This is a genomic window from Pseudoalteromonas sp. G5_S1_54_S4 (genome assembly GCF_054968565.1).
Genome location: NZ_JBQKUL010000018.1, coordinates 1 through 57,671, shown reverse-complemented (window position 1 = coordinate 57,671; position 57,671 = coordinate 1). Strand labels below are relative to the sequence as shown.

Sequence of the window (57,671 nt, the reverse complement as noted above, 5' to 3'; positions counted from 1 at the left end):
TACCTGTAACTGGAATTGAGCCAAGCTCGGCATTAATATCAAGTTGCGCAAAAACAGCGGTTACTTCTTCTTGCACTGTCCATGATTGCGTTTTATGTTTTTGGTCCGTTAAGCTTTCTTGCAGTAAGTCATAATAACCATCGTTCACTAAACCATTGGTATCGAAAGCAACCATATCACCCATACCAATAAAATCTAGGCTAGCAGTGCCTAAACGATATTGCTCAGGGATAGACAACATGCCCGGATTTGCAAGCGAGAAGTCTTTTAAGGTCATGTAGTAACCTTCTGATAATTTAGACTTTTCACGGTCACGGTATGAAATACCAAAACTAACTTTACTGAAATACTCACTTTCAAGTACTTTGCTTGCAGCAAACTTTAGTGTGGTTAGTTCATCATTAATTTCAGGAGCATTAATAAAACCATCTTGGGCAGTATTTTCGTAAGGTGTGCCTGTTAAACCATATTTATCGTTCAGTGCTTTACTCGCCCCCCATGACAATGGCCCACCTAATTGAATTAAGCCGTAATCACTGTAATCGAGTTCATGTGAGAACTGCGCACCAGTGTTACCACCGTCAAACGCATAACCTATGTTGTCAGCAACACCATTATTATCTCCACGGCCAGTACCTGAATAGCTTTCGATACTCCAAATTTGGCGCTCTACTTCAGAGCGGCTCGCATCAAACTCAACTGACCAGTCATCACTGATATCATATTTAGTATTAAAACCAAACTGAGTTAACTCCGCATTACGCTCTTCGTAGTCATTACGTACAACAACACGTTGACCTTGTGTTACCGCGCTGGTGATAAAACCACTTTCAGCATCTACGACCGCTGAGCTTGGATCGATTGTTCCTTGGCCCCAAGCAAATGGTACTTCAATACCGCGAAGGATTTTTTCATCTGAGAAATCAACATACAGTGCATCAAACGTCATGTTTAAGCGATCTGTTGGTGCGGCTTCGATAACAAGCATTGCAGAATCACGCTCAAGCGTAGATGAACGCACAAATGGTTTTGCGCCACCTAAAATAGAATAAGTTTGTCCATCATCACCCGTAAATTCAGGATAACCCCATGAGTTCCAGCGTTTTTCTTGGTTTGGTGAGCTCATGGTATTGTATGCGAATGCGACACCGATTGTGTCATCGGCAAATTGGTCAATATACGACACCGTACCGCGGAAACCTTGATCATCACCGTCTGGGTTTAACTTATCGAAACCAGTTTGCTCTAATTGACCATTAAACATGATCACGCGCTCACCTTTACTTAAAGGTTTTACGGTTTGCATGTCGATAACACCTGCAATACCTTCTGCGTCTAAGCTTGCGTTTGGTGTTTTATATACGGTTACACCGCTCATTATTTCAGATGGGTAAAGGTCAAACTCAACACCACGATTGTCCCCAATCGATACCTGCTCACGACCATTAAAGGTTGTTGCACTTTCGTTTTCACTAAAACCACGAACGCTTACACGACTGGCACGGCCATCTAGGCGCTGCGCGGTCAAACCTGGTAAACGTGCGATTGATTCGGCAATTGACGAATCTGGTAATTTACCAATATCTTCTGCAGAGATAGACTCTACTACTTCAGATGAAAAACGTTTTGTATTGATTGACTCAACGACGCTGCCACGAAAACCTTTAACTTCAATGACTTCAACGTCATTCTTTGCGGTGGGCTGCTCTTCTTGTGCGTGTGAAGCGAAACTGCTAATACCTGCGGTTGCAAGTGCAATTGTTAATATACTTGGTTTGAACATAGACATGATGTGTTTCCCGTTACCCAATTTTATATTTACTAACTTTTAGCGAGTTGCTTGTGATAGAAGCAAAACCATTTGTTAGCTATTTTGTTGTCAGGACGAATATTAACGCCCGCCTTATTTTATTAACAACTTTATGCATACGTATTCAAAGTAACGCAACACGTATAAAGTTAACATTAAATTTACACCTCAATTCATAAGTGACTGTTTTATTATGAGTTATTTTAGTGCAATTAACATTTATAGCTTTAATGATAGTCATTATTTATTTTTTGATAAAATAAGTGTGCCATTAAACATAAATAAAGTGACACGACGCTATTTTATTTTCTAATTTATTATTATGGAGAACATTTATTTAAGTACAATTGGTAAGACCAATATTAATAATCACCAATTTAGTGCACCCCCCTTATTTTTAAGCACCTAAATAACGCAAACAATAAATTAACAATTTAACAAACCAAATTGGTAAAGAGATATTCAATAAACCGGCGTTAAAATCGATGAAATAAGCGATTGATTTAACCTCTTTTAATGGCCTTAAAATGGTGCATACGTATGCAGACTTTTTACAGTATGACGGGCTTCAAGTATGCTTTTTCAAATAAACGAGGATTAACACCTCTAAAAAAGAACAACACAAAGACAATGTGAAAACGGAGAAAGGCATGGCCCAAAAGCAATGGTATAAAGGTGCGGTTATTTATCAGGTTTATCCGCGTAGCTTTCAAGATAGCAACAACGATGGCATTGGTGACTTAGAAGGGATAATTAATCGCATTGATTACATTAAAAGTTTAGGGGTGGATGCTATCTGGATCTCACCTTTCTTTAAATCACCTATGAAAGATTTTGGTTATGATATTAGCGACTATCGCGATATCGACCCCCTTTTTGGTAACTTAGATGATTTTGATGAGCTCATTGCGCAAGCACATCAACGCGATATTAAAATTATTATAGACCAAGTGCTTAGTCACACCTCAGATCAACACCAATGGTTTATTGATAGCCGTGAAGATTTAACCAACGATAAAGCTGATTGGTATGTATGGGCCGATGCTAAAGAAGACGGAACAGCACCAAACAACTGGTTGTCTATTTTTGGTGGCGGTGCATGGCAATGGGAGCCGCGTCGTGGACAATACTACTTACATAACTTTTTCACGGAACAGCCTGATCTTAACTTTCATAACCCTGATGTTCGCCAAGCTGTATTAGATAATGTTGAGTTTTGGCTTAAAAAAGGCGTTGATGGTTTTAGGTTAGATGCAATTAACTTTTGTTACCATGACGCACAGCTTCGTGATAATCCTGCAAAACCAAAAGAAAAGCGTCAGGGCCGTGGTTTTAGTGAAGACAATCCGTATGCTTTTCAGTATCACTACTACAACAACACACAGCCAGAAAACATTGAGTTTATGCGTGACATTCGCACCTTACTCAATAAATACCCAGGAACCGTGTCACTGGGTGAAATTTCATCTGAAGATTCATTAGCCACCATGGCAGAATACACCGCCGGTGGCGATAAATTGCACATGGGTTACAGCTTTGAGCTACTAACTGATGACTACTCCAGTGAATATATAAGAAACACCGTTACTACACTTGAACAACGTATGACTGAAGGCTGGCCTTGCTGGGCATTTAGTAACCATGACGTAGAGCGCGTTGCAAGCCGTTGGAGCGAAACGGGTGAAGTAAACCCTGCGCAATGTAAGATGTTAACCGCCCTATTGGCCTCGTTACGTGGTAGCGTGTGTATGTATCAAGGTGAAGAACTCGGGCTCGGTGAAGCAAGCGTTGCGTTTGAAGATTTACAAGACCCATACGGCATTACGTTTTGGCCAAACTTTAAAGGCCGTGATGGTTGTCGTACCCCAATGCCTTGGGAAAACCTTGATAGCTCACATGCCAATGCTCACAATGCGGGCTTTAGTGAAGTAAAACCGTGGTTACCTGTTGATCAACAACATAGGCTGCAAGCAGTTGCTGAACAAGAGAATGATTCAAACTCAATATTAAATGCGTACCGTGAATTTATGGCATGGCGTAAAAACCAGCCGGTATTACTTGAAGGTGATATTGAGTTTTTACAAACCGAAGAGCCAATCTTAGCGTTTTACCGTACTCTAAACGATGAAAAAATGTTGTGTGTATTCAATTTGAGTGCTTCACAAGCAAAACTTACTATTAATGCAAGTGTTGAAAATGAACATAGCGACCTTTCTCATCACAACGCAAAGCTTGATAATGAAACACTGACAATTGAGCCATTTGGTTGTTATTACGCCCACTGCAGTTAATATTTACATTATTATAAAAAACCCGAGCACTGCTCGGGTTTTTTTAGCATTTTTTAATGGCTAATTGTTTTACTATTTAAGTAATCAGTAAATGCAAACAGTACACCCGACACAACAAAGGTCACGTGTATCAGCACTTTCCAGAGTAATTCATCATTTGAATGAGATGCAGAGCTTATAAACACCTTTAGTAGCTCAACGGCTGAAATGGCGACTATTGCACTAATCAGTTTCATTTTTAAACCAGAAAACCCTACTTTTCCCATCCATACGGGACGGTCCTCATGATTTTCGATATTAAGCTTAGAGACAAAGTTTTCGTAGCCACTGAATATAATAATTAATAAAAGTCCAGCTAACAAAGCGGTATCAACCAAAGTTAATATACCCACCAACAACTCTTGATTACTGGCAGTAAACGTTGCGATCCCCATCAAATACAGCTGTTTAAAAAATTTTATTAGTAATAAAACCACAGCAAATAGTAAACCGACAAAAAATGGGGCGAGTAACCAGCGTCCTTTGAATATAAACGACTCAAGAGCATGCTCTACTTTATGAACAGGTTGTATTTTTTTATTTATATTATTTGTATGTGGCTCTGACATAAGAACACCTAAAAATTAAAACGCGACATTAGCCTAAATTTAGCTGTAACACAATTAGTTAAGGTTAAACACTTTTACGCGATACGCTCATCTTGACGATAAAAATATTTCGTTTCCCTTTATTTTATATTCGATTAAAAATCAATATACCAACAGAGATGTTCTGGCTTGGTTACACTTGTTTTATGTAGGCATTGTATGAATACATAACTCGATTGTTACTCCATTTTTAGGAATAAGAAAATGAATAAAGCATTACTCGCGTTAATCGTTGCACCATTTTTCGTTTTATCTGCTGCTAATGCAGTGGCAAACGATGCTACAGACGCTTCAGCTGAGACGATTCAAGAATTCACAGAAATGTGTGTTAGTTGGGCTAAAGAAGACGACGTAAGCAATGAAGAGCTTTATAACTATGTTTTAAAGTGTGTGAATGATGAACTAACATCTGAAGGCTATAACAAAGTCACTGCTGTTAAGATTTAATGAATAATTGAGTGAATTGAACCTAAATTGGTTACATTTTTTAATCCTGTAAAGTAAAAAATCAGATTAGAAATGCCATTGCGATAGGTTTGATTTGACAAAAAAAACCGGAACTGTCACAGGCTGTGCGTTCCGGTTTTTTATTACTTAAAGCGGTGAATAATTAATTATTTATCGTCTTTTTTTACTTTTGCTTTCGTTTTACTTTTAGCAGGCGCTTTTTTAGCGGCGGCTTTCTTTTTAGGCGCGGCTTTCTTCTTAGCCTCTTCTACCCATTTACCACCTTCGTAGTTTGCCGTCCAACCAGTTGCTTTGCCATCAACCTCAGTCATTACATACTGTGATTTATTCTTACGACTGTAACGCACAACAGCAAGATTACCATCAGGATCTTTAGCTGGTGCATCAGCTAGGTAGTAAAACTTAGGCGAAATACGATCTCTAAAACGCTGTAACTCTTCTACTTTGGGGGCGCGTGTTTCTCGTGATTTAGGGAACGTATTTGCTGCTAAGAAAATACCTGCAGCACCGTCACGTAATACAAAATAGGCTTCAGACTTTTCACATTCTAATTCAGGAATATGAACGGGATCTTCTTTTGGTGGCGCAGCTTCGCCATTTTTTAATAACTTACGGGTATTTTTACACTCGTCATTGTTACAGCCAAAATACTTACCAAATCGACCTGATTTTAATTCCATATCAGCGCCACATTTATCACATTCAATAATAGGGCCGTCGTAACCTTTAATTTTAAACGTACCCTCTTCAACCACATGCCCATGACACGCTGGGTTATTACCACACACGTGTAGTTTACGGGTTTCATCGATAAGGTATGAATCCATCGCTGTTTCACAAATTGGACAGCGCTTCATTTGCATTAATGTTTCTGTTTCAACGTCTTCAACATCAGCTGCAACCGCTTCATCACCCGACACTAAGTTCATAGTGGTAGTACAGCGCTCTTTAGGTGGCAGGTTATAACCAGTACATCCTAAGAATACGCCCGTTGAAGCAGTACGAATACCCATTTTTCTGCCACACGTTGGGCAGTCAATGTCGGTTTCTACCATTTGATTAAGACGCATACCGCCTTCATCGGGTTCACCTTTGGCAATGTTTAACTGGGTTGAAAAATCAGCGTAAAACTTATCGAGAACTTGCGTCCAAACACGCTCACCTTCGGCGATATCATCTAAACGGCCTTCCATTTTAGCGGTAAAATCGAAGTTCATTAAATCGGTAAAGTTTTCAACAAGGCGATCGGTGACAATCTCCCCCATTTTTTCAGCGAAAAAGCGACGATTTTCTACTCGTACATAACCACGATCTTGTATCGTTGATATAATAGAAGCATACGTGGAAGGACGACCAATCCCACGTTTCTCAAGCTCTTTAACTAAGCTTGCTTCACTAAAACGAGCCGGTGGCTTAGTAAAGTGCTGCTTAGGATCAAGCTCAACTAACGTGAGCACCTCGCCTTGCTTAACAGCAGGCAGCGATTGATCTTCTTCATTCTTTTTACGTACTGCCGGTTGCACTTTAGTCCAACCATCAAAACGTAAAACACGGCCTTTTGCTTTCAATGTAAAATCGTTGGCAGCGACCGTTAAGGTGGTTAAATCGTACTCAGCTGGCACCATTTGACAGGCCACAAACTGACGCCAAATAAGCTCATAAAGCTTTTTCGCATCGGCATCCACACCTTCAACATGCCCAGAAAGCACTGATACGCTAGACGGACGAATCGCTTCGTGCGCCTCTTGTGCATTACCTTTAGAGCTATAGTTAATCGGATCAGCAGGTAAATACTTGGCACCAAACTCATTGGTTACGTATTCGCGACACATTTCAACCGCATCTTTCGATAAATTAGTTGAATCGGTACGCATATAAGTAATATAACCCCCCTCGTATAAACGCTGGGCAAGCATCATGGTCTTTTTAACGCCATAACCTAATCGGGTACTTGCTGCTTGTTGCATTGTTGAAGTAATAAATGGCGCACTTGGACGGCTCTTACTTGGTTTCTCTTCAACGCTGACAACTTTATATTCGGCATTCTCAAGGCTTTTAACTGCTGCACTAGCCTGAGCTTCATTTACTGGCTTAAATGGCTTGTCTGCTTGTTTAGTGACTTCTAAACGTAGGTCAGACTCGCTATTTTTAACATCGGCATGAATGTCCCAAAATTCTTCAGGAATAAATGCTTTAATTTCACGTTCGCGTTCAACTAATAAACGCACTGCAACAGATTGCACTCGACCCGCTGATAAACCACGCGCTACTTTAGCCCATAATAGGGGCGATACCATAAAGCCAACAACACGGTCTAAGAAGCGACGGGTCTGCTGTGCATAAACCATGTCGGTGTTTAACTCACCTGGGGTTTCGAATGCTTGTTGTATTGCATTTTTAGTGATTTCGTTAAAAACAACACGCTTATATTTTTCTGGCTCGCCACCAATAATTTCTTGAAGGTGCCAAGCAATAGCTTCCCCTTCTCTATCCAAATCCGTTGCGAGATAGATTTGATCAGCATTTTGGGCAAGCTTTTGTAATTCTTGAACAACCTTTTCTTTACCCGGCAATATTTCGTAATGTGGCTCCCATCCTTTTTCAGGATCGATGCCCATTCGCGCGACTAAGTTAGTATAGTCACGTTGCTGTTTATACGCTGCTTTCTCATCAGGTGGCATTTTACGCACCTCAGCAGGCGTTTTGCTTGCTGGTGCTTTGTTTTTGCCAGAACCCGAAGTAGGTAAATCTCGTACGTGTCCAATACTGGACTTAACGATAAAATCATTACCTAAGTATTTATTAATTGTTTTAGCCTTAGCAGGTGACTCTACAATTACTAGCGATTTGCCCATAGTTGCCTATTTCTAACCTAGTTTTTTAAATGTGTTTAGCCGACTCATGCGGCGCGAATATTTATAGGTATATCTACAAACACTAGTTCTTACAAGCTTTTAATACAAACTTTTCAGTATTTACTGAATAAACAAACAATTTCTGTTGTAAATTTAATCAAACCAGTGCTTTTTGAATAATTGATGTGGAATATATAGAATAGAAACAAAAATGCCAACCTTATTGGTTGGCATTTTCTATGCTTTATTAATTTTAAACCTTAGGCTCGTCTAAAATCGACATCACGGTATATTGAGTTTTCACCCCACCAGGGGTCACAAATTCGATGTATAAAAAGCCAGAATCAACATCATTTGGCTCAGCCTCTTTTGTAATATTTACTGAAACAGAGATAGGCACTTGTTGAGCAGTATTCACAACGGTGTAATCTGTTAACCCTCTTAACACACCATTGTCGGCAGTGACAGTAACTGTAGTACCTGCAGGCAATGGATTATTATGAATATCACTGAAGAAGATAGTCACTGAAATCGCGCTGTAAGGTGTGGAATTGCTAATATCAATAAGGTTTATGTCACACATACCCGCCATATCGGAAGCTTCTAAGCGAATACCATCACTTAAACTACAGTCATCTAAAGCCGTTACAGCTCTAATGTAAGGTGTACTTCCAGACATCACTAACTCTGAACGATCGCGTACATTTACTGTTTCACGCGTACATGCATTTGCAGCAAGCGCCTCGTCACTACATAACAAGCCATTGTAAATGCCATCGCCAGTATCAAACTGACCATTATTTAGTGCACCTGAGCGCTCCACATACCACTCATCCTCACCGCCATTAGAATTTACAGGGTTTGCAGGTGCAGGTGAATTTCCGTCAAAAATACCATTTTCATTAAAATCTATAAATGCTTCAGGTAAATCTTGTAGTGTAGAATCAAACTCGTTTTGATTAAATTCACCGTTAGCAGATACATCATTAAATGATTCTTCACCCACTGAGTATGCTAGCAAGCTTACACGACCACCTAATGGATAATCTATTGGCGCATTACTTGGCGCATCCGCAAGTGATATCGGGTTACCGCTACTATCAAGATAGGTAAGTAGATTGCCGTTTGTGTCTAGTTGTGACTCTCTGATACCTAATGTACAAGGTGCTGCTTGACCAAAAAAACGGTCACACTTATCAGCCACAGAGTTTTTATAAATGCTGTAATGATAAGGAATTGGGTTTTGGCTACGCCACTGCGCTTTACACACACCGTCTATGGTGCGACAAAGTAATAAAGGTGTAAATTGTTGATCATCTATTGTGCCTACTGCACCACCTTCGCTGGCTATATAAATTGCCGTGTTATCAGGAACAAAATTATTAAAGTGATCGGCTGCAAATACAGTTAAGTCTGTAGTCACCCCAGCTTCATTTAATGACTCGGTATTAAATGTTTGTACTGCAAGGGTAAAACTGTCTTGATCTGGCACACCAGTGGTAATGGTTATGTCATTTGAGACGATAGAGATCACATTATTTTGTGATGTATCGCCATCCACAACTTGATGTGATGCAATCACAGATAAAACACCTGCTGCTCTTCCTGAGCGGACATTTACAGTCACTAAACCTTCGTTATTGGTAAACTGAAATGCACTGTCTAGCAACGCGCCGCCTGGGTTTTGCGAAAGAGCAAAATCAATCTGCTTTTGACCAACAGGGTTACCATTAATATCTAAAAGTTTAAAGGTAAGCTCTGAATTTTCAGTGAGAGTCTGACCGCCGGCTCCTTTAATAGCTAACACTTGGTTGGTCACACCCATAAACGCGATTGAACCCGTTTGAGCGGCAGCTACATTAATATTAATTGTTTTAGTGGCAACGTTACCACCAGTAACCACGGTTGCTGTAATCGTATCTATACCATTACAACCATCAGCTTTATAAGTTGCGCTTGCCGTACCACCAATGCTAGTTACCACACTATCGATAGTGGCTTTAGGAGTAGATTCTTCTGCACATGCCGATGTAAATTGTACTTCAAGTGGAGTGGTGAATAAGTTATTGCTGCCATCTACAATCTGAGCTGTAATAATAGTAGTAGAACCTGCAGACAACACATCACCAGTTGCAATACCCGCGCTTAAATTTACATTTACTTGAACAGCGTTAATTTCAAATAAAGCACTCGCAACGCCGCCCTGAGCGGTTAACTCAACTTGGCCAACACCTGAGCTGCTGCCAGGCAATAAATTTAAAATAGCAACACCAAACGCATCCGTTTTAGCCGTTAAGCTTTCAGGTAATAAAATACCTAGCGTTGTGGTCGCTTGAACCAGTACATTACTTGCTGGAGTATTACTGCCAGGTTTTGTGATTTTTGCGTAAACAATAGCTTGTTGCCCAAGTAAATTACTATTTTGAGAACAGTCAGATGGGTCAAGCTCTATAGAATCTCTGTCTATGTTTAACCAGCTATCAGGGCAGTTTTGTAAAATTTTAATGTCAATGTTTGCGGTTGAGTCATTCGATTGAGGCTCATCACCTGCCGTGTAAAAGCCAAGTTTATTTGTTGCGTCTTCGTAGCTAGCAACAATGGTTCCTGCTCCTTCAACACTACCCGCGCTAAGCTCGATAGTTGCAACACCGCTGGAATTTGTTAAAGCGCTACCTGTAGCCGGTATAAAAGAACCCAGTGTTGTGGTAAAGCTTACCTCTTGACGCACAACAGGTTGGCCATCACTTCCGGTTATCGTTGCAACCACCTCTAACGGGTTATCGGCGGTAACAATTCTATCTTCAAAATTAAGTTCAACTTGAATTGCTTGTTCGACAACGTCTCCACCGGTGCCTCCAGTGTCACCACCAACGGTTCCACTTTCTTTTTCCAGTGAGCCACCACCGCCACAGGCGATGAGTAATGTGCTGAGCCATATAATGCTGAGCAAACGAGTTAAAGGCATAGGTTTCTCCGTTGCGCTATTACTAAGTTAAACTTATTTACTTAATGTTAACCTATAACTTAGTCTAAAATCTCAGTTTTTTACTCCTTTTTTTGATAAAAATTTTTAAAAAGTTGACGTTTTTTCTGTAAAAAAAATTACATGCTGTTAGTCTATGCCAAATTTATAAAAAATAGATTGGAAATATGTCTAAAATCCGTTCAATGAGTTTAACTACTCGCATCATGATTGGTATGGTGCTTGGTGTTGCAGTAGGCTTTATATTTCAGGCTATATTAGCTGGTGAAGACGATTACCTAATTCCTCTTGGGTTATTCTCTTTGCCAATTAAAGCCTTTTTTGTTGATGGCCTTTTCCATGTAGGTGGGCAAATATTTATAGCCAGTTTGAAAATGCTGGTTGTGCCTTTAGTATTTGTATCGCTGGTATGTGGTACCTGCAGTTTAAGCGATCCGAAGAAACTAGGCCGTTTAGGCGGTAAATCAATTGGTTTATACTTAGTTACAACGGCAATAGCGATTACAGTCGCGATTACCTTAGCGTTACTATTTAACCCAGGTGAAGGCATTGGGTTACCCTCTCAAGCAAGTTATGATGCCAAAGAAGCGCCTACTTTAGCTCGCGTAATTATTGATATGTTCCCTACCAACCCTTTTGAAGCAATGGCAAAGGGCAACATGTTACAAGTAATTGTGTTTGCTCTATTATTCGGTATTGCAATGGCACTTAGCGGAAAAGCAGGTAAACGTGTCGCTACTGTATTTGAAGACTTAAACACCGTTATCTTAAAACTGGTTACTTTGCTAATGAACATTGCCCCTTACGGCGTATTTTTCTTAATGGCTAAATTGTTCACTACCATTGAACTAAACTTAATTGTGAGTTTAGCTAAGTACTTTGGCGTGGTTGTATTAGCCTTATTACTACACGCATTTGTAAACTACACCCTACTGCTAAAAATACTCACGGGTCTAAACCCGCTCACTTTCTTGGCTAAAATGAAGCACACTTGTTTATTTGCTTTTAGTACCTCAAGTTCAAGCGCGACTATGCCTATTACACTTGAAACGGCAACTAAAAAGCTTGGCGCTAATAATTCGGTCGCTTCGTTTACTATTCCGCTTGGTGCAACCATTAACATGGATGGCACCGCAATTATGCAAGGTGTGGCTACGGTATTTATCGCTCAGGTATTTAGTGTTGACTTAACTATTTCTGATTACTTAATGGTGATACTAACTGCAACGCTTGCCTCTGTTGGTACGGCGGGTGTACCTGGTGTTGGTTTAATTATGCTAGCCATGGTACTTAACCAAGTTGGCTTACCTGTTGAGGGCATCGCCATTATTATTGGTGTAGACAGATTGCTTGATATGACCCGTACAGCAGTAAACGTAACGGGTGACTGTATGGTTACGTGTGTCGTCGCTAAAAGCGAAGGTGAACTAGATGAAAGTATCTTTAACGACCCAAATGCAGCAAAAGATTTAGAGGACTACCACAAATCTATTGATTAGTATTTCTGACAATAGTCATAAAAAAAGCCTTGCTACTTCGTTAAGTAACAAGGCTTTTTTGTTGGGTTTAAGTGATTAAATTATTAAGGGTTTAACGCCTTAAACTTTGACATTAAACTTACACCCGCTTTATTCACACCATGGCTCAAACCCATTGCCAGCTTGTCACTTAATCCTTTTTTAATCTTGTATTGCACTTTATAAATTTGATATTGCTGTTGTTGCTCTAACAACGCATCATCGCTGGTTTTAATAGTATCGACTAACCCTTTTTCAATTGCTTGGGTTGCAAACCAATGTTCACCCGTTGCCACTAAATCCATATTTAAACTTGGGCGCTGAGTGCTCACAAAAGTTTTAAACAATACATGAGTTTGCTCTATCTCTTCGCGGAACTTTTCACGGGCTTTATCGGTATTTTCACCAAATAAAGTTAACGTGCGTTTAAATTCACCCGCCGTAATTTGCTCAAACTCGACATCATTTTTCTTTAAAATTTTATTAAAATTTGGAATTTGTGCAATAACACCAATAGAGCCAACAATTGCAAACGGTGCTGCAATAATATGATCAGCCACACAAGCCATCATGTAACCACCACTGGCGGCGACTTTATCTATTGATACAGTCAACTCAATACCGGCTGACTTTAAACGTTGTAATTGTGATGCGGCTAAACCATAGCCATGTACCACGCCACCACCACTTTCAAGGCGAACTAACACTTTATCTTTTTTTGCATCCGCTATCGAAATTATCGCGGTCACTTCTTCGCGCAAGCTTTCTACTTCATGTGCGTCCATACTGCCTTTAAAGTCAATAACATAGAGTCGTGATTTAGGCGCTTCTTTGTCCGCTTTTTTTTGCTCTGCTTTTTGTTGTTTTTGATAGGCTTTTAACTCTTTTTTACCTAGCGTATTATTTAAAAAGCTTTCTTTTATATTGGTCAGCTGCTCTGATAGGTCATCAATTTCAATCTCACCTTTTTTCGCTTTTGGCTTAACAGCCGAGCTTACAATTAAGGTTAAAATCACAGCAATAGCAATAACAAAGGTAATGGTTTTTGCAAAAAATAAGCCGTACTCGTATAAAAATTCCAACTGTGTTCTCCGTTTATAAATTTCAGCCAATTTAGCATGCTTTAAAATAAAAAAAAGCCACTATACAGTGGCTTTTTAGACTTAATTGAGTGGTTGATTATTAATTAGTCACAATGTCAGTATCTGATACAGATAATAAACGTCCACGCGATGCTAGATAAGTTGCAATTTGCAATTGCATTTCTGCATTAGCTGCTGCGCTGCCCGCTGCTGTAGACGACTGTCTTTCATCTTGCGCCGGTGTCAATACCGAGCCATGATGACCTGTGTTAAATTTAACTAAATAGCTAGCGCCCATCTCTGTTGGTGCTTGAGTTGTACTCACTGTTTCTAACCCCATAAAGTTAGCTAGAGGCAGTGTTCCTGCAATTGGATTGTTAGCAGTCATCGGCGGAATAACTTGGTCTGGCTTGTTACTATCAGTACCATCACCAACAACAACATTCATATACACAGGTGTTTCTAGTGCTTTAACCGTTGCTGCATAGTTAGTCGGGTCGCCGCTATCTAATGCAGTTTGTGCTGCGAATACAAACTGCGTCATCACGCCCTTTATGTTAGTAAGTTTATCAGCTTCTCCCGCCATCGTTAACGATGCTGCAAATTCATTAAAGCCACAGCTTAAGAAGTCCTGCATGTCTGGTAACAAGGCACCACAGTTTGATAACGCACCAGCATTTAAGAATGCATTAAACTCGTCAGCTTCAGCAGTTCCAGCTTGAGAAAGTACAGAGCCTTGAATAAATGGACCAAACGCGGCTGACTCTAATAAGAAGCTAGCAATACCGCCACCGCCACTTGCCAATGCAACAGCATTAACTTTAAAGAGTGGGTCTACTTGATCAGCCAATGGGCTATTCGCTTGTGCAATAAATGCAGGCGCTACAATTGAGCCCAGTGAATGGCCAATATAAGATACATCTCTAGAATTGAGTGAACTATCACCACTGAAGTTTAAGCCTAAACGTAAACCAAGTAAGTCGGCACTTGACTGGCGTAAGCTGTCTCTGGCGACCAATAACGAGCTTAGGTTCATGTAACTAAGTACAGAGCCTGATGTTGCGTTAAAGTCATCTGTGCCATCAACATCAACATCTATTCCACGCTCGCCATGACGAGGATGGTCAATTGCAACCGTTGCAAAACCTTGAAGTGAAAGCTGTGCTGTTAGTGTCAACATGCTTTCTTTTTGTGTGGTAATACCGTGTTGCATAATAACCACTGGCCAGCCATTTTCTGGCATAGCAGCAAAAGGCTCTAAACCTAAGCCTGTTCGGTACGCATTAACAACCGGTAAAATCGGTTTGGTAATTTGTACTGGCACATTTTCCATACTTTGCATTTTAGGAAGTGAGTTATATTTAGTTAAGTGTTTAGTGCTATCAAGCCCTAAGTCACGAAGCTGTCCATCACTCAAAGCAGCACACATCGCATCGTTAGTGCTAATGGGATCGGTTGGGAACGCTTCACCCGCTTGCGCTTTGTAACCTAAAATAGCAACGGCACTGTCACACATACCTTGCCAGTAAGTATCATTTAAATCACTGATCTCTTTACCCGTAGGTGTACCTAAATACATAGGTAGCTGGATGCTGCCTTTTTGATACTGTGCTACTTGGAATACGTCAGGCACCGTTACACCTTGTATTGCAAACGCTTGTTGTACATTAGCCATAGGCTGTGTTGGAATTTGCAACGCAGGCGTTGGAATTGTTGGCTCTGTTAAGCTTGCTGCTAAAACCTTTTTAATCGTGCCAAGCACAGGACCTGCTGATTGCATCGTCATCGCGGCTGAAAAAATAATATCGTCTTTGGTGATATCACCCGAGGTTACTACTACGTTTTCGTAGCTATTAACAGCCCCTTGCAGCGCAAGCTGTGATGGTGTTACTAACGGTGCTTCTTGTTTAACAGTGGCATACGTTGAAGATGGTTCAATTGAGCGACCTTCTGAATCTTTAAGCCCAGTCGTTAATACATTAATATACGAGCTACCAGCCTTAAATGGCTTAAGTGGAATAATTGCAACCGCGTCTCCAGAGCCTTGTGTAACAAAATCAACACCAAAGGTTAATTCGCCCACTAATTTACATGCAGCACCGGCTGGTGCTTGTGAGCATTCGGCATCTGTTAGGCTTGCACCCATGATCACTTCAAAAATACGTACTGAGCCTGGTGAAGCTGCAGACGTTTCATCTAGGCTAATGCCCGGTGGAAACGTTAAATCTATTTTAAAAGGAACTTGCGTAGACCAGCCATCAAGTGCCCCTAGTGCAAGTTGCGGATCTGCATACGCAGCGCGAGGGATAGAAACATTTTCGTCATTTAGCTCACCAGGAATGTTTAATGTGCCATCGCGCGTACCGCTCATCAATAAATCATTAGGAACCGAAATTACACCATTTGCAGGGTCAAATTTTACCGTAGCTTTTGGAATAACTGTAACTGAATCGTTTTTAACATCTTCTAACGTTTCTCCGCCGCCACAGCCTGCTAATGCAGCTGCAACTGAGAGCGAGAGTAGCATTTTTTTCATAGTGTTCTCCGCACAAATCTTATTTTTATAGTGTGTTTATAGTCAGTGTAATTAAGTTAAAATAATGTAGCTAGTATATTAATGAGACATTAGACCAGTTAAACTTAACGTAAACTTTCTAGTTTCGCCACCTAAATTTGTAATAAATTCGATTACTTGTCGATTTGCTATGTTAAAATCAAAAAAAATTTAAACATTGGTACTTTTATGCATACCTATCAAGCAACTGAAAACGCACTTAAAGACAAAGTAATTTTGATAACAGGCGCAGGTGATGGTATCGGCCGTGTTGCAGCAATTACTTATGCTAAACATGGTGCAACCGTTATTTTATTAGGAAAAACAACTAATAAACTAGAATGTGTGTATGACGAAATCGTCAATGCAGGCTACCCACAGCCAGCGATTGTGCCTATGGACTTAAAAGGTGCAACTAAACAAAACTACCGCGACCTTGCTGCAACTATCGAGAGCCAATTTGGCCGCCTTGATGGACTATTAAATAACGCGGGTATTTTAGGTACTTTAGGGCCGTTGGAGCACTTTTGTTCATCAACATTTGAAAATGTAATGAAAGTAAACGTAACTGCACAAGCGATGATCACCAAAGCGTTGTTCCCTGTAATGCGTAAGTCAAAAAGTGCTTCAGTGGTATTTACCTCATCGGGTGTAGGTCGTAAAGGAAGAGAATTTTGGGGACCTTACGCTATTTCTAAGTTTGCTGTAGAGGGTATGATGCAAACATGGGCGTGTGAAGTTGAAAAAACGCCAATCCGTGTTAACTGCATCAATCCAGGCGCAACACGTACATCAATGCGTGCAAGTGCATTCCCAGGTGAGGATCGTGATTTACTTGCGACACCTGAAGATTTAATGCCAACTTACCTGTATTTAATGAGTGATGACTCAAAAGATATCAATGGCCAATCGTTAGACGCACAAGCTAAAAAGTAATATTTAGTTTTAAACGTAAAAAAGCCGCTATAAAAAGCGGCTTTGTTGTTTTATGCTTTAATTACTTACGTTTAGTCGGTTTTACACGTTGATTGTGCTTTTTAACCGCCTTGCGAATTTGGTTTATTTTAGCGCGCTTGTCTTTACGCTTTTCAGGAATAACAGACAGCTTAGTTTGTGTTTCTTTGCCAAGCTTTACTGTTTTACGTAAATAGTTAACTGTATCTAAATCATACTCAATCCAGCCACCTTGCGGTACGCGCTTATCAAGCTCTAATTTACCGTAACGAATACGAATAAGACGTGATACTTCCACATCTTGTGATTGCCATAAACGACGCACTTCACGGTTACGACCTTCGTTAAGCGTTACATTATACCAACGATTAATACCTTCACCGCCCATAGGCTTGATACCAGTGAACTTTGCGGGGCCATCTTCAAGTTCTACGCCACGCAGTAAGTTTTTCATTGTTTCGTCAGTGACTTCACCAAATACACGTGCTGAATATTCGCGTTCAACTTCATAGCTTGGGTGCATTAAGCGGTTTGCCAATTCACCGTCATTAGTAAACAGCATTAGTCCTGAGGTATTTACGTCTAATCGGCCTACTGCTATCCAGCGGTCGCCATCAATACGAGGTAAGCGGTCAAAAACGGTTCTACGGCCTTCAGGGTCTTTACGCGTACTTAACTCACCCTCTGGTTTGTTATACATAATTACACGACAAATTCTGTCTGCTTTTTCTTCTATTTTAACGGTATGGCCGTCAACACGAATTAAATCGGTTTCTTCAACCCTGTCGCCTAACTTAGCTACTTTACCGTTTACACTCACACGATTTGCATCAATGTATTTTTCCATTTCACGGCGTGAGCCTACGCCTGCACGGGCTAGGACTTTTTGTAACTTTTCACCTTGTATACTCATTCGGATGGTTCTCTCACAGAAGGATCACTTAATAACTGGGTAATTTTACTTTGCTGTTGCTCTGGCAATGCGGGTAAATCATGAAGTCCCGTTATCGAAAAATAATCTAAAAATTGTTTAGTCGTTGCATAAAGTGCCGGTTTACCTGGTACTTCTTTATGCCCAACTACTTTAATCCACTCTCTTTCAAGCAGAGTTTTAATAATATTTGAGCCAGTTGCTACACCCCGCACTTGCTCAATTTCACCACGGGTAATGGGTTGCTTGTATGCAATTAACGACAGGGTTTCGAGTAAAGCTCTCGAGTATTTAGGGGCACGTTCTTGCCATAAATTACTCAACCATGGGCTTAAACTACTGCACGCTTGAAAACGATAGCCACTGCCTACCTCAACCAAACGTATTCCACGCGTCTGATAGTGAACTTGAATGGCCTCTACAGCATCATTAATGCGCGCCATAGAAATTGCTAAGTCGTTTAAAACCGTGTCCTTAAGATGACGTTTTGATACGGGCTTGCCTGCCACAAAAATCGCCGCTTCAATGATTTCAATTAATTGTTCATCACTAATTCGCCGACCAACCATAATCACTCTAAAGTTAATAAAAACACACAGCCATCTATTATGACAGAACAACGGCAAACTAGGAAAACATATTAATAAAATAACATTTTATAGGTATAAAAAAGCCAGTGAAAAACACTGGCTTGGTATCAAGTGTATTTAATAATGTAATTTAGCTATTTTTAAATTGCTCAAGTGCATCGTCCTCTGCAACAGAATCACCATGCTTTTGGATATAGCTATTAAACTCTTTTTTACTTACTCGTTTATCTTTATTGCTGTCCATGTAACCAAAATGAATTGAAATATCATCATCGTCAGCTTCAGAAACTGAAATAAAACCGTTGCTATCATTATCTAAGCTTTTAAAGTCATTTTCTATTTTATCAAACTTCGCAATATCAGCCTTAAATGCAGACTCACTCACTTCACTATCTGTAGCAACTTTCCCAGCATTTAGCTGCATATAAGCATCATATTCATTACGGCTTATTTGGTTATCCATATTTGTATCTATATTTGAAAAGTGCTGCCAAATACTATCATCGTCGGCTTCTGTTTTAGAAATAAAGCCATCGCTGTCGTTATCTAAGCTTGCAAAATCACTGTCGATTTTTTCTAAACCTTGATTTGAAGAACAAGCGGCTAAACTCAATGCGGCTAAAACAGTAGAAGCTATCGTTAATTTTTTCATCAGACGTATCCTTGTATTAATAAATTTCAAATCTAGTGATACAAATACGATGCCAAAAAAAATAAACTATTAAAATCAAACAATTAACCAAGAACAACTTCTATTACGATATTTAATAATGCAATTTTTGCAAGCTACTCTGGTAATTTTTGCAAAAAAAAAGCTCGGTAAGAACCGAGCTATTTATATCTAATACGGTAATTTAGATTGCAGCGTTTTGGTAACGCTTAACAAAATCAGTAACGCTTTGGCCATTACACTTTAATGAATTTAAGTTACCAATTTGCTTACGTACTGGTTGTAGGCCTTGCTTTAATGCAGTCATACATAACTGTGTTTCTTGGTGTGAATCTTTTGCAAATACTTCTACTTTAGACACAACTGATTGCGTTGCTTCTTCTTTTTTTGCAATGTCACGGATGTCTTGACCGTTACATAGGATACTTTTTGAATAACGCGATAAATATACACCGTGCTTTGCTGCCATTTTACGAGCAGCCGAAAACCCCTCATTGGCGCTTACTACACATAAGTTAGACTCTAATTTGTTGTCTTGGCTGTAATACGTATTGCTTTGCGCAGTAGCAGTTACAGAAACAAAAAGAGAGGCGGCTAAAAGTAATTGAGTTTTCATCAGGTAGTCCTATTTGAACGAGTTAAACAAACGATTTTTGCGCATTATATAGACAACTTTTAACATATCAATTGAATATTTTATTTATTTTATTATTTAATATTGCATTTACAATGTTTAAACATTAAGCAAAAATTGATCAACATTTGTGCAGCTATTTTCTCGTTTCAGTCATGTTATGTCGCTCCAAATACTGATACAATTTAGCTAACAATGAAAATAAATTTGAAGGTAAACTTTATGAAAGTGATTTCTTTTAATATCAATGGCCTGCGTGCTCGCCTACATCAGTTACAAGCTATTATTGATAAACACCAGCCAGATATTATTGGTCTTCAAGAGATAAAAGTGCACGATGAAGCATTTCCGCTAGACGATGTACAAAAAATGGGTTACCACGTTTATTTTCATGGACAAAAAGCGCATTACGGTGTGGCAATGTTATGCAAAAAAGAGCCTAAGTCGGTATTAAAAGGCTTTTCCACCGACACAGATGAGTCGCAAAAGCGAATGATCAGCGTTACCGTAGAGCAAGAAAATGGCCGTGACCTGCATGTCATGAATGGCTACTTCCCGCAAGGCGATAACATCAACCACGAAACTAAATTCCCTTATAAACGTCAATTTTATCAAGACTTAATGACTCACCTAAATAGTCATTACACGCCTGATCAAGATGTAATTGTAATGGGCGATATTAATATCTCTCCAACCGATTTAGATATTGGTATTGGTGAGGTAAACGCAAAACGCTGGTTAAAAACCGGAAAATGTTCATTTCAACCCGTTGAGCGTGAATGGCTAGCAACGTTATTAAACTGGGGCTTTAAAGACACCTTTAGAGAGCAAAACCCAGAAACTAACGATCAATACTCGTGGTTTGACTACCGCTCTAAGGGTTTTGTTGATAATCGTGGACTAAGGATTGATGTGGTTTTGGCAACGCATGACTTAGCAGCTCGCTGTATCGACACCGGTATAGATTACGAATTACGTGCTATCGACAAGCCTTCAGATCATGCGCCTATTTGGTCTGAGTTTAATTAACGATTATGCTAAGCGTGCAATTACAGGCATTACTGTGGATTGGTGTTATTGCTATTGGCTTTTTAAGTGTTAATAAATCAACATACGCCAATTTATTTAATACGCCATCTAGGCAAACTGGCGTGTTTGCCTGCGCGCTGGTGCTCGCTTTACTATGGCGTATAAAAGCCGGTATTTTACCTGGTCTTGATCTTCATATATTGGGCATTACTGCTGTTACGCTGATTTTAGGCTGGCGTCTGGCTATTTTAAGTTGTGTATTAGCTACAGCCCTGCTAACTGCTTTTGGACAAATAGCATTCGAGCTGATTGCGGTAAAATTACTAATAAGTGCGTTTATTCCAGTATTATTAAGCTACTTTGTATTTATGCTTTGTTACCACTACTTAGCGCGGCACTTTTTTATCTATATATTTGTTTGTAGCTTTTTAACGGCTGGTGTCGTTGCTTGCGTTAACATTATACTCGGGGGTGTTTTTTATTACGCAATTGGCGAATATAATTGGCATCAGCTAACAGAAAACTACATTTATCTCAGTCCTATTTTAGCGTTTCCTGAAGCAATGCTAAACGGTATGGCAATAACTGTTATGATCACCTATCGCCCGCACTGGGTAAAAACTTTTTTTGATAAGGACTATTTAGGCTCATGAGTCTTCATTACCATTGCCCTATTTGCAAACTTCCATTGGCACTTAATGAAAAAACATTACGCTGTGATAATAACCACAGCTTTGATTTTGCCAAAGAAGGCTATGTAAACTTACTCCCCGTGCAAAATAAAAACTCTAAACAGCCCGGTGACTCTTTAGAAATGGTACAAGCAAGGCGTTCTTTTTTAGAGCAAGGCCATTATGCATTTTTACAGACGGCCTTAGCTAATTTAGTCAAACCGCTCAATGCAAATATAGTGATTGATTTAGGGTGTGGCGAGGGGTTTTACACCCATGCTATAGCAAATAACACGCAAGCTACTGTGTATGGAGTTGATATATCTAAGTCGGCGGTAAAATACGCAGCAAAACGATACAAACAATGTCAATTTAGCGTGGCATCAATAAGCCACGCGCCCTTTAATGATCACCTTGCTGATGTGTTAATTAGCGTGTTTGCCCCTTTGTTTGACGATGAACTTTCTCGCCTTGTTAAAGAGGATGGCTGTTTAGTGGTGGCAAGCCCTGGGCCTATGCACCTCAAAGAGTTGAAGAAATATATCTATAATACGGTAAATGAGCATACTGAAGTTGCTACGCCAACAGGCTTTAAACAATCATCGCAACAGCTCATTACAGAGCAAGTGTCACTCACATTTAGCGACGTAAGAAATTTAATAATGATGACACCCTTTGCATGGAAGTTCAGACCCGAGCATTGGCAGGCACTTGAACAAAAACAGCATCACAAGGTTACCTTGTCATTTTATATTAGCCAGTTTGTTAAAACTGCTCTTTAGTAAAGGTTTTATCCATTTTATCAAACATGTCTTTTAACAATTCAGCAAGCTCCAAATAGCGGGGCTTGTTTTTCCCCATTTGTGCGTCGTAACCGTTGGCGATCATTTTTGCAAACAACTCGTTGTACCATTGCAGCATAGCGGGTTCTAATTCTGTTTGCGCACGTTTACCTAGCCATAAAAGCCCTTGTAACGGCAAGGAGATAAAAAATAGACTACTGGCAATAGCTTGAGGTAAAAAATCAGGGCCTAAATAATTAAGCTGAAAAAACAAAGTTAGCATGGCTAAAATAGGCATTACTGTAATCGCAAGCTCGGTTGCTCTGATCACTTTAAACTCGGCAAATAATGGCGCGACCTCTTTACGCATAGGCCATGTTTTAGCATAAGCGCGCCCTAATTGAACTTGTGATATCACACTTTTTTGCATTATAAATCCTCACAATCACGGCATTTAACACTTGTAAAAGCATCTTGCTTATAAAAGTGTAACACAACTCTCACTTTATCGGTAAAAATGCTTAATTTCATTAGTAAAACTCACAAAAAGCATAAATTATCGAAAGAATTCCACAAAGCCCTTTTAATAAAGTCAACTACACTTTAGTCTATACCCATTTAAGCTTACAATGCTTATATATCAACCAAGTGTACTGATTAATATTTAAATGGAAAATGAATCTATGCCAACTCTCCCAAAAAAAACAAACCATGTTTTGGTACTTAATTGTGGAAGCTCAAGTTTAAAGTTTGCAATTATTGATGCAAACACAGGAAACGACATTATTTCAGGTTTAGCTGAGCGCCTAGGTGCAGATGCTCCCTCAATAAAATATAAATTTAAGGGAGAAAAGACCACCATTAAACTTGCTGCTAATCAGGCACATGCCCATGCCATTGATACGCTGGTTGATTTAATAAAAGATCACAATCTTGATGAGCAACTAGTTGCTGTTGGTCATCGTGTTGTGCATGGTGGTGAGCATTTTACCCAATCAGTATTAATTGACGAACGCGTTATTGCAGGTATCACGCAAGCAGCTACGCTAGCACCTTTGCATGGCCACGCTAACTTACTGGGTATTTCATCAGCGCAAGCATCATTTAAAAATTTACCGCAAGTAGCCGTGTTCGACACGGCATTTCATCAAACGATGGATGAAGTCGCTTATCTTTATGCCCTTCCTTATCAGCTTTATAAAGACTTTGGTGTTAGGCGCTATGGTTTTCATGGCACCAGCCATTTTTATGTGGCAGGACAAACTGCGAAGTTGTTGGCACTTCCTATTGAAAACAGTAACTTTATTAGCGCCCACTTAGGAAACGGCTGTTCAGTGTGTGCGATTAAAAATGGCAAAAGTGTTGATACCAGTATGGGGTTAACCCCGCTTGAAGGGCTTGTTATGGGTACGCGCTGTGGCGACATTGATCCGGGCCTATTTAACTTTTTAACCACGCAACTCGATTACACTGCTCAGCAAATTGATGACTTACTCAATCAAAAAAGTGGTTTATTAGGCATAAGCGAGTTGTCTAACGATTGTCGCACCATAGAAGAAGCCGCTATTGCAGGCAACCAGCAAGCTATGCTGGCACTTAATATGTTTTGTTACCGCCTCGCAAAACAAATAGCCGCTTACATGGTTCCGCTGCAACAGCTAGACGCAGTTATTTTTACCGGCGGTATTGGCGAAAATTCCGATATTATCCGTGATAAAGTACTTAAACAATTGGCCTTTTTAGGTATTAATTTAGACCCACAAGCAAACCTTGATGCACGTTTTGGCCAAGCTGGGTTAATTAGTACAGCTGATTCACGTAGCAAAGCGGTTGTTATGCCCACTAACGAAGAATGGGTTATTGCACTTGATGCCGCAAACATCACCAAGGAGTTATAATATGGCTCGTCGTATTATGTTGGTTCCTATCTCTACAGGGGTAGGTTTAACCTCAGTATCAGTTGGTTTAGTAAGAGCGCTGGAACAAAAGACAGTTAAGGTTAACTTTTTCAAACCTATCGCCCAGCCGCGTGCAGGTGAAACTGGCCCTGAAAAATCGACCCAAATTGTCACTCAAGGCTCACCAATTAAGCCGCCAACACCGTTTGCGCTCAATTACGCAGAGCAAATGATCGGTGATGGTAAAGGTGATGACTTATTAGAGGAAATTGTTGAGCGTTTTCAAAGTAAGATCAACGATGACGAAGTGGCCATAATAGAAGGAATGGTGCCTACTCGTCGCCAACCTTATGCGGGACGCATAAACCGCGAAATCGCACAAACTTTAGGGGCGGATATCGTTTTTATACTTACCCCTGGCAATTACAACATTACTCAAATTGAAGACCGACTAGAAATAGCCGCTGGCAACTATGGTGGCATTGACCACCCTCGCGTGCTTGGCTGTATTTTTAATAAAGTAAACGCCCCCCTTGATGAGGAAGGTCGAGCTCGCGCCGATTTAGTCGATACCTATAAGCCAGAAGCGCTTGATAACGAATTAAACCGCTTAGCTTCTTTACCTATTTTTAGAAAAAACCCGTTTATGTTACTCGGTGCTATTCCGTGGGATTTTGAACTGGTTGCCCCACGTGTTAAAGATTTAAGTGCCTATTTAAAAGCCACTATTATTAACGAAGGCGATATGGTACACCGCCGACTCAGACGAATTACATTTTGTGCCCGCACCGTATCCAATATTTTAAACTATTTTACGCCAGGTGCGTTATTGGTAACCCCAGGCGATCGCTCTGATATACTCGTTGCAGCTTGCTTATCGGCCATGAATGGCACAAAACTAGGTGCAATTTTACTTACCGGTGGTTTTGAACCTGAGCCGCGCATTATGGCGCTATGCGAACAAGCTATGCAAACTGGTCTGCCAATTTTGGCAACCGAGGGCGATACCTGGCGCACTTCTTTATTGCTGCATAACTTTAACCTAGAAGTGCCTAGCGACGATGAACAACGCATAGAAAAAGTAAAAGATCATAACGCTGCACATATCGATTCTGATTGGTTAGACACATTAGCAAAAAGTGTGGGAAAAACCCGCAAGTTATCCCCCCCTGCCTTTAGGTATTTATTAACCGATAAAGCCCGTAAAGCGGATAAAACGATTGTGTTGCCTGAGGGTAACGAGCCTCGTACCATTAAAGCCGCTGCTATTTGTGGCCAGCGCGGCATAGCTAAAACAATTTTACTTGGCGATCGCGATGAAATATTACGCATTGCGGAGCAACAAGGGATTGAACTGAACGAGCATGTGACTGTAATAGAGCCAACTAGTATTATTAACGACTACGTGACACCTATGGTTGAGATTCGTAAAAACAAAGGCTTAACTGACGTTATTGCAAAGGAACAATTGCAAGATAACGTGGTACTGGGCACCATGATGCTAGAACAAGGGAAAGTCGATGGGCTGGTTTCAGGGGCAGTCAATACCACGGCCAATACTATTCGCCCGCCTTTACAGTTGATTAAAACCGCACCGGGTTCATCATTAGTCTCGTCGGTATTTTTTATGTTATTGCCTGATCAAGTGCTTGTTTATGGTGACTGTGCTATTAACCCTGATCCTAATGCTGAACAACTAGCCGACATTGCAATTCAATCTGCCGATTCTGCTGCCGCATTTGGCATAGAACCTCGTGTAGCAATGATAAGTTACAGCACGGGTAATTCGGGCAGTGGCGCTGATGTAGAAAAAGTCCGCGAAGCAACAAAAATTGCCCAACAAAAGCGTCCTGATCTCATTATCGATGGGCCATTGCAATACGATGCGGCCATTATGGAAAGTGTAGCTATTAAAAAAGCGCCAGATAGCCCGGTTGCCGGTAAAGCAACCGTGTTTATTTTCCCTGATTTAAATACGGGTAATACCACCTACAAAGCAGTGCAACGAAGTGCCGATTTGATCAGTATTGGTCCTATGTTACAAGGGATGCGCAAACCTGTTAACGACTTAAGCCGTGGCGCGTTAGTTGACGATATTGTGTATACCATTGCTTTAACAGCCATTCAGGCGGCGCAAGTAGAAGCGCTTAATTAAGGCCTGTAATTAACATGCCCTTTTTATAGCCTAGCCATTTTTTATTTAATAATTAACTGGTTAGGCTATTTATACCTCACAACCCCCAAGCTTATCCACAGAAATTGTGGACAATTATTTTTTAGCTAATAAAAATATAGCACTGCCTAAATTTGAGCCTTTAATTTAGCTTCAATACTCTATACTATAAAGCTATTATTTTGCTGCTGGCGATACGTTTAATGTCAAAACAAACATTACAATTACACAGCACCGTGTTATCTATTCATAGTTTAGCCCTTGATGCTGACATACCGCCTGCGCTGTTAAAGCAACCGTTATTTTTTATCTCAAAAACGCATGATGAACTGTCAGTTGTTTGCCCTGTCGACTTTATTATTGATAGCCAAGACACTGAATCTAATTGGCAAGCACTGGAAGTAATAGGCCCTTTAGGGTTTTCGTTAACTGGCATTATGGCAAACCTGTCAGGCGTATTAGCCAGAGCCGGCGTGTCCATTTTTTCGATATCCACATATGATACCGACTATATTTTAGTAAAAAAACAAACGGTCACCAAAGCAATTACAGCCCTTAAAGCCGATGGCTACAACGTGGTAACTCAATAAATAATGAAATCTGAAGACGTTAGCTATTTAACTAAAAATAAAATTGGCCGAAACGCGATACAAATCACGAGTCCGTTCAGTGGTAAAGTGATGCCAATGGAAGAGCATCCACAACCCTTTTTTCGTTTTGGCACACTCGGCCCAGGTATTGTTGTTAGTTTATCGAGTCATAAAGTATTAGCGCCCTTCAATGGCACCTTACTGCAGGTAAAAAGTGCCGGTTGTGAATTTATTTTAAAAGCAAATAACGGCTTAAAAGTATTAATAAACCTAGCGGTTCCCGATTCACAAACACTTACGCATACTCATATTGCTCAGCTTAACGGCAGCAAAATAACCAAAGGCCAACGCCTTGCCTATTTTGATTTACGTGAGCTCGACTCGCCTATTTTAGCCAGCCTAATAATTCTCAATGGCCATAATTTAGGCACTTTTCATTATTCTCACCCGCAAGTTAATGCCGGTGTAGATACCTTATTAACTATTATTAAAAAGAAGTAGATTTATGATCACTCTCTATGGCATTAGCAACTGCGATACAATTAAAAAAGCAAAAAAATACTTAAGCGATAACGACATTGCATTCACTTTCCACGACTATCGCAAAGACGGCGTTAATAACGACATGGTAAGCGACTTTGCAGAACATATTGATTGGGAACAATTGGTTAATAAGCGTGGCACAACGTACAGAGCGCTCACTGATGAGCAAAAACAAAGCTTGACTAAACAAACCGCTATAGATTTACTCGTTGAACAACCGGCGATGATCAAACGCCCTGTTCTTGTTAATAACGGGCAATATCACTTAGGCTTTAAAGCAGCACAATACGATGAGATTTTTAAATAATGACCCATCCAGTAATTACCCTAGCCCAAGCCTTAATTCAGCGAGAGTCGGTTACACCTGAAGATGCCGGGTGCCAACATATGATGAATGAACGCCTAAGCGCCATTGGCTTTGATATTGAATCGCTATTTTTTACCGATACCCTAAACACATGGGCACGTAAAGGGACCCAATCACCGCATTTTTGTTTTGCCGGTCATACTGATGTGGTGCCCACTGGGCCTGAAAAAAACTGGCAGCACCCGCCTTTTGCAGGCCTAATTGAAGACGGCTTATTGCATGGCCGTGGCGCTGCCGACATGAAAGGCTCATTAGCAGCGATGATTGTGGCAACCGAACGCTTTGTGACTAAGCATCCAGATCACAAAGGCTCCATTTCGTTTTTAATTACCTCAGATGAAGAAGGCCCGTTTATTAACGGCACTACCCGCGTTATTGATACTTTAGAGGAGCGCGGTGAAAAAATAGACATGTGCCTTGTAGGTGAACCCTCTTCTCGCGATGTACTCGGTGATGTGGTTAAAAATGGCCGCCGTGGTTCACTCACGGGGTTTTTAACTATAAAAGGCGTGCAAGGTCATGTGGCCTATCCACATTTAGCACAAAACCCAATTCATTTAGCCACGCCAGCTTTAACCGAGTTAAGCCAAACTGTGTGGGATATGGGTAATGACTTTTTTCCAGCCACCAGCTTTCAAATCTCTAATATTAATGGCGGTACGGGCGCAGGCAATGTGATCCCTGGGGAGCTAGAGGTACAATTTAATTTTAGATTTAGTACCGAAGTTACTCATCAACAACTACAACAAAAAGTAAATGCCATTTTACAAAAACACAATTTAAATTATGAACTCAATTGGATTGTGAATGGCTTGCCGTTTTTAACCGATCACGGCCCATTGGTTGATGCCACCGTAGCCGCCATTAAATCGGTAACGGGGTTAACCACTAACTTAGAAACAACAGGTGGCACCTCAGATGGTCGTTTTATCGCACAAACGGGTGCTAAAGTTATTGAATTAGGGCCACGTAATGCCACTATTCATAAAGTGGACGAGTGTGTTAGCACCGACGACCTAATCGCGCTGGCCGATATTTACGAACAAATATTAGAGCACCTGTTAACTTAATGACTGCAAATAAAGAACTCATACAATGCATCACTGGCCAAAGTGATGCACATTTAGTTGCCATACAAAATCACTTTTTGCATGCCGATATTGTAAATGACTTTATTGCACTGCAAACTGCGGCTGCATCAGCAGGCTTTGATTTATGTATTGCATCAAGTTTTCGGGATTTTAACCGTCAATCAGCTATTTGGAACGCTAAATTTTCCGCTAAGCGGCCGGTATTAAACAAAGCGCAGCAACACGTTGATATTAATTCGCTCAGTGATATTGATAAATGCATTGCCATTATGCTTTATTCTGCGCTACCGGGGGCAAGTCGCCATCATTTAGGGACTGATTTAGATATTTACGATAAAGGCGCAGTGAGTGACGATTATGTTTTGCAATTGAGCCCTAATGAATATCAGCAAGGTGGGCCTTTTGCTAAACTAAGCCAATGGCTAGACACTCATCTAGCAGAATTTGGATTTTATCGACCTTACCAGTACGACTTGGGCGGGGTAGCTCCTGAGCTTTGGCATATTAGCCACATAGCGCAATCAGCGCAGCTTATTCGCCACCTTACGCCAGAAGTGTTACACGACTGCATTAAAAACAGTGATTTATTAGGTAAAGACGCTATTTTAACCCACTTACCTGCATTGTATGAACGCTTTGTGATCAATGTAAGTCCACCAGCTAAGCAGTTTTAGTCTTTTTATTTAAAGTAAAAACTAATACCGCTAGTAAAATGATACTGCTGGGGAGCATAAATTGTACAGTTAATGTCTCTGATAAAAACACTGCCCCTGCAATAGCCGCCAAAACGGGTACGCATAACTGCACTATGGCTGCATGCGTGCTCTTTAATAGTGGCATAGCCACATACCAAATACTATACCCTACGCCAGATGCGATGGCACCTGAGGCTATTGCAAGTAACGCCCCTTCGATACGTATATTTTTAAGCTGGCTCATTCCCACCACAATTAAAATAGGTAGCACTAATAAACTACGAATAAAATTAAAGGCAGTGGCTCTTAGCGGCGACACACACGCCTTGCCACGAATACTGTAAATTCCCCACGCAATGCCACTTATACTCATTAATAATGCAGCCATCAGCGGTGGGGCTGTCTGTGAGGGCAGCATTAAGTAAACAAATGCCGCAAACGCCACTATAAATGCAAGCCATTGCACAGCACTTAAACGCTCTTGTTTATATATGCCCCAGCCAATCATTGTAAATTGCACCGCCGAGAATAAAATAAGCGCCCCCATGCCGGTATCAAGCTCGATATAAGCAACAGAAAAACACAGCGCATATATCAATAAGCTAGCACTGCTTCGCCAACTGCCAGTATCGTTAATAATAGGATTACTTAACTGCGCTTTTTTATTTAACTGCCTAGTATAGAGCAGCATAATAATGGTCAAACACACTGCCCCGCTCAGTAACCTAATAACGGTAAAATTCCACGCATCAATGTAGCCTTGCGCCAACGCTAACCGACATAATAACGAATTTGCAGCAAAGGCAACTAACGCGATAATAGTAAACAGTGTTGCTTTCAAATTAATTCCTAACGTATTGATAAATATGTACCGTATTTATATACCGATTAAATTAACGTCCAATGTTGTAAACGTTACCATGGTTATTTTTTAAATGATAAAGTTTTTATTAAGGGTTTTTGTTCTATGTTTATACACTACGCTTTTTTACAATCTTTCACACTTGTATTTATTGGCAGTATGTTAACCTTACAGAATAAATAAGAAGGAGTGCGCGTGCGTCACATTTTAATTTTTAGTCTTTGCTTTATTGTAAGTGGTTGCAGCACCATTGGCTTTGACGATCTCTTTAATGATTACGCCACTAATACCACCCCTATTAGACAAGCCATTACGAATAATAATATTGAGAGTGCACGCTCCTTAATAAGCAAAAACAGCAAAACACACAGTAATTATTTATTGAGCCAATTAGAACAAGGCCGTATCGCGGATTTAGCCAATAACCCCGATAACGCACAAGTTCATTTTGAAACTGTCTATCAACAAATGCAATCTAAGCGCCAAGCTGCAAAAATACAAGTAAGTGCTGGGCTTGAGCAAAGTAATGCGCTGTTAACCAACGACTCAGTTATTGGTTATACACCGCCCGCCTACGAAATGAGTATGTTGCATAGCTACAAAGCGCTCAATTATGTTTATAAACATGATATTGAAAGCGCCTTAGTTGAAATACGCCGTGCTAATAAAGTACAAGTTGATGAACTATTAAGTAATCAAAGCGAATTTGATAATGCGGTTGCCCAAGCACAGCAACACTATCCCGATATGGATAACTTAATTCGCTCGGTCAAAAATGGCTTTCAAAATGCGTACACGTTTTATTTATCAGGGTTACTATATGAAACAGCAAAGCAAGGTGATGATGCCTACATAGACTATAAAAAAGCGCTCGAAATACAACCTAACAATCCGTATTTACAACACGATGTACTGCGTCTTGCTAAGCAGCAAGGTTTTGCTGATGACTATAACCAATTTAAACGCCAGTTTGGTGAAGTTAACATCTTAGAAAAAAACCAAGGCGAAGTGGTTATATTATTCGAACAAGGCCTGATACCAAAACAACACGAATTTAAATTACGATTACCCATTTATACTTCACAGGGAGACGCCCGCTTTTATAGTCTCGCCATGCCCATTTATATAAATAATGCTTATGTAAGCACCGTTAACAACGTCAAAATTAATGACCACGTATTATCACTAAGCCCGTTAGTACACTTAGAAGCACTGGCCGCTAAAACGTTAGAGCAGCAAGTTGCTGGGCGCGTATCGAGGCAAATATTGCGCTTAGTGGCGAAAGAAAAGCTGCGCGCTGAGCTTGCCCGCAGTGGCGGTGATGTGGGGAATATTTTAGCAAACTTATATAATCTTGCATCTGAGCAAGCCGATACCCGCAGCTGGCTTACCTTACCCAATCAAATTAGCCTTGCCCGCAGTGCAGTGGCTGCAGGCGAACATACCTTAAATGTTGGCTCACAACCGCCAATAAATTTTACCGTTAGTAAGCAAAGGTTAACGTTAATCTACCTAACCTCTGTTAATAACTATTTTAACTCCCATGTAGTGCAACTTTAGGAGCCATCATGAAATACATACTCCCCATTATTGCGTTGTTTATGCTTAGCGCATGTAGCAGCCGACCTGTAACCTCAGGCATTGGAGTTGAACAAACTACCAACGCCTACAAAGAGCAGCTCAATGTTAACAATCCACAGTTAGCAAAAAAGCTATTAATTAGTGATGTAAAAACTCGTCAAACAAATAACCTAACCGACGTGGTAGTCACCTTGGCAAGTACCTATAAAAAGTCACAATATTTACAGTATCAATTTAACTGGTTTGATAAAGATGGCTTTGTAATTAAAGGCAACCACTCGCCGTGGCAAGCCCTCACATTATTTGGCTTTGCTAAAACTCAGCTTGCAGGGCTCGCGCCTAGCCCTAATGCTGTTACTTTCTCTTTAGCTGTAAGAGAAGTGTCTACTGAAGCACAAGAATTTAAAGATTAAGGAAACCATGATGATCAATAAACAATTTAAATCACTCTCTGGCTATGCAATTTTAGGCTTAGCCGCACTCACACTAACAGGCTGTGCTAATAAAGCTGTCGTTAGTTATGGTGATGCACAAGCCGTAGAAACCACAGATATAAACTTTGGCTCTACCGACCTACAAAAAGTAGCCTCGCAAATGACCGACTCACTGCTCAGTTCGCCAGTGGTTGGTACTATGACTGCCAATACCCGCCCTGTGGTATTTGTTGAGCGTATTAAAAACAAAACCAGTGAACACATAGACACTGAGTCAATTACCGACTCAATTTCGACTCAATTACTTCGCAGTGGAAAATTTAGATTTGTTGATATGACTCGTGTAGAAGCGGTTCGTGAACAACTTACATTTCAAAATGAAGATGCACTGATCAATCCAAGCACTGCGGTGGCCTTTGGTAAACAAATTGGTGCGCAATATATGCTGTACGGTAACCTATCGAGCATTGTTAAATCCAATGCTGACAAAGCCGATGTGTACTACAAATTTACAATGCGCTTAATGGATATGCAAAGTGGCCTTGTTGAATGGGCCGACGAAACTGAAATTCGTAAAACCCGTGAAAAATCTACCTTTGGTTGGTAACTAACTGGAGCGAACCATGAAAACGCTTAGCTTATTTTTATGCACTTTATTAATATTTAGTGCCCCCACTTTTGCCAAGTATGAACGCAATAAAGCCGTTCCTGTGCAGCAAGTACTATTTGGTAAAGTGAAGTCGGTGCGCAACATTACAGAGCAACAATTGGTTCACGATAAAAGTAACGGCTGGAAAACCTTTGGCGGTGCCTTACTAGGCGGTGTTATTGGTAACCAGTTTGGCGGCGGCAGTGGTCGCACGGTAGCGACTATTTTAGGATCAGTGATTGGTGGTAATGTTGCGCATAATCAGCAACAGACACAACGCTATGATAACCTCCAATTAGTTGAACTACTTATACAAGTAGAAAGTGGTGAACAATTTATGGTGGTACAAGATAGCGATCCCGCTATGCGTTTTCACCAAGGTGATAATGTGCGTCTTATTTATTTAACTAATAACACAGTGCGCGTAGATAGCGCTTATTAGAGTCGTTTATGTTTCGAGCTTAATTATTAAAGTTCCAACAAAAAACCTAACTTAGGTCACTAAGTTAGGTTTTTTTATACGTATTCACTTTTATTTATTAAGCGGGTTCTTTTGCCCACAGCTGCTCGTTTTCATGCATTTCATATAAACCATGAGCACGGTTAATCAGTAAATTTGCAAAATCAGCTTGGGTTTTATCTCGCGCACCTGCGGTAATAATTTGATCGGCCTTTAACTGCCACTGCAGTGAAAAATAACGCATAGCATCGCGTGCATCTTTTGCTGCAGATGCTTCAGCGTGATCAGTTGGTAAACGACCAGTGATCACCCAATAGCTTTTACCGTTTTGCGCTTTAAATTTCCATAGCGCGCATAAAGGCGCTAAAAAACGGCTTTCTTTTTCAAGCAATGTTTTGGGCATAATGCCTTTTTCAGCTAAATGTTTTTGCGCATTTTGAAAACATTCGCGCTGCCATTGAATTTCTTGTTGCTGAAGTTCAGCTTGCTGCTCTGATGTTAATGGTTTTTGTTCTTGTTGCTGCATTTTAATAACCTTTTTACTTCTTTGTTTACACTTTAAGGGCATAACAAATAAGGCGCAAGCATAAATAGCGTGCTTAACACCTTATTCGCAGCTGTTTGCTGGGTTTTTAAGCAAACCGATTATTTTATGTTGTGATCAAACGACCCCACATCACCGGGGAACACCACTGGCGATTCAACCCCCTGTTTATTCACGCTAGCAACGCCAAAATAGTAGTTATCAATAACCACATTTTTAAGCGTAAACTCGCTAACATTATCAACCCATTGGCTGTATTGCCATTGTGGCTCACTCGTATAGCGCCAGTAAATTTTGTAACCGGCAATATTTTTATCATCCGATGGTTGCCAAGAAAGTGTGGTACTGGCGCGTACGGCACCACTAATTTTCACTTCTTTCGGTGGCGCTGGTGCCCATGCCATTGACGCTAGGCTCACCGCATTCAATGACGTGAGTTTTGCGGCGTAATCAAAATCAACCCCATCAATGGTATCACCGTACACTATGCCATTTTCGGTGCGTAGGTCTTGATGTTGACGGTCGTAATGCTCGTTAGTTTCCATTATACGTACAGCCGCAAAGCCCGCGTCATTAAATGGGCGATGATGCCCTCCTCGAGCAAATCGGTCGAGTCTGTACACCAGCATAGTGTCTAAATTTTCAATGTATTTATCGGCAATGGTGTCTATGTAACGCGCTAAATTACGACTCGCTGAGTCAACTTCGCCACCTGTAAAACGACGAGTACGTGCTTGCTCTTTGGTTTCAACCACTCGCGTCCCTTCAGAAAAAATACGTGCAGTGGTGTTATCGGTTACGCCATTAATACCGGTAATATTACCAATCATGTCGTTATTTAAAACACCATGAACCTGCCAATTATTTTTTTGCGCATAAGCGGTTAAAATTTTACCGCCAAATAAACCTTGCTCTTCACCTGAGAGCGCCGCGTAAACAACCGAGCCATTAAATGTATATTGCGATAGCACCCGTGCCGCTTCAATCACACCGGCAACCCCTGATGCATTATCGTTTGCACCTGGCGCATCGCTGGTAAAATCCATTACATCACTAACGCGCGAGTCTATATCACCCGACATCATCACTATACGATTAGGCTCAGTACTGCCGCGCTGAATCGCAATTATGTTAACCACTTCTACAGGGTTAGGAATGCGCTTTTCTCCCGAAATGGTTTGTTTTACCTCTATTATTTCTAAGCAGCCACCACATTGTGCCGAAATCGCTTCAAATTCTTTTTTAATCCAACGCCTTGCCGCGCCAATACCACGTGTATCAGACTTAGTCTCTGATAGCGTATGTCGCGTACCAAAACCCACCAGCGTTTGAATATCACTCTCAATACGCTGCGCCGAAATTTCTTGTGCAATTTTATGCAATGATGCTTGTTGTGTAGACTCGCCAGCAAAGCTTGTAAGCGTTACAGAACTTAATGATGCCAACACACCATACTTTATAAGTCGATTAACTAACTTTAAACCTAAATTAGACATAGCATTGTTATCCTCATAATGAATGCCACCAACATGACAGCAGAAACCAATAACCGCAAACCTTTTGAGATAGACACTAAAAATCACACGCTTAATTACATATTATTAACACCTTGAATTTTACTTAGAATTTAACCCTCACCAAACAAGTCCCCTGTTCAAGCACACTATTTTAATAAAAATAATCACTTATACTGTTTTGACCGTATATAGTGCTAAACATAATTAATCAGCTATCATTTTATAAAGGCTAATTTAATCAATAAGGTGCTGAAATAACATGAAGAAACACGAAGAATTACCAGAGGATCATGTTGATCCCCTGATGCAGTATTTACATCATGCTATTCGCTTTGCAATTAAAATACTGGCAGTGCTCATGGTGCTGGTTATTTTTTGGAGTATTGCTGATGTAGTGTATGTTTTATACATGCGGTTAAGTTCTCCGCCTTATTTTTTATTAAATATTGAAGACATTCTGCAAACCTTTGGTGCCTTTATGGTGGTGCTAATTGCGGTAGAAATATTTACTAACATTCGGTTATATTTGGGCTCAAGCTCGCTGCCTGTTGAACTGGTTATTGCTACCGCATTGATGGCTGTGGCGCGTAAAATTATTGTCCTCGATTTAAAATTAGTGACCTCAGAGCAAATTGTTGGCCTGGCGTTAGTTACCTTAGCACTGGGTATATCGTATTGGCTGGTAAAAAATAAAACCGGCCACACCAAGCTATAAACGGTTAACTCAACTTGAGTTAACCGATGCACACCTCATTCCCACTGCGCCTTTGTGTTTTACAATGGTATAGTGGGACATCTTTATAAATATTTAATTAAGCAGTTAATATGTATCGACTATTTGAACGGATGACTAAACCGTTCCCAGAGCGTTCTCCATCTCAGCCTCCTAAAACCCTTTTTGCATTTTGTCGTCACTACACTAAAGGCATGGAACTGTCGTTAGTGCTTATGTCGCTCAGTGCCGCATTACTCGCTATTTTAGAGGTGTCTTTATTTAGTTATATGGGCCAACTGGTTGACTGGCTTGGCGAATACACACCTGAAGAGCTGTTTTCGCAGCAACAACCCGCGCTAATAAAAATGGGGTTAATGCTTTTAGTCGTCATGCCTGTAGTGGTGTTTTTTAGATCAGCTATTTTACATCAATCGCTATTGGGCAATTACCCTATGTCGATTCGTTGGTTGGCACACCGTTATTTACTGCGTCAAAGTGTCAGCTTTTATCAAAACGAATTTGCTGGGCGTATCGCTACAAAAGTATTACAAACCTCATTAGCAGTACGTGAGTCAGTCACTAAGTTACTTGATGTACTTATGTACATTGCTGTTTATTTTGGCTCAATGGTGTTTTTAGTGGCCGCCTCAGACTGGCGTTTAATGTTGCCATTATTAGTGTGGTTAGCATTGTATATTTGCGTGCAAATTTACTTTGTACCCCGATTAAAAAGTATTGCCAGTTCACAAGCTGATGCACGCTCAGAAATGACCGGCCGTATCGTCGACAGCTACACAAATATTTCAACCATTAAGCTGTTTTCTTACACCCAACGCGAAGAACAATACGCTAAACAAAGTATGGATGTATTTTTACAGCCTGTTTATAAACAAATGCGCTTGGTCACCAGCTTAAACGTGGTTATTCAAAGCTTAAACTATTTGTTAGTGTTTTCGGTAGCAGCGGTGTCTTTGTATTTATGGTCGTTAAGCGCCATTAGTGCAGGAGCGATTGCCGTGGCATTGAGTTTATCGTTAAGGCTTAATGGAATGGCCCAATGGATCATGTGGGAAATTAGCAGCTTGTTTGAAAACATTGGCACCGTGGCTGATGGCATGCGCACCCTTTCTAATCCTATTGCGGTTGCTGACAAACCAGAAGCCGAAACGTTACAGGTCACCCAAGGGGCAATCGACTTTAATAATGTACATTTTAACTACGGTAAAGCCGCGAATGAAAATAACCGTGGCCCCGTAATAAACGGATTAAACTTAAACATTAAACCCGGTGAAAAAATCGGCTTAGTGGGTCGCTCTGGCGCGGGTAAATCCACCTTAGTTAACTTGTTGCTGCGCTTTTACGACACCGACAAAGGCAGCATTAGTATTGATGGCCAAAATATTACGGATGTAAGCCAAGAAAGCCTTCGCCGCTATATTGCTATGGTTACCCAAGATACATCCCTACTACATCGCTCAGTAAAAGATAACATTTTATACGGCAGACCCGATGCCACAGAAGCCGAAATGCTCGATGCGACTAAGCAAGCCAAAGCCCTTGATTTTATAACCGATTTAGAAGACAGCAAAGGCAACAAAGGCTTTGATGCGCAAGTTGGCGAACGAGGGGTCACCCTGTCAGGCGGTCAGCGCCAACGTATTGCTATTGCACGCGTACTACTTAAAAACGCACCAATCCTCATACTTGATGAAGCCACCAGCGCTTTAGACTCAGAAGTCGAAGCGGCTATTCAAGCAAGCTTAGATGATTTAATGACAGGTAAAACAGTCATTGCCATCGCCCATCGATTATCAACCATTGCACAAATGGACAGACTTATCGTACTGGATGATGGCGGCGTTGTAGAGCAAGGCAGTCACGATGAATTAATTGCCCAAGGCGGCATTTACGCTGCTCTTTGGGCACATCAAACCGGCGGCTTTATTGGCGTTGAGTAATTAAACTAATTGAGGGCGGGCCATTATTATAGCCTGCTCTTGTTTACTAAAATTAAACTTATTATTTGATTTTAAAGCTATTTATAGTTATTTAGTCGAATTTTATAGTCTACCTCTTGCCCCACTGTTTTTAAAATGTCACATTCGCGGCTGACTTTTTATCATTCATCAAGCAATTCACCATGTCATTTTTAAGCAAACATAAATACACCCTCTATGGGGTGCTCGCAATTTTGCTCTGGAGCAGTTTAACTGCCTTTATTCGTGATTTATCAGAATTATTCAGCCCAATTGGCGGTGCTGCTTTAATTTACAGCGTCAGTGCGATTTTTTTAATACTAGTCATGGGTGTACCAAGGTTAAGCAATTACCCAAAACGCTATTTAGTCTTTGGTGGCAGCTTATTTGTTATTTACGAAATGTGTTTAGCGTTATCCCTCGGCTTTGCAAATAGTCGCCAGCAAGCGTTAGAAATGGCAATTATTAACTACCTTTGGCCAGCGTTAACCATTTTATTTTCGATTATTGTTAACCGCACTAAAGTAAGCGTATTAGTCTACCCGAGCATACTGATTGCGTTTTTAGGCGTTGCATGGTGTATTGCTGGCAACAGTGGTTTATCTATGGCTGTATTAACCGCTAATATTAGCGACAACCCATTACCCTACTCTATGGCGTTTGCAGCAGCGTTTATTTGGGCTGTGTATTGCAGTGTAACGGTTAAACTTAGCGAGGGTAAAAATGCCATTAATGTGTTTTTTGCAGCCACGGCAATTTCTTTATGGATAAGTTACGGACTGAGTAATGAACCCAGCTTTGAGTTTAACGTATATTCTAGTTTTACTTTATTGCTGGCAGGGGTGGTTATTGGTGGAGGTTACGCATTGTGGAACCAAGCAATCATTGGCGGTAATCTAGTGTTGTTAGGCACCTTGTCTTACTTTACTCCTGTATTGTCTACGCTATTTGCCTCTATTTACTTATCACTATCGCTCACCAACGCATTTTGGCAAGGCGTAGTATTAGTTACATTAGGCTCATTAATGTGTTTTATTGTAACGCGAAAAACAAAGCCAGCCCAATAAAATAAGTAAGCGAAAAGCTAGAGACTGTCTGCTTTTCGCTTTAATCATTTACTTAACTAGCTAATCGCAGTCCTAACAGCACTAACATCACAATGTTTGTAATCACACCGATTAAAAAGAAGTAACTACGCGGGCTGGGGTTTTTCTCGGTGGCAATGGCGTAATACAGTGCCATATGAATTAAACGTGCAATAACGTAAACCCAAATACAGATTGCAAAAACCGAACTGTGGTAATTAATCACAAAGGCAAATAAAACCGTTCCTATAAATAACGCACTATTTTCTAATGTGTTATGAAAGGTGCGATGCGCTCTAAATATAAAACTCTCATGAGATAGGTCTTTATCAATTTTTCCTGGTACAGCCCCAGGCTGTTTGGCTTTACTAAACGTTGCCACTGCCCACTGAACTAACATCATAATTAAATATAAATAAAATGCTATAAACGCTGAATGTGCTATATCGGTCATTGTTTAATCCTTTGTGTTGTTATTAGAGTAGTAGTTACAGCAACTATCAAGCCAAAGATAAGTCACTGATGTATATAGTAATTACTTTTTAGTAAAATAATTTTTTGTAATAGATTCATTCTTTATATAAAACTTACTCTATCACAGCGTCTTGGTATTTTTTTAGAGTCTGAGCGCAACTTAAAACCAGTACTAATTACGTATTTTATAATTTTTATTTGAGCATTTATTCTAAGTGTTGTTTTATAGTGTTACTGATAACGGAACGGTAAAATGAATATGATGAATAAAATAACCAAATGCTTGGTAACCTTAGCGCTATTGAACTGTGTATCAGCGCCCGCTTTTTCAGCTCAATATGAAATCGAAAAAGGTGAAAACTTGGCTAAGTTGGCGCAATACAAAGACGTAGCCACCATTAAACGCAATTTCGCAAAACAAATAGCGCTTAATTACAGTGTATTAAACGCTGATCTTAAACAAACGCTAAGCCAATATAAACTGGTTTTGAATGCGGATCAGCTACCGTCTTTAGGTATGCACACACAACAAAATACTCGTTTAGCAAACAACGCGTTACAACAACTGAAAGGTTTACCACAAAACACCGGTAGTTTGTTACAAGTGCGTTTGGCAAGCGATAAAATGCTTAGCGCTTGGCAGCAAGGCGAACGCCCTTTATTTGCATTTGCACCCGCTGGTGACGATACGCAATGGAGCGAGATTGAAGCGTTCGATCAGTATGGTGACATTCATTATCTTAGTGTTGACCAAATGCCGACCCAACCTGTCTTTATTGTCGAATTAGATCAACAAAAAGTACAAGATGCGGGTATTGCAGTAATGAGAGGAATTTTATCTACTAACAAATTCAGTAAAACCACGGTTAGTCCAAAAAACCAGTTAAGCAATGAACAACCACTGCAAACCAGTGTATTGAAAAAAATACGCTTAGAAGATGATAAAGAACCTTGGATCTCAGGTGGTGCTGAAATTTATGCCATTGTAACGGGTATCGACCCGACCCGAGATGAACCAATATTAGATATCGTTGATTTACCTTATTTAGATCATGACAAAACTGATTACAGCCCTAATCAGGTGCTAATTCATTGGCAACGTTATCGTTGGCAAGCGGTTGATTTACTCTTAATGGAACAAGATGACAACACCAACTATAAAACTCTAGCAATAAAATTATTAGAAATATCAGAGCAAGTAATGGCGAGCATTCCTGATTTACAAGCGCAGGGTTATGCCATTATCCCTATGCTGACCAATGAACTACTTAAAGCAATGCCGGATGAGTGGTTTACTAATAATGACGATTATGTTGATGTTTTTTACACGCTGTTTGAAAACAAAGACTATCAAGAATATAAAGGTGCAAGCAGTAATGCGACCATTACGCTGTCTCCTTTAGAAATTAACCCAAGACTAAACTAAGTCATCCCCATTCGCTTAATTATTATTGCGGATGGTATCACTCCCCCATACTTCAATAGCCACCGATTAGCGCTTTAACGTTAACGGGTGGCTTTATCTTAAAGTCATTTTTTGAAAACACGCGCTATATTTAATACCAATCTGCTTGGATATAGGATCTATTTTAACGATAAGAAAATTGCTCTATAACTAGGCAAAATTTTTGATATCTAGTTGTTCTAAATGAAAAATTCTTAACAACGTTATAGGGTGATTTAATTCGTTAAATTGTTCAAATATTTATGCAGGTTGGTATATTACCCTAACCTTGCGCCACTGATTTACGAAAGCGCATTAATGCAACAGTAAAAAACACACTGCCAATAACAACTAACGCTAAAAAGTAAGGCCAAACTACATCCCACCCTGCCCCTCGGTATAAAATTGCTTGAGCAAATTTTACAAAATGCGTTGTTGGCGCCAATAACATAATATTTTGCACCACCTCAGGCATACTTTCTCGCGGCGTAACACCGCCAGAGAGCATTTGTAATGGTAATAAAATTAAGATCATCAATAACCCGAGTTGCGGCATAGTGCGCGCCTGCGTTCCCAACAATATACCCAGCGATGTGGTCGCAAATAAATGAATAGCAACGCCAAATAAAAATAAGCCTGGCGAGCCATGAATAGGCACTTGTAACAAACCTTCGATCACAATAAATAATGAAAACGTAGTCAGTAATAAAATCACTAACCCATTGGCCCAAATTTTCGCCATCACTATTTCAAAGGGGCTTAATGGCATCACTAATAAATGCTCTAATGTGCCGTGTTCGCGTTCACGGATCACCGCGGCGCCAGTTAAAATAATCGAAATCATTGTGATCACGTTCATTAATTCCATCACGCTACCAAACCATACACTTGTCATGTTTGGATTAAACATAATGTGCGCCGATTGCTTTATTGGCAGTGAATAAACGGTTCGATAACCTTGCACAAACTCATTTACTTCGCCGTTAATAATGGTTTGAATATAGTTATCACCAATAAATGCTTGCGACATGCGCGTAGCATCTATATTTACTTGAATTGTAGGTTGCTTAGCTGCAAGTACATCACGCTCAAAATAAGGCGGGATATTAAGCACAAAAGTATAACGGCCATTATCCATAGCTGAGTCAACATCGCTTAATGAAATACTGTCTGGCGTTTTAAAGTAAGGCTCATAAAAGGCATTAATAATACGCTTAGATAATTGCGATTGGTCGTGATCAACAACTGCAATCGGCGCATTATTTAACTCTATCGACGTGGCTGAAGCCACCACATAAATCAGCCCAGTAAAAGCAAAAAAAACGAATAGCAGCAAAATCTTATCACGCCATAAACTACGCAACTCTTTAATACCTAAATTAACAATGTTTCCGCGACGTTGCATGGCTATTTGTCCTGCTTTGGAAGTAAAAATACACTGGCCAGAGTCAGCACGGGTATAAAAGCGAATAAAGGCAGTAGCTGGGCTGATAAATCAGAAAAATTAAGCGCTTTATTAAAGACCCCCCGACATGCCTCTAAAAAGTAGGTGGTCGGAAACAGTTTACCAATAATCGCACCAAACCCTTCTAAGGAAGAAACAGGGTCAATTAGCCCACAAAAGTTAACGGCAATCATCAACACAACCACTGTAGTGGCTGCCAGTGCTGAAATTTGTGTTTTTGTAAAAGCCGAAATTAACAGCCCCACTCCGGTAGTCGCTGTAACGTATAATAATGCAGCCAAACTAAGCGCCCAAAAGCTGCCTTTTAGCGCCACACCAAACACGGTAATAGCAAGTGCGACTAAGCCAAAAAAGCTGATCATACTCACTAAAATGTAAGGCAGCTGTTTGCCAATAATAAATTCCAGCCGGTTAACCGGTGTTACATATAAGTTTATGATTGAACCCAACTCTTTTTCCCGCACTACGCCAAGCGCCATCAATATCGCAGGAATAAATACCAATAGCAGTGGAATAACCGCCGGCACCATGGCCTCAATGCTTTTAAAATCTTGGTTATAACGATAGCGAGATTCAATATTAGCGGGCACTAAGTTTGGTACTTGTGCATAAGTGCGTAAAGATAAGTTGGTTAAATAGCTGTAATACACGCCGCTCATATAACCATTAATCGTTTCTGCCCTAAACGGCATAGAACCATCAACCCACACTACAATTTCAGGTTTACGGCCGCGTTTAAATTGCTGAGCAAAGTTAGGTGGAATTTCAACGGCCACGCTTAACTCACCACTTCGCATTCGTTTATCAAGTTCTTGCGGGCTTTTAATATCTGCTTTTTGAATAAAGTAACGTGAACCTGCCATATTTTGAATGTAGTTGCGGCTCTCGGGTGATTGGTCTTGATCTAGTACCGCAAAGCTTAAATCTTCAACATCAAATGTAATGCCGTAACCTAAAATAAACAGCAAAATTATCGAGCCCATTAAAGCAAACGTTAGGCGAATAGGATCGCGCCATAACTCTAGCGTTTCGCGATGCGCATAACCAAATAGCCGCAACAAACTAAATGTGGGGTTAGTGTTATTTTTACGAGTAGCGGGCGCTGTAGCCAATGCTTTGGGTTTATCCGTTATCGATACTTGTATCGCCGAGCTTGCTCCCGCTGCATTTACCGCCTCTTCTAAATATTCAATAAAGGCAGCTTCTAGTGTGTCGGTATTACGCGCTTGGCACAGTGCAGCTGGCGTATCGCTGGCAAGTATTTTACCTGCATGCATTAACGAAATTCTATCGCAACGTGCCGCTTCATCCATAAAGTGAGTCGAAATAAAAATAGTCACGCCTTGTTCGCGCGAAAGCTCAATGAGTAGCTGCCAAAAGTCATCCCTTGCAACGGGGTCTACCCCCGATGTGGGCTCATCAAGTATGAGCATTTCAGGGCTATGTACTACCGCAACAGCAAGCGATAAACGCTGGCGAATACCTAGGGGCAAATCGGTAGGAAAATCGTCACTGTATTTTTTAAGGTTAAACCGAGTAATTAAATCTTTAACGCGCGGCTCTATTTTCTCTGCAGGTAAGTGAAATAAACGCGCATGCAATACCAAGTTTTGCTTCACTGTAAGCTCGTTATAAAGCGAAAACGCTTGTGACATAAAACCAACGCGTTTGCGGCTTTCTATATTATTGGCATCGACCTTTTCACCAAACAATTTTGCTTCGCCTCTGGTTGCCGGTTGTAACCCCGTAAGCATTTTCATTGTGGTAGTTTTTCCACAGCCATTTGAGCCTAAAAAGCCAAAAATTTCACCTTGCTCAATACTCAAGCTCACCTTGTTAACGGCGGTAAAATCGCCAAATGTTTTACATAATCCATTTGCTTCTATAGCGAACTGAGTTGTTTTTATGTCTTGTTTACGAGGTGGCACAACTAACCGCTGATGATCATGGCGCTTTTCTTCAGGAAGTAATGCTATAAAGGCTTCATCAAGCGATTCTTTATTAGTTTGCGCTTTCAGGTTTTGTGGGCTGCCCGTACCGATTACTTTTCCATCGTCCATAGCGACTAGCCAATCAAAATCATCGGCTTCTTCCATGTAGGCGGTCGCAACCAGTACGCTCATTTGTGTATTTTCAGCGCGAATACTGTTTATTAATTGCCAAAATTGACGACGCGATAGCGGATCAACTCCGGTAGTTGGCTCATCTAAAATTAATAATTGAGGGTCATGGATCAGTGCGCAGCACAAACCGAGTTTTTGTTTCATCCCACCAGAGAGCTTTTCTGCGGGGCGATCGGCAAATGCCTCTAAGCCTGTACTTTTTAAAAGGTTATTAATTCGTTGTTTTCGCTCGGCTTTATTTTGAGAAAATAGACGACCAAAAAAATCTATATTTTCAAACACAGAAAGTGTTGGATACACATTTTTGCCAAGCCCTTGAGGCATGTAAGCAATGCGTGGCGACACCGTATTACGAAAACCACTGCTGCGCATATTGCCGTTTAATACCTCAACCTCCCCCTCTTGAATCGCCCTTGCCCCCGCTATAAGTGCCAGCAAGCTTGATTTTCCTACGCCATCAGGGCCTATAAACCCGACCATTTTCCCGGCAGGTAATGAAATACTAATGTTGTCCAGCACGCGATTATTAGCATAGCGATGGCTCACCTTAGTAAGCGTAACCACACTTTCACTTGGTGGCTTTTGAATGTTTTTATCGTCGTTATCCATTATTCAGGCACTCGTACCTGTAACGACGTAGGCCAATTTTTTTCAGGCGCTAACAACACATAAGCAAGCCCTGGCACCCCTGTTTTTACTTGTTTGATATGATCTTTTAATAACTGCGAGTCGAGCTTTACCTTAACTCTAAACATCAGTTTATCGCGCTCGTTTCGGGTTTCTACCGATTTAGGGGTAAATTGCGCCTGTGCAGATACAAACGTCACTTTAGCCGGTAATGTATACTCGGCAACAGCATCAATAACAATGCGTGCTTGTGAGCCTATTGTTACCTTGCCCGCTTGCGCGGTTGGTAAATATATACTCATATAAACATCGGTTAAATCCAATAACGATAAAACCTTACCACCACTGCCAAGCACTTCGCCAGGTTCAGCTAATCGATACAATATGCGTCCATTGATTGGTGCTGTTAACGTGCTGTCGGCTATGTTGCTTTGTAATCGCTCAATACGTGCCTGCGCTGCTTCTATTTCAGCATCCGACTGCACAACTTTTACGTTTGCCGCGGTTAAAGCAGCTTGCGCAATAGCAGAGGTGGTTCGTTGTTGATCTACCACTTCTTTTGAAATATGGCCTTTTTCTAATAATTTTGCAGAGCGGCGCAATTCAGTTTGTGCAAAATTAAGCTCACTTTTATGCTGCTCTACAATCGCTAATGCGTATTTACGAGACTCATTAGCAACACGAAGCCCCGCCTGAGCTTCACGTAACTGTGCATTTAAATCATCAGTATCAATAACCGCTAACGTTTGACCCGCTTTGACCATATCGCCTTCTTGCACCATAACGTCAACTAAGCGGCCCGGTAATTTTGTAGCAATATCGTACTCAGTCGCTTCAATTCGCCCATTTCCATAGGCAACACTGTCAGGGAGTTGTTCAGCAAATGATGTAGGTTGCAAGGTTTGCCAAGCATACCAGCCAGCCCCGCCCACAATGACCAAAACAGCGAGCTTACTCAAAGATTTGAACGTTGATTTAATTGTCATGTGCTAAAACTCCATGTATGTAAAAAGTATATAAGTGAGGGTAGTCAAGGTAAAAATTTTTAGGATACAGCACGCTATTTGTTATATAAAAGCAACCCTGCTTTGTAAGTACAACAAGGGTAGTTGTAATAAGCGATTTAAACGAACTTAAAAATCCAGCGTCACTAATTTACCACTCTCACCGTTAATAAAGATGATGTGGATCAATATAAATTAGAGTTAATGCACTAATTATTAGTGATTTTTTAAAACAGCAGGATAAAAGAAAGGGAAAACATCAAGGCACCTACTGAGCGCCTTAATACTAATTATGTCAGCGGCAGATTAGCTTACAATTTATAGTAACAAAACCCGCTACGACCTTAATGCTAAGCTAATCAATACCACGCCATGATCGGTGCTTAAATCATCACGCTCAAATTCAGGGTTAATTAAATGACGATCGTAAGTATGGTACTGGCTCACCTCAAAAAAGCTGTCGTCGTAACTTGAGTCAAACTCGCAAGACAACAAAATGTAGTCAAGCACTGAACTGCTCGCGCCAAAATAATGGGTAGGCTTTCGCTTTAAATCCACTGTATTTTCATTATTTTGATTAGCCAAATTTAATTGCGACTTTGCAAATAACTGCCACGCATCGTTAAGGCAATATTTTGCAAGGTAAGTGTTACTGTCAAACGCAGGGGCAAAGCGCAGTGTATTTGTTAGTAAATGGCTTAAAACGCCATCGGCTAAGTCGTTGTTAAAATCGCCCATTAAAACCATTGGGTTTTGTGAAGATTCGCGGCGTGCAATGATGTCTATCATCAGCAATGTAGCCTCACTGCCGCGCTGAATAGTTGAGCCCCAACTCCCTGCTATATCGGCTTTTAATAGCTCGATAATATTTTTTTCGGGTGTGAGGTCTTTGTTTTGCTCATCAAGCTCTATCATTGAGCGCTTAGACTTAAAATGCACCACATAACAATCCGTGTTGCCGATATGCGGTAAAGTTATTGTAGCTCTAAGCACCTTTCGGCTAAATGTAAAATCATCAGTTAAACCAAGGGTTTGAGCAAGCTCATGGTCGTGCTCAACAGTTGCCACTTCAACGATGGGGTATTTAGCAGCAAGCGCTACTACAGGGCGTTTGTAAATAAAGTCGTCGATTACCTGGGGCTCATCTACCACGCCAAAGTACGTATAGCCTTGATCTTTAACTAATTCTTTAAGCGACTTAATACTAAATACTTCCTGAAAACCAATCACATCAGGCTGATGTTCGGTTAAGTAATTTACAAGCCAACGCTGCTTTTTAGCCCACTGCTCTGCGGTGTATATGCGTTCAAATTCATAATAGGCATTAGGCGGCTCAAGGTAATTAAACAAGTTAAAAGTGGCAATTTTAAGAATCGTATCAGTAATAACCGAATCATCTGCTTTGGTGTTTAAAGGTGTTTTAGTGTGTGATTCAAGGTTGCTGATAAGGCTGCCCTACTTAAAATATGAAAAACGATTATAGCGGGTTATCGCTATAGTAATCTAATCGGTGAAAATTTTTCAATATCAAATTCATAGTGTTAATTTACACTAACTTATCATTTTTAAAGGCACACAGTCATTATGGATTACTCAAACTTCGGCACTAAATTTACTCAACCTAATGGTATTACTCAGTTAATGGAAGATTTAGGCGATGCTAAAAACAGTAATAATCCAAATATTGTTATGCTCGGTGGTGGTAATCCGGCCTTAGTGCCTGAGGTTAATAATATTTTTATCAATGAGTTACAAAAGCTTGTTGCTAATAATACACTTTCCAACGTATTTGGACTTTACGATGGCCCAACAGGTAATGATGCATTTCGTGCAGCTCTGGCCAAGCAACTAAAAAGTGAATACTCATGCGATTTAACCGCAAATAATATAGCGCTTGGTAATGGCAGCCAAGCCAATTTTTTTGTGTTATTTAATCTGTTAGCTGGCAGTATGCCGGATGGAAGCCATAAAAAGGTTTTATTTCCGCTGGCTCCTGAATATGTAGGCTATGCAGATCAAGGCTTAACTGACGATATGTTTGTAGCAATAAAGCCCGATATCGAAATTTTAAATACTGAAAGTGGCTCAAACCAATTTAAATATATCATTAATTTTAAAGCTGTTGAGCAAGTATTAGCAAGCGACAGCAGCATTAGCGCACTGTGTGTATCGCGCCCGACTAACCCAACAGGCAATGTCATTACTGATGAAGAAGTACAGCATCTCGATTTATTGGCTAAGCAATATAATATCCCACTGATCATTGATAACGCCTACGGCGACCCATTCCCTGGGTGTATTTATACCGACGCAAACTTAACCTGGAACTCAAACATTATTTTATGCATGTCGCTTTCCAAGCTTGGCCTACCGGGTTTGCGAACCGGTATTGTAGTGGCTAACAATGACATAATTAAAGCCATTGGCCATGTAAATGGCAGTATGGTTTTATCGCCGAACAGTTTTGGCCCAAGTTTAGTAACGCGCCTAATTAATGAGGATGAACTCCTCCCGCTGTGTAAAAATTCAGTGCTGCCTTTTTATCGAGAAAAAGCACAAACAGCAATGAACTTGTTTGATGAAATATTTGCCCACCTCCCCGTTTACTTACACAAAGTAGAAGGCGCATTTTTTATGTGGCTGTGGTTTAAAGAGGCAAAAATAACCAGCGAACAACTTTACCAAAAGCTCAAAGAACAGGATGTTTATATTATTCCCGGGCATAATTTTTTTATTGGTATTGATGATGCTTGGGCACACAAACACCAGTGTATTCGCATTAATTATGCAACCGATGCCAGTACTTTGCGAAAAGGCTTAGAGGCCATTAAAGCCGTGATGGCATAAATGGGTTGATATTTAGGGCATTCAAACCCTTTGCTTGAATACAGTGCGTGCAAAGCGCTTATAGTGCCTATAGTTATTGGCATAAACCTGTGAACAATTTAAGGTTATTCAGTCATCCTCTAAGCCGTTAAATAAGCCCTAAACTGAGGTAAGCGGTTATTACTGTTATTTATTAATTGTATTAATTTTGTGCAAACGCGCCACCCCCCCTTTAAATTTATATATAAGTTGGTATGCTACGCGACCTTTTTTAACATATGATTATCATCAAAAAAGGGTTTGCCAAGGGGCGGCTATCGCTGCAAGGCACTTAATATAAGTGGCAGCAATAATACAGGCATCGCGTTATAAAACGTTAGATGTAACTTTAAATAGCAATATACAAAAGTACTATTAAGGTCAATTATGCGATTAGGACCAGGACTACTCGTCACCGCTGCCTTCATTGGACCAGGGACTATTACGACTGCCAGCGTGGCAGGTGCAAACTTTGGTTTTGCACTAATATGGACATTACTGTTTTCAGTTATTGCCACCATATTATTACAATCTATGGCGGCGCGCCTTGGCGTAGCCACCGGGCAAGATTTAGCGCAAGCGCTAAGAGCTCACATTGAAACGCCCCTATTTAAATCTCTCGCTATATTTTTAGTGATCAGCGCCATTGGAGTAGGTAGTGCCGCCTATGAAGCTGGCAACCTTAGCGGTGCCAGCATGGGATTAATTGAAATATTCCCTCATGTTAATGCCCAGCTTTGGACGCCACTCATTGCATTTTTAAGTGCGGTGTTACTTTACAGCGGTAAACACAAAGTCGTTGAAAACGCGCTTATTTTATTAGTGGTTTTAATGAGCCTAGTGTTTATCTCTACACTTGTTATGGCTGCTCCCTCGCTCAGTGATGTGTTAGCAGGGTTTATTCCTAGTATGCCTGAGGGTTCAATTACCACGGTATTGGCATTAGTGGGCACCACCATAGTGCCGTATAACTTATTTTTACACTCAGGTGTTTTAGCTGCAAGACACGACAGCAAAAGTGATAAGCAAAAAGTTATTAAGCAAACTAATGTAGATACGGGTGTGTCTATCACCTTAGGTGGCGTGATCACGCTGGCAATTTTATCAACCGCGTCAGTGGCATTTTATGGCACAGATGCAGGGCAAATTAGCGCTGCCAACATGGCGGTACAACTTGAGCCATTACTTGGCGATGCTGCCCATTACTTTTTTGCTATTGGCTTATTTGCAGCAGGTTTAACCAGCGCAATAACAGCTCCCCTTGCCGGTGCATATGCAGTATGTGGCATGTTAGGTTGGTCAAATAAAATGGATAACACCCGCTTTAAAAGTGTCGCCATTGTTATTTTATTATTTGGTGCAGCCGTGGCGTCTCTGGGTTTAGACCCTGTTGCCGTGATAATTTTTGCTCAAGCAGCTAATGGCCTATTACTGCCTATTGTCACCACCTACCTTGTGTGGCTAGTTAATCAAAGCTCTGTAATGGGCAAATACACCAACTCAATGTTGGTAAACTTACTTACTTTACCGGTGTTAGTGCTTATTTTTGGCTTAAGTGGTTACAAGCTGTTTAGTTTAATTTTTTAATATCACGACGCAATTTATACACACAAAAGCCGCTATATTAATAGCGGCTTTTTACATTGCAGACCAATTCTGACTTAAAAGCCGTGATGCGCTGCCTTGTGCTTATTTTCCTTAATGAGTTTTGCAAATACATAACCCCCTACTGCACCTGCACATAATTGCGCATAAAAACCCCAACCTCTTGCACCTGCAATAATAGTAATATTCATAATTGACTCAATCGCAATTAACGCCGTTGCAAACGCCACCACACCAGCAATAACAAATAGTTGTGTACCTTGCTTGTTCATTTTTTTAGCAATAAACCAAGTAACCAAAAACGCGATAGCAAGTGCAACAGCAATAATAGCGCCATAGGTCGGTAGCAAGCCAAGCCAATCTTCAAGGATTAAGTTAACACGGTCATTAAAGCCCACTACAACACCTACATTAACTAATTGATTGACAACGTATTGACTATGAAACAAGCTAGCAAGAGTGAATGTAAGTAACCAAGAAACTAAAAATGACGGGAGTATACGTGTTAAAAACTGCATGGTTATCTCAACTTAAAATGAAACTTTTTCCTTACACTAGCAAAGGCTTGCAGGGTAAACAATCTCTATGTTGTATTACGCTACTGTCACTTTTAGCGTTTTCTTGTCACGCCAGTGCAGAGTTACCAACACAGCAATACACAGCTAGTACTTTAGCAACAGGGCTCAATTCACCGTGGAGTATGGTTAAACTCCCAAACAATACCTGGTTAATCACCGAGCGTGATGGCCATGTTGTTATCATTAAAAACAACCAACAAACCCGAGTTAAAATAAACTTCGAGGGCTTATACGTTGCAGGGCAAGGTGGTTTACTTGATGTAGTGCTTTCGCCAAATTACAGTGAATCAAAAGAAATTATATTCACTTACGCCCAAGGTGAGCTTGATGCAAACAGGCTAGTAATAGCCAAAGCCACGTTTGATGGTGCGCAATTTTCAACGCCAAAAATTATTTATAAAGTCGCCACCGATAAAGGCACACCGCAGCATTATTCTGGCCGCGCGCTTGTATTGCCTGATAATACCTTATTATTTTCAAGTGGTGATGGTTTTGACTTCCGCGAGCAAGCACAGGTTATTACCAGTCAACTTGGCAAAACATTACGCATAAACTTAAACGGCACAATACCAACCGATAACCCATATATTGAGCACGAAAACCCAAACGCACATGCCATGTATTCACTCGGGCACCGTAACTTGCAAGGCTTGGTTTATGATCACGATACACAGCAAATTATCAGCCACGAACACGGCCCCGCAGGCGGTGACGAGCTCAACTATTTAACAGCTGGCACCAATTACGGGTGGCCAGTAATAACCAACGGCGACGATTATTCACAAGCACGTATTTCCCCCTTTAGAGATTACCCTGGAATGGCTAAACCAGCCGTAGATTGGACGCCCTCAATCGCCCCATCAGGCATGGCATATTATGGTTCTAACCATGCAGCCTTCCCTTCACTGCAACGCCACGTGCTTATTACTACATTGGTCGATAAAAAGCTCTACAGTGTTAATTTAGCAAATGGTGAGTTCACCCAATTGCATATTTTCCCAGAGGCTAAAGGCAGGCTCAGAGATGTGTTTGTTACTGCTGAAGGTAATGTAGCGATATTAACGGATGGAAAAGAGGCAAAGTTAATGTTGTTTAAAGCAAATTAATTTACAAAGAGGATAAGAGACGCTGCGCTTTTAGAGGAAAGTAGCGGCTTGAATTAAGCCGCTTTAATAGCTTTAAGAACTCTGTTGGGTGGCGCCTTTGGCTTAACCAACCTACTTTATAACGTAGGTCGGATAAGTGGCAAAGCCACGCCATCCGACAAAAATGATGAATTTACTTGGGGCAACCCGATTTATCATGCTGTGCTTAATATGCAAAATAGCGACTTAAAGAAGTCGCTTTAATTACTCACAATCAGCTAATGGCTCACTAATTGTCAGTGTATCAGTGCCAAAATCTAATACAGCTTGGTATTTTCTAAAAAATGGAGAGCCTAATAATCCATGTATTATATTGTCACCACCAGCGGGCTGAACATGGTCTAGGTTTAGTGATACAAACTCTGTACTTTCAAACAACTGCCCTGCTAATTCAAATTTTAATACTTCAATCAGGCCCATTTCGTGGTCGGCTGTACCTAAACCTGCGGCATTTTCTTCACTTAGTTTCTCTTGTATTCCAAGCTTTTTAATACATGCCCTATCTAAAACAGATGCACCCGCCGCTGTATCTAAAATTAAATTTACTTTATGTCCGTTTATTTTAACTTGTATTATTTGGTGGCCTGTTTCTGTTACTTCAAATTTCAAACTTGTAGTTTTAACTAATTCCATGAATGTTCCTTATTTTGGTTAATTGACACACACTCTACTACAGTTACCTTCTAACACAACCGTATAAATGGTAAGTCACTAGCTTTCACTTATATCCTTTTGTAGTTAAAACATGGCAGAGATTTTTAAAGCTAAAAATACAAAAACTAATTTTCTTGAAGCCTATTAATTTACAAAGAGGATGAGAGGCGCTTCACTTTAAGAGGAAAATAAAGCATTAAATAAAGTTGCTTTGAGCTAATGGCGACTTGATGTCTGAAGTCAAGATTTGACCCCTTTGTTTTGTTAGTTCGTTAGCGTTAGGTGCGGAGCAAGCACTTAATGCGGTACGAAGCCACTGGCAGGTTGAAAGTATGCATTGGATGTTGGATATGAACTTTAGGGAAGATGAATCAAGAATCCGTAAGAAGCAAGGACCCCTTGTTTTTAACGTAATGAGAAAAATAGCCATGGCGTTATTTAAACAAGATACAACTAAAACAGCCAGTATGGCGAGAAAAAAGAAAATGGCAGGGCTAGACGATGATTATCGCTCAACCCTGTTAGAATCTGGGATTAAAATGCGCTAGCCATGGGGCAATTATTTTAAGATAGAACTTTATTTGCATTTATTCCCCTAAGTAATTTTCTTGTGTGAAACAAAACTAGTGCACACTGCCACCTAATCCGATAACGGCTTCTACATCAACCACTCCATCCTTAATTGCGGTCGATAAATCGGTATAAAGCAAGGCTTCTGCTTGCTCAAAACTGACATTTAAATTATTAACCATACACACTTGGTTACGGCCATTGGCCTTACTTAAATACAATGCCATATCGACTATCTGCAATACCTTCTCCCAATCCAGCTGCTCTTCGCTAACACCTGCAAAGGGTAAATGAATAAAACCACCACTTGCTGTCACATCAATACTATGCTGCTCAAACTGCACTGGTGTCTGAGCAATAGTTTTCAAAATACGCTCGATAAAGCCAGACACCTGTTGCAGCGAAATATTATCTAATAATAATATTATTTCTTCTCCACCCCAGCGCACTACAAGATCATTATCACGACAACTAGCTTGTAAACGCTTAGCCATTTCAATTAATACAGCGTCACCTGCGCTATGGCCATAGGTATCATTAATTCGTTTAAAAAAATCAATGTCTAACATTAAAAAGCCGGTTAACTTAGTGGCGGCATCAGTTTGCCGACGCTTCTCTTGTCGCCCCTGCATATGTTCAACTAAGGCTCTACGATTATATAAACCGGTTAAGGGATCACGCAGCGATTGAATAGCGAGCTGCTTGTTAGTTTCATTAAGCTTTTTATTTGACTGACGAACTTTGCGATATAAAAGATACATACCCACTGCGGCAAACAACATAAGAAGCACAAACATAAAGGTGAGTCTTTGCTGTAACTCCTGATTTTTTAATAATTGTGCTTTTAACGAGTTTTCTTGTTCTAAAATAATAATTTTTTGCGCTTTAGCTTTATTATCATAACGGTTTTGCAGCTCTGTTAAGTGCGCCTCTCTATCGGCCGAGCGAATCTTTTCCTGCAGCGCCATTTGCTTTAATAGGGTTTCTGCTTGATCTTTATATAATCCCGCTGCTGCATAGGCCTTAGCTAGCCACTCAAGTTTAGGTGCATAGTCAGATTTATTAGTACTATTCTCAAAGTAATCTAAGCTAGCTAACATTTGCTCAAGCCCTGCTTGATGCTCTGCATTCATAACCCGTATGTAACCTAAGTTTAATCTTAACAGATGCACAGAATAGGTATCGTCTAAAATTTCAGCTCGTTTTAACGCGTCTTGTAACACTTTTTTGGCAGCAGAATATTGCTTTAACTCAATATAAATGGAGCCTATATTATTTTCAAAGGTTAACGCAAGTTGCTCCCAATCCACCTTTATCGCTTCATCTAAACCTAGCCGATAAAGTGTGATAGCCTCATCCATCTTTTTCTCTTCGGCAGCGATATAACCCAGTAATAAATACAACTCAGGTAAAGTACTACTAAATTGATATTTTTTTGCATCCGAGATTAGTTGTTCTGTAATTTGTCTAGCTTGAGGCCAGTTTTTAAATTCAATATGTAAGTGGGCAATGTTGAAATTTAAGAAAAAACGGCGGCGTAGATTTAAAATATTATCAATTTTATCAATCGCATCTAAAGCTTGAATAAAATGCTCTAAAGCCTCGCTATATTGACCGTCCTCTTTATAAATACGGCCTAAAACATTATGAGCATAGTATTTAATCCGTACATCAGTAGCTTGCTCTAATTCCGTTTTAACTAAATCAGACTTAATAATAGCGTCGTCCAATTTTCCTTGATAAAGCAACATTTCTAGTTCAGTCGCATAAATCTCAGTTAAGGCATTAGGGTTTTCTGTTCGTTTAGCAATATCTAATAATTGCTGTAATAATTCAGCGCTCTGTTCAGTATTATCAGAAAAATAGGTGTTAGTTGTTAAATAACTAAGTAATCTGGCACGGCTTTGCAAGGCAGGAATGTCACTATTAGTTTCAGCAAGCTTATTAAGCATTACTATCGAAGCTTCTCTATCTGTTGCTGATAATTCAAGGTATTGGTCTAATTGTGATTCAAGCTGTTGATCAATATTAGTCTGTTCTGCTAGTACTTGAAATGCCAAGCAACTCAATAACAGCATAAACAGCGATACTAAAAAATGCTTTATCCACATAGGCTCTTTCCTGAAGGATTTTATAGTGTTAGCTAAACTTAACCTAAAAGGTTATAAATTGCACACCTTTTAGAAGTTAAAAAATGTATAGACTAAAATGTAGATTTTATTAAACAACGTAAGCGAGCATTTACTAACAAAAAAGTGCTAGCCTTAACGGTAACTATAACAACTTAATTAACGCGACCACCGGGGCCGTATTCTATCGTTATCTCCACTAATTCTTGCTCTATTGCCCTACCTAAATCACTATAAAGTAAAGACTCCGCTTGCTCGTAGGGTACTTTTAAGTCATTTACCAGATAAACCTGATTTCGACCATTTGTTTTACTTAAATATAATGCCATATCAGCAATTTGCATCACTTTTTCCCAATTTAATTGCTGCTCGCTAACCTTAGCAAAGGGTAAATGAATAAAGCCACCGCTAACGCTAACATCAATCAGATGCTGCTCAAACTGTATAGCAGGCTCAGCCACAGCTTTTAAAATACGCTGAATAAAAGGCCTTACTTGGGATATGGAGATAGTATCTAATAATAAAACAATTTCCTCTCCGCCCCAGCGCACAATAATGATCCCGACAACAACTTAAGCGCTGGCTAACTTCAATTAACACGGCATCACCGGCATTATGACCATAGTTATCATTAATACGTTTAAAAAAGTCGATATCTAACAGTAAAATGCCGGTTAAATGAGCCGTTAAGTCACTTTGCCGTTCTTTACCACTTCGCTTTTCCATATGCTAATGATCGAGCTGCTGCTCTAACTCTGGATCAACATCAGCTTCATCTGCAACTACTTGGCAGACTACGCTACTGAATAATATCAAGGCATAAATAAAACGATGTCTTATTAACATAAGCCTCCAGTTACTACGCAAATTAATATTTACATTTGAACATAACCTATAAGCTTATTGATTGTATATATTTAGCATAAAATGATGCCAATAAAGCAATCACCCTCGTAAAAAAATGGCAACCAAAGGCAGGTTTTGCATTCTCTGCTGGCGTAAGCTTTTTAACTGCTGACATAACAGCTGCAAATAAGGCTGAAAAGCACTGCTAACTTTATATTTTTGTATTTTAGCAATAAAAGGTAACTGTTTATCAGGCAGCATCGCCGCAGTTGCATGCTGCTCAACTAAATTAAAGCTAGGTAAAAGTATAGAAGAATAATGCTCATGCATAGCGATACTAACCCCTTTAGCATCAAAATCGCCAAAGTATATCATCGGTTTTTTTGTCGCTAACCAAGCTGATTGTAGTGCTTTAGCACCTTTACTATACAAGGTATCTCCACGATAAATTGCTAAACAATGACTCAAACTTAATGCAATCTCAAACTGCTCTA

General features: G+C 40.3%; 48 protein-coding genes and 2 pseudogenes (1 of these 50 running past the window's edge). 26 read left to right on the top strand and 24 right to left on the bottom strand.

Translation table 11 applies throughout. The features are described from left to right. A protein-coding gene (locus ACTRWE_RS09055; RefSeq protein WP_008110571.1) for a TonB-dependent receptor crosses the window boundary here: on the bottom strand, window positions 1–1,789 show its 5' portion. 1,001 nt of this gene lie to the left of the window's left edge; 1,789 of the gene's 2,790 nt are visible here — the first part of the coding sequence; it begins with the start codon at window positions 1,787–1,789; the stop codon falls past the left edge of the window. Between the two features lie 671 nt (window positions 1,790–2,460). On the opposite strand from ACTRWE_RS09055, the gene ACTRWE_RS09050 reads away from it, so the two are divergent. After that, the gene (locus ACTRWE_RS09050) at window positions 2,461–4,101 is read left to right on the top strand and encodes an alpha-glucosidase family protein (RefSeq protein ID WP_462879869.1); all 1,641 of its coding nucleotides are present in this window, start codon (window positions 2,461–2,463) and stop codon (window positions 4,099–4,101) included. A 53-nt stretch (window positions 4,102–4,154) separates the two neighbouring features. Here the strand turns inward: ACTRWE_RS09050 and ACTRWE_RS09045 are convergent, their stop codons facing one another. Next, complete coding sequence (locus ACTRWE_RS09045) at window positions 4,155–4,709, bottom strand: TIGR00645 family protein (RefSeq protein ID WP_028835834.1); 555 nt, start codon at window positions 4,707–4,709, stop codon at window positions 4,155–4,157. 243 nt (window positions 4,710–4,952) lie between these two features. Between ACTRWE_RS09045 and ACTRWE_RS09040 the strand changes: the two genes are divergently transcribed. After that, on the top strand, window positions 4,953–5,195 hold the full coding sequence (locus ACTRWE_RS09040) for a hypothetical protein (protein WP_016899532.1): 243 nt from the start codon (window positions 4,953–4,955) through the stop codon (window positions 5,193–5,195). 167 nt (window positions 5,196–5,362) lie between these two features. Here the strand turns inward: ACTRWE_RS09040 and topA are convergent, their stop codons facing one another. Next, complete coding sequence (gene topA / locus ACTRWE_RS09035; RefSeq protein ID WP_462879868.1) at window positions 5,363–8,071, bottom strand: type I DNA topoisomerase; 2,709 nt, start codon at window positions 8,069–8,071, stop codon at window positions 5,363–5,365. A gap of 253 nt (window positions 8,072–8,324) precedes the next feature. Next, window positions 8,325–11,036, bottom strand: coding sequence for an autotransporter outer membrane beta-barrel domain-containing protein (locus ACTRWE_RS09030; RefSeq protein WP_462879867.1), 2,712 nt, complete (start codon window positions 11,034–11,036; stop codon window positions 8,325–8,327). A 185-nt stretch (window positions 11,037–11,221) separates the two neighbouring features. Between ACTRWE_RS09030 and ACTRWE_RS09025 the strand changes: the two genes are divergently transcribed. Continuing rightward, entirely contained in the window at window positions 11,222–12,553 is a 1,332-nt protein-coding gene (locus ACTRWE_RS09025) for a dicarboxylate/amino acid:cation symporter (protein ID WP_013464802.1), read from the top strand. Window positions 12,554–12,636: 83 nt separating this feature from the next. Here ACTRWE_RS09025 and sohB read toward each other — a convergent pair whose 3' ends face one another. Both sohB and ACTRWE_RS09015 read right to left on the bottom strand, forming a co-directional pair. Then, window positions 12,637–13,653: a protease SohB gene (gene sohB, locus ACTRWE_RS09020; RefSeq protein ID WP_036956513.1), complete on the bottom strand. Its 1,017-nt coding sequence runs from the start codon at window positions 13,651–13,653 to the stop codon at window positions 12,637–12,639. A gap of 100 nt (window positions 13,654–13,753) precedes the next feature. Then, a complete protein-coding gene (locus tag ACTRWE_RS09015) occupies window positions 13,754–16,189 on the bottom strand; it encodes a VolA/Pla-1 family phospholipase (RefSeq protein WP_462879866.1) in 2,436 nt (811 codons plus the stop codon). Window positions 16,190–16,396: 207 nt separating this feature from the next. Here ACTRWE_RS09015 and ACTRWE_RS09010 point away from each other — a divergent pair, with 207 nt between their 5' ends. Beyond that, window positions 16,397–17,143: a YciK family oxidoreductase gene (locus ACTRWE_RS09010; RefSeq protein WP_010389778.1), complete on the top strand. Its 747-nt coding sequence runs from the start codon at window positions 16,397–16,399 to the stop codon at window positions 17,141–17,143. A gap of 61 nt (window positions 17,144–17,204) precedes the next feature. Here ACTRWE_RS09010 and rluB read toward each other — a convergent pair whose 3' ends face one another. From rluB to ACTRWE_RS08990, 4 genes are all read right to left on the bottom strand, one after another. Continuing rightward, on the bottom strand, window positions 17,205–18,074 hold the full coding sequence (rluB, locus tag ACTRWE_RS09005; RefSeq protein ID WP_008110001.1) for a 23S rRNA pseudouridine(2605) synthase RluB: 870 nt from the start codon (window positions 18,072–18,074) through the stop codon (window positions 17,205–17,207). Then, on the bottom strand, window positions 18,071–18,661 hold the full coding sequence (scpB, locus tag ACTRWE_RS09000) for an SMC-Scp complex subunit ScpB (RefSeq protein WP_013464798.1): 591 nt from the start codon (window positions 18,659–18,661) through the stop codon (window positions 18,071–18,073). Before scpB ends, rluB begins: the two co-directional genes overlap by 4 nt. Before the next feature lie 151 nt (window positions 18,662–18,812). Further along, window positions 18,813–19,334 carry an EF-hand domain-containing protein gene (locus tag ACTRWE_RS08995; protein ID WP_290190594.1) on the bottom strand — a complete coding sequence of 174 codons (522 nt, stop codon included), beginning with the start codon at window positions 19,332–19,334 and terminating at the stop codon, window positions 18,813–18,815. A gap of 202 nt (window positions 19,335–19,536) precedes the next feature. Next, the gene (locus ACTRWE_RS08990; protein WP_214552782.1) at window positions 19,537–19,968 is read right to left on the bottom strand and encodes an exonuclease III; all 432 of its coding nucleotides are present in this window, start codon (window positions 19,966–19,968) and stop codon (window positions 19,537–19,539) included. A gap of 240 nt (window positions 19,969–20,208) precedes the next feature. On the opposite strand from ACTRWE_RS08990, the gene xthA reads away from it, so the two are divergent. The 3 genes from xthA to rlmA are packed head-to-tail and all read left to right on the top strand — an operon-like array spanning window position 20,209 to window position 22,468. Next, complete coding sequence (gene xthA, locus ACTRWE_RS08985) at window positions 20,209–21,015, top strand: exodeoxyribonuclease III (RefSeq protein WP_013464795.1); 807 nt, start codon at window positions 20,209–20,211, stop codon at window positions 21,013–21,015. Between the two features lie 5 nt (window positions 21,016–21,020). Next, window positions 21,021–21,668: an energy-coupling factor ABC transporter permease gene (locus ACTRWE_RS08980; protein ID WP_350606697.1), complete on the top strand. Its 648-nt coding sequence runs from the start codon at window positions 21,021–21,023 to the stop codon at window positions 21,666–21,668. Continuing rightward, window positions 21,665–22,468: a 23S rRNA (guanine(745)-N(1))-methyltransferase gene (gene rlmA, locus ACTRWE_RS08975; protein WP_013464793.1), complete on the top strand. Its 804-nt coding sequence runs from the start codon at window positions 21,665–21,667 to the stop codon at window positions 22,466–22,468. Before ACTRWE_RS08980 ends, rlmA begins: the two co-directional genes overlap by 4 nt. Here the strand turns inward: rlmA and yfbV are convergent. Then, a complete protein-coding gene (gene yfbV / locus ACTRWE_RS08970; protein ID WP_016899917.1) occupies window positions 22,452–22,898 on the bottom strand; it encodes a terminus macrodomain insulation protein YfbV in 447 nt (148 codons plus the stop codon). The two genes, rlmA and yfbV, sit on opposite strands and share 17 nt — an antisense overlap. Before the next feature lie 253 nt (window positions 22,899–23,151). On the opposite strand from yfbV, the gene ACTRWE_RS08965 reads away from it, so the two are divergent. The 7 genes from ACTRWE_RS08965 (at window position 23,152) to ACTRWE_RS08935 (ending at window position 29,804) form a co-directional block, all read left to right on the top strand. Then, window positions 23,152–24,366, top strand: coding sequence for an acetate kinase (locus ACTRWE_RS08965; RefSeq protein WP_350606693.1), 1,215 nt, complete (start codon window positions 23,152–23,154; stop codon window positions 24,364–24,366). A 1-nt stretch (window position 24,367) separates the two neighbouring features. Continuing rightward, window positions 24,368–26,521 carry a phosphate acetyltransferase gene (gene pta, locus ACTRWE_RS08960; protein ID WP_128583617.1) on the top strand — a complete coding sequence of 718 codons (2,154 nt, stop codon included), beginning with the start codon at window positions 24,368–24,370 and terminating at the stop codon, window positions 26,519–26,521. A gap of 221 nt (window positions 26,522–26,742) precedes the next feature. After that, window positions 26,743–27,129: an ACT domain-containing protein gene (locus tag ACTRWE_RS08955; RefSeq protein WP_029609972.1), complete on the top strand. Its 387-nt coding sequence runs from the start codon at window positions 26,743–26,745 to the stop codon at window positions 27,127–27,129. Window positions 27,130–27,132: 3 nt separating this feature from the next. Further along, window positions 27,133–27,630 carry a PTS glucose transporter subunit IIA gene (locus ACTRWE_RS08950; RefSeq protein WP_013464788.1) on the top strand — a complete coding sequence of 166 codons (498 nt, stop codon included), beginning with the start codon at window positions 27,133–27,135 and terminating at the stop codon, window positions 27,628–27,630. A 4-nt stretch (window positions 27,631–27,634) separates the two neighbouring features. Further along, window positions 27,635–27,979, top strand: coding sequence for an ArsC family reductase (locus ACTRWE_RS08945; RefSeq protein WP_013464787.1), 345 nt, complete (start codon window positions 27,635–27,637; stop codon window positions 27,977–27,979). Further along, window positions 27,979–29,109, top strand: coding sequence for a succinyl-diaminopimelate desuccinylase (gene dapE / locus ACTRWE_RS08940; RefSeq protein WP_013464786.1), 1,131 nt, complete (start codon window positions 27,979–27,981; stop codon window positions 29,107–29,109). Before ACTRWE_RS08945 ends, dapE begins: the two co-directional genes overlap by 1 nt. Further along, the gene (locus tag ACTRWE_RS08935) at window positions 29,109–29,804 is read left to right on the top strand and encodes a M15 family metallopeptidase (protein ID WP_462879865.1); all 696 of its coding nucleotides are present in this window, start codon (window positions 29,109–29,111) and stop codon (window positions 29,802–29,804) included. Before dapE ends, ACTRWE_RS08935 begins: the two co-directional genes overlap by 1 nt. Here the strand turns inward: ACTRWE_RS08935 and ACTRWE_RS08930 are convergent. Continuing rightward, a complete protein-coding gene (locus ACTRWE_RS08930) occupies window positions 29,791–30,666 on the bottom strand; it encodes a DMT family transporter (RefSeq protein ID WP_028835848.1) in 876 nt (291 codons plus the stop codon). The two genes, ACTRWE_RS08935 and ACTRWE_RS08930, sit on opposite strands and share 14 nt — an antisense overlap. Window positions 30,667–30,882: 216 nt before the next feature. On the opposite strand from ACTRWE_RS08930, the gene ACTRWE_RS08925 reads away from it, so the two are divergent. The 4 genes from ACTRWE_RS08925 to ACTRWE_RS08910 are packed head-to-tail and all read left to right on the top strand — an operon-like array spanning window position 30,883 to window position 33,793. Next, complete coding sequence (locus ACTRWE_RS08925; protein ID WP_462879864.1) at window positions 30,883–32,247, top strand: COG3014 family protein; 1,365 nt, start codon at window positions 30,883–30,885, stop codon at window positions 32,245–32,247. A gap of 8 nt (window positions 32,248–32,255) precedes the next feature. Next, window positions 32,256–32,681, top strand: a complete 426-nt coding sequence (locus ACTRWE_RS08920; protein ID WP_016899910.1) for a YcfL family protein — start codon at window positions 32,256–32,258, stop codon at window positions 32,679–32,681. Between the two features lie 10 nt (window positions 32,682–32,691). Beyond that, on the top strand, window positions 32,692–33,309 hold the full coding sequence (lpoB, locus tag ACTRWE_RS08915; RefSeq protein WP_051894383.1) for a penicillin-binding protein activator LpoB: 618 nt from the start codon (window positions 32,692–32,694) through the stop codon (window positions 33,307–33,309). Between the two features lie 16 nt (window positions 33,310–33,325). Continuing rightward, on the top strand, window positions 33,326–33,793 hold the full coding sequence (locus tag ACTRWE_RS08910; protein WP_462879863.1) for an outer membrane lipoprotein: 468 nt from the start codon (window positions 33,326–33,328) through the stop codon (window positions 33,791–33,793). Window positions 33,794–33,890: 97 nt separating this feature from the next. Here the strand turns inward: ACTRWE_RS08910 and ACTRWE_RS08905 are convergent, their stop codons facing one another. Together ACTRWE_RS08905 and ACTRWE_RS08900 are read right to left on the bottom strand one after the other, a co-directional pair. After that, window positions 33,891–34,337: a DUF4826 family protein gene (locus tag ACTRWE_RS08905; RefSeq protein ID WP_462879862.1), complete on the bottom strand. Its 447-nt coding sequence runs from the start codon at window positions 34,335–34,337 to the stop codon at window positions 33,891–33,893. A gap of 119 nt (window positions 34,338–34,456) precedes the next feature. Further along, window positions 34,457–35,851 (bottom strand): M28 family peptidase, encoded by a 1,395-nt coding sequence (locus ACTRWE_RS08900; protein WP_462879861.1) that lies wholly within the window; start codon window positions 35,849–35,851, stop codon window positions 34,457–34,459. A 280-nt stretch (window positions 35,852–36,131) separates the two neighbouring features. Here ACTRWE_RS08900 and ACTRWE_RS08895 point away from each other — a divergent pair, with 280 nt between their 5' ends. From ACTRWE_RS08895 to yddG, 3 genes are all read left to right on the top strand, one after another. Further along, on the top strand, window positions 36,132–36,587 hold the full coding sequence (locus ACTRWE_RS08895; protein ID WP_013464778.1) for a phosphate-starvation-inducible PsiE family protein: 456 nt from the start codon (window positions 36,132–36,134) through the stop codon (window positions 36,585–36,587). 110 nt (window positions 36,588–36,697) lie between these two features. Then, window positions 36,698–38,545, top strand: a complete 1,848-nt coding sequence (locus ACTRWE_RS08890; protein ID WP_462879860.1) for an ABC transporter ATP-binding protein — start codon at window positions 36,698–36,700, stop codon at window positions 38,543–38,545. 182 nt (window positions 38,546–38,727) lie between these two features. Continuing rightward, window positions 38,728–39,630: an aromatic amino acid DMT transporter YddG gene (gene yddG / locus ACTRWE_RS08885; RefSeq protein ID WP_462879859.1), complete on the top strand. Its 903-nt coding sequence runs from the start codon at window positions 38,728–38,730 to the stop codon at window positions 39,628–39,630. Between the two features lie 52 nt (window positions 39,631–39,682). Here the strand turns inward: yddG and ACTRWE_RS08880 are convergent, their stop codons facing one another. Further along, the gene (locus ACTRWE_RS08880; protein WP_350606673.1) at window positions 39,683–40,102 is read right to left on the bottom strand and encodes an MAPEG family protein; all 420 of its coding nucleotides are present in this window, start codon (window positions 40,100–40,102) and stop codon (window positions 39,683–39,685) included. 279 nt (window positions 40,103–40,381) lie between these two features. Here ACTRWE_RS08880 and ACTRWE_RS08875 point away from each other — a divergent pair, with 279 nt between their 5' ends. Further along, the gene (locus tag ACTRWE_RS08875; RefSeq protein WP_462879876.1) at window positions 40,382–41,548 is read left to right on the top strand and encodes a DUF3103 family protein; all 1,167 of its coding nucleotides are present in this window, start codon (window positions 40,382–40,384) and stop codon (window positions 41,546–41,548) included. Between the two features lie 301 nt (window positions 41,549–41,849). Here the strand turns inward: ACTRWE_RS08875 and ACTRWE_RS08870 are convergent, their stop codons facing one another. The 4 genes from ACTRWE_RS08870 to ACTRWE_RS08855 form a co-directional block, all read right to left on the bottom strand. Continuing rightward, window positions 41,850–42,971, bottom strand: coding sequence for an ABC transporter permease (locus ACTRWE_RS08870; protein ID WP_462879858.1), 1,122 nt, complete (start codon window positions 42,969–42,971; stop codon window positions 41,850–41,852). A gap of 2 nt (window positions 42,972–42,973) precedes the next feature. Beyond that, entirely contained in the window at window positions 42,974–45,763 is a 2,790-nt protein-coding gene (rbbA, locus tag ACTRWE_RS08865; protein WP_462879857.1) for a ribosome-associated ATPase/putative transporter RbbA, read from the bottom strand. Next, window positions 45,763–46,767, bottom strand: coding sequence for an HlyD family secretion protein (locus tag ACTRWE_RS08860; protein WP_128583623.1), 1,005 nt, complete (start codon window positions 46,765–46,767; stop codon window positions 45,763–45,765). The genes rbbA and ACTRWE_RS08860 overlap by 1 nt, the downstream gene beginning before the upstream one ends. Window positions 46,768–47,121: 354 nt before the next feature. Beyond that, window positions 47,122–48,135: an endonuclease/exonuclease/phosphatase family protein gene (locus ACTRWE_RS08855; protein ID WP_128583624.1), complete on the bottom strand. Its 1,014-nt coding sequence runs from the start codon at window positions 48,133–48,135 to the stop codon at window positions 47,122–47,124. A gap of 234 nt (window positions 48,136–48,369) precedes the next feature. On the opposite strand from ACTRWE_RS08855, the gene ACTRWE_RS08850 reads away from it, so the two are divergent. Together ACTRWE_RS08850 and ACTRWE_RS08845 are read left to right on the top strand one after the other, a co-directional pair. Further along, window positions 48,370–49,632 (top strand): valine--pyruvate transaminase, encoded by a 1,263-nt coding sequence (locus ACTRWE_RS08850; RefSeq protein WP_462879856.1) that lies wholly within the window; start codon window positions 48,370–48,372, stop codon window positions 49,630–49,632. 405 nt (window positions 49,633–50,037) lie between these two features. Beyond that, window positions 50,038–51,237 carry an Nramp family divalent metal transporter gene (locus ACTRWE_RS08845; protein ID WP_462879855.1) on the top strand — a complete coding sequence of 400 codons (1,200 nt, stop codon included), beginning with the start codon at window positions 50,038–50,040 and terminating at the stop codon, window positions 51,235–51,237. A 74-nt stretch (window positions 51,238–51,311) separates the two neighbouring features. Here ACTRWE_RS08845 and ACTRWE_RS08840 read toward each other — a convergent pair whose 3' ends face one another. Continuing rightward, entirely contained in the window at window positions 51,312–51,773 is a 462-nt protein-coding gene (locus ACTRWE_RS08840) for a hypothetical protein (RefSeq protein ID WP_076920944.1), read from the bottom strand. Here ACTRWE_RS08840 and ACTRWE_RS08835 point away from each other — a divergent pair. Further along, window positions 51,758–52,939, top strand: coding sequence for a PQQ-dependent sugar dehydrogenase (locus ACTRWE_RS08835; RefSeq protein WP_462879854.1), 1,182 nt, complete (start codon window positions 51,758–51,760; stop codon window positions 52,937–52,939). The genes ACTRWE_RS08840 and ACTRWE_RS08835 overlap by 16 nt on opposite strands. A gap of 243 nt (window positions 52,940–53,182) precedes the next feature. Here the strand turns inward: ACTRWE_RS08835 and ACTRWE_RS08830 are convergent, their stop codons facing one another. After that, complete coding sequence (locus ACTRWE_RS08830) at window positions 53,183–53,611, bottom strand: retropepsin-like aspartic protease (protein ID WP_290187479.1); 429 nt, start codon at window positions 53,609–53,611, stop codon at window positions 53,183–53,185. Between the two features lie 281 nt (window positions 53,612–53,892). Here ACTRWE_RS08830 and ACTRWE_RS08825 point away from each other — a divergent pair. Then, window positions 53,893–54,180 (top strand): annotated as a pseudogene (locus tag ACTRWE_RS08825) (transposase); the annotation flags it as partial. A gap of 75 nt (window positions 54,181–54,255) precedes the next feature. Here ACTRWE_RS08825 and ACTRWE_RS08820 read toward each other — a convergent pair. The 3 genes and pseudogenes from ACTRWE_RS08820 to ACTRWE_RS08810 all read right to left on the bottom strand — a co-directional run. Continuing rightward, window positions 54,256–56,313: a tetratricopeptide repeat-containing diguanylate cyclase gene (locus ACTRWE_RS08820; RefSeq protein WP_462879853.1), complete on the bottom strand. Its 2,058-nt coding sequence runs from the start codon at window positions 56,311–56,313 to the stop codon at window positions 54,256–54,258. Between the two features lie 176 nt (window positions 56,314–56,489). Then, window positions 56,490–57,012 (bottom strand): annotated as a pseudogene (locus ACTRWE_RS08815) (diguanylate cyclase domain-containing protein); the annotation flags it as partial. 264 nt (window positions 57,013–57,276) lie between these two features. Continuing rightward, the coding region (locus tag ACTRWE_RS08810; protein ID WP_462879852.1) for a DUF7281 domain-containing protein at window positions 57,277–57,671 on the bottom strand (395 nt) is incomplete at its 5' end.

What these genes read in the sequence shown, in the direction of transcription:
- ACTRWE_RS09040 (WP_016899532.1), top strand. Translation starts at nt 4,953, where the DNA reads ATGAATAAAGCATTACTCGCGTTAATCGTTGCACCATTTTTCGTTTTA.
- ACTRWE_RS08980 (WP_350606697.1), top strand. Translation starts at nt 21,021, where the DNA reads ATGCTAAGCGTGCAATTACAGGCATTACTGTGGATTGGTGTTATTGCT.
- ACTRWE_RS08910 (WP_462879863.1), top strand. Translation starts at nt 33,326, where the DNA reads ATGAAAACGCTTAGCTTATTTTTATGCACTTTATTAATATTTAGTGCC.
- ACTRWE_RS08950 (WP_013464788.1), top strand. Translation starts at nt 27,133, where the DNA reads ATGAAATCTGAAGACGTTAGCTATTTAACTAAAAATAAAATTGGCCGA.
- ACTRWE_RS09025 (WP_013464802.1), top strand. Translation starts at nt 11,222, where the DNA reads ATGTCTAAAATCCGTTCAATGAGTTTAACTACTCGCATCATGATTGGT.
- ACTRWE_RS08840 (WP_076920944.1), bottom strand. Translation starts at nt 51,773, where the DNA reads ATGCAGTTTTTAACACGTATACTCCCGTCATTTTTAGTTTCTTGGTTA.
- ACTRWE_RS08880 (WP_350606673.1), bottom strand. Translation starts at nt 40,102, where the DNA reads ATGACCGATATAGCACATTCAGCGTTTATAGCATTTTATTTATATTTA.
- pta (WP_128583617.1), top strand. Translation starts at nt 24,368, where the DNA reads ATGGCTCGTCGTATTATGTTGGTTCCTATCTCTACAGGGGTAGGTTTA.
- ACTRWE_RS08845 (WP_462879855.1), top strand. Translation starts at nt 50,038, where the DNA reads ATGCGATTAGGACCAGGACTACTCGTCACCGCTGCCTTCATTGGACCA.
- ACTRWE_RS08850 (WP_462879856.1), top strand. Translation starts at nt 48,370, where the DNA reads ATGGATTACTCAAACTTCGGCACTAAATTTACTCAACCTAATGGTATT.
- yddG (WP_462879859.1), top strand. Translation starts at nt 38,728, where the DNA reads ATGTCATTTTTAAGCAAACATAAATACACCCTCTATGGGGTGCTCGCA.
- ACTRWE_RS08870 (WP_462879858.1), bottom strand. Translation starts at nt 42,971, where the DNA reads ATGCAACGTCGCGGAAACATTGTTAATTTAGGTATTAAAGAGTTGCGT.
- ACTRWE_RS08945 (WP_013464787.1), top strand. Translation starts at nt 27,635, where the DNA reads ATGATCACTCTCTATGGCATTAGCAACTGCGATACAATTAAAAAAGCA.
- ACTRWE_RS08860 (WP_128583623.1), bottom strand. Translation starts at nt 46,767, where the DNA reads ATGACAATTAAATCAACGTTCAAATCTTTGAGTAAGCTCGCTGTTTTG.
- dapE (WP_013464786.1), top strand. Translation starts at nt 27,979, where the DNA reads ATGACCCATCCAGTAATTACCCTAGCCCAAGCCTTAATTCAGCGAGAG.
- ACTRWE_RS08920 (WP_016899910.1), top strand. Translation starts at nt 32,256, where the DNA reads ATGAAATACATACTCCCCATTATTGCGTTGTTTATGCTTAGCGCATGT.
- ACTRWE_RS08905 (WP_462879862.1), bottom strand. Translation starts at nt 34,337, where the DNA reads ATGCAGCAACAAGAACAAAAACCATTAACATCAGAGCAGCAAGCTGAA.
- ACTRWE_RS08875 (WP_462879876.1), top strand. Translation starts at nt 40,382, where the DNA reads ATGATGAATAAAATAACCAAATGCTTGGTAACCTTAGCGCTATTGAAC.
- ACTRWE_RS08820 (WP_462879853.1), bottom strand. Translation starts at nt 56,313, where the DNA reads ATGTGGATAAAGCATTTTTTAGTATCGCTGTTTATGCTGTTATTGAGT.
- scpB (WP_013464798.1), bottom strand. Translation starts at nt 18,661, where the DNA reads ATGGTTGGTCGGCGAATTAGTGATGAACAATTAATTGAAATCATTGAA.
- ACTRWE_RS08935 (WP_462879865.1), top strand. Translation starts at nt 29,109, where the DNA reads ATGACTGCAAATAAAGAACTCATACAATGCATCACTGGCCAAAGTGAT.
- ACTRWE_RS09045 (WP_028835834.1), bottom strand. Translation starts at nt 4,709, where the DNA reads ATGTCAGAGCCACATACAAATAATATAAATAAAAAAATACAACCTGTT.
- ACTRWE_RS09010 (WP_010389778.1), top strand. Translation starts at nt 16,397, where the DNA reads ATGCATACCTATCAAGCAACTGAAAACGCACTTAAAGACAAAGTAATT.
- rbbA (WP_462879857.1), bottom strand. Translation starts at nt 45,763, where the DNA reads ATGGATAACGACGATAAAAACATTCAAAAGCCACCAAGTGAAAGTGTG.
- ACTRWE_RS09015 (WP_462879866.1), bottom strand. Translation starts at nt 16,189, where the DNA reads ATGAAAAAAATGCTACTCTCGCTCTCAGTTGCAGCTGCATTAGCAGGC.
- ACTRWE_RS09050 (WP_462879869.1), top strand. Translation starts at nt 2,461, where the DNA reads ATGGCCCAAAAGCAATGGTATAAAGGTGCGGTTATTTATCAGGTTTAT.
- ACTRWE_RS08990 (WP_214552782.1), bottom strand. Translation starts at nt 19,968, where the DNA reads ATGAAAACTCAATTACTTTTAGCCGCCTCTCTTTTTGTTTCTGTAACT.
- topA (WP_462879868.1), bottom strand. Translation starts at nt 8,071, where the DNA reads ATGGGCAAATCGCTAGTAATTGTAGAGTCACCTGCTAAGGCTAAAACA.
- lpoB (WP_051894383.1), top strand. Translation starts at nt 32,692, where the DNA reads ATGATCAATAAACAATTTAAATCACTCTCTGGCTATGCAATTTTAGGC.
- rlmA (WP_013464793.1), top strand. Translation starts at nt 21,665, where the DNA reads ATGAGTCTTCATTACCATTGCCCTATTTGCAAACTTCCATTGGCACTT.
- ACTRWE_RS08955 (WP_029609972.1), top strand. Translation starts at nt 26,743, where the DNA reads ATGTCAAAACAAACATTACAATTACACAGCACCGTGTTATCTATTCAT.
- yfbV (WP_016899917.1), bottom strand. Translation starts at nt 22,898, where the DNA reads ATGCAAAAAAGTGTGATATCACAAGTTCAATTAGGGCGCGCTTATGCT.
- ACTRWE_RS08890 (WP_462879860.1), top strand. Translation starts at nt 36,698, where the DNA reads ATGTATCGACTATTTGAACGGATGACTAAACCGTTCCCAGAGCGTTCT.
- rluB (WP_008110001.1), bottom strand. Translation starts at nt 18,074, where the DNA reads ATGAGTATACAAGGTGAAAAGTTACAAAAAGTCCTAGCCCGTGCAGGC.
- ACTRWE_RS09030 (WP_462879867.1), bottom strand. Translation starts at nt 11,036, where the DNA reads ATGCCTTTAACTCGTTTGCTCAGCATTATATGGCTCAGCACATTACTC.
- ACTRWE_RS08895 (WP_013464778.1), top strand. Translation starts at nt 36,132, where the DNA reads ATGAAGAAACACGAAGAATTACCAGAGGATCATGTTGATCCCCTGATG.
- xthA (WP_013464795.1), top strand. Translation starts at nt 20,209, where the DNA reads ATGAAAGTGATTTCTTTTAATATCAATGGCCTGCGTGCTCGCCTACAT.
- ACTRWE_RS08995 (WP_290190594.1), bottom strand. Translation starts at nt 19,334, where the DNA reads ATGAAAAAATTAACGATAGCTTCTACTGTTTTAGCCGCATTGAGTTTA.
- ACTRWE_RS08830 (WP_290187479.1), bottom strand. Translation starts at nt 53,611, where the DNA reads ATGGAATTAGTTAAAACTACAAGTTTGAAATTTGAAGTAACAGAAACA.
- ACTRWE_RS08965 (WP_350606693.1), top strand. Translation starts at nt 23,152, where the DNA reads ATGCCAACTCTCCCAAAAAAAACAAACCATGTTTTGGTACTTAATTGT.
- ACTRWE_RS08900 (WP_462879861.1), bottom strand. Translation starts at nt 35,851, where the DNA reads ATGTCTAATTTAGGTTTAAAGTTAGTTAATCGACTTATAAAGTATGGT.